The 57,671-nt window shown below is 62.3% G+C and carries 50 protein-coding genes (2 of these 50 running past the window's edge); 49 read left to right on the top strand and 1 reads right to left on the bottom strand.

Features of this window, described 5'->3' with window-relative positions; translation table 11 throughout:
• From sctV to QQJ96_RS06945, 45 genes are all read left to right on the top strand, one after another.
• Positions 1–1,032: the 3' end of a type III secretion system export apparatus subunit SctV gene (gene sctV / locus QQJ96_RS07165; protein ID WP_284331288.1), read on the top strand. 1,035 nt of this gene lie to the left of the window's left edge; only the last 1,032 of its 2,067 coding nucleotides appear in the window; the start codon falls outside the window, past its left edge; its stop codon occupies positions 1,030–1,032.
• A 32-nt stretch (positions 1,033–1,064) separates the two neighbouring features.
• Complete coding sequence (gene sctC, locus QQJ96_RS07160; RefSeq protein ID WP_284331287.1) at positions 1,065–3,062, top strand: type III secretion system outer membrane ring subunit SctC; 1,998 nt, start codon at positions 1,065–1,067, stop codon at positions 3,060–3,062.
• A 27-nt stretch (positions 3,063–3,089) separates the two neighbouring features.
• Positions 3,090–4,403, top strand: a complete 1,314-nt coding sequence (locus QQJ96_RS07155; RefSeq protein WP_284331286.1) for an FHA domain-containing protein — start codon at positions 3,090–3,092, stop codon at positions 4,401–4,403.
• A gap of 90 nt (positions 4,404–4,493) precedes the next feature.
• A complete protein-coding gene (locus tag QQJ96_RS07150) occupies positions 4,494–4,871 on the top strand; it encodes a hypothetical protein (protein WP_284331285.1) in 378 nt (125 codons plus the stop codon).
• Positions 4,872–4,896: 25 nt separating this feature from the next.
• On the top strand, positions 4,897–5,307 hold the full coding sequence (locus QQJ96_RS07145) for a hypothetical protein (RefSeq protein ID WP_284331284.1): 411 nt from the start codon (positions 4,897–4,899) through the stop codon (positions 5,305–5,307).
• 12 nt (positions 5,308–5,319) lie between these two features.
• Positions 5,320–6,105, top strand: a complete 786-nt coding sequence (gene sctJ / locus QQJ96_RS07140) for a type III secretion system inner membrane ring lipoprotein SctJ (protein WP_284331349.1) — start codon at positions 5,320–5,322, stop codon at positions 6,103–6,105.
• On the top strand, positions 6,095–6,784 hold the full coding sequence (locus QQJ96_RS07135; RefSeq protein ID WP_284331283.1) for a hypothetical protein: 690 nt from the start codon (positions 6,095–6,097) through the stop codon (positions 6,782–6,784). The genes sctJ and QQJ96_RS07135 overlap by 11 nt, the downstream gene beginning before the upstream one ends.
• The gene (locus QQJ96_RS07130) at positions 6,781–7,416 is read left to right on the top strand and encodes a FliH/SctL family protein (RefSeq protein ID WP_284331282.1); all 636 of its coding nucleotides are present in this window, start codon (positions 6,781–6,783) and stop codon (positions 7,414–7,416) included. Before QQJ96_RS07135 ends, QQJ96_RS07130 begins: the two co-directional genes overlap by 4 nt.
• A complete protein-coding gene (locus QQJ96_RS07125; protein ID WP_284331281.1) occupies positions 7,400–8,740 on the top strand; it encodes a FliI/YscN family ATPase in 1,341 nt (446 codons plus the stop codon). The genes QQJ96_RS07130 and QQJ96_RS07125 overlap by 17 nt, the downstream gene beginning before the upstream one ends.
• Entirely contained in the window at positions 8,737–9,231 is a 495-nt protein-coding gene (locus tag QQJ96_RS07120) for a hypothetical protein (RefSeq protein WP_284331280.1), read from the top strand. The genes QQJ96_RS07125 and QQJ96_RS07120 overlap by 4 nt, the downstream gene beginning before the upstream one ends.
• Positions 9,232–9,244: 13 nt before the next feature.
• Positions 9,245–10,009, top strand: coding sequence for a type III secretion HpaP family protein (locus tag QQJ96_RS07115; RefSeq protein WP_284331279.1), 765 nt, complete (start codon positions 9,245–9,247; stop codon positions 10,007–10,009).
• A gap of 10 nt (positions 10,010–10,019) precedes the next feature.
• Positions 10,020–11,537 carry a hypothetical protein gene (locus QQJ96_RS07110; RefSeq protein ID WP_284331278.1) on the top strand — a complete coding sequence of 506 codons (1,518 nt, stop codon included), beginning with the start codon at positions 10,020–10,022 and terminating at the stop codon, positions 11,535–11,537.
• Positions 11,538–11,638: 101 nt separating this feature from the next.
• Positions 11,639–12,322: a glycoside hydrolase family protein gene (locus tag QQJ96_RS07105; protein ID WP_284331277.1), complete on the top strand. Its 684-nt coding sequence runs from the start codon at positions 11,639–11,641 to the stop codon at positions 12,320–12,322.
• A gap of 139 nt (positions 12,323–12,461) precedes the next feature.
• Positions 12,462–13,265 (top strand): AraC family transcriptional regulator, encoded by an 804-nt coding sequence (locus QQJ96_RS07100; RefSeq protein WP_284331276.1) that lies wholly within the window; start codon positions 12,462–12,464, stop codon positions 13,263–13,265.
• Positions 13,266–13,449: 184 nt separating this feature from the next.
• Complete coding sequence (locus QQJ96_RS07095) at positions 13,450–14,067, top strand: LysE family translocator (protein ID WP_284331275.1); 618 nt, start codon at positions 13,450–13,452, stop codon at positions 14,065–14,067.
• A gap of 197 nt (positions 14,068–14,264) precedes the next feature.
• On the top strand, positions 14,265–14,963 hold the full coding sequence (locus QQJ96_RS07090; protein ID WP_284331274.1) for a response regulator: 699 nt from the start codon (positions 14,265–14,267) through the stop codon (positions 14,961–14,963).
• 364 nt (positions 14,964–15,327) lie between these two features.
• The gene (locus QQJ96_RS07085) at positions 15,328–16,302 is read left to right on the top strand and encodes an ATP-binding protein (protein ID WP_284331273.1); all 975 of its coding nucleotides are present in this window, start codon (positions 15,328–15,330) and stop codon (positions 16,300–16,302) included.
• 167 nt (positions 16,303–16,469) lie between these two features.
• Positions 16,470–17,003, top strand: coding sequence for a response regulator (locus tag QQJ96_RS07080; RefSeq protein ID WP_284331272.1), 534 nt, complete (start codon positions 16,470–16,472; stop codon positions 17,001–17,003).
• A 629-nt stretch (positions 17,004–17,632) separates the two neighbouring features.
• Positions 17,633–18,085, top strand: coding sequence for a response regulator (locus tag QQJ96_RS07075; protein ID WP_284331271.1), 453 nt, complete (start codon positions 17,633–17,635; stop codon positions 18,083–18,085).
• Positions 18,086–18,442: 357 nt separating this feature from the next.
• Entirely contained in the window at positions 18,443–21,751 is a 3,309-nt protein-coding gene (locus QQJ96_RS07070; RefSeq protein WP_284331270.1) for an ATP-binding protein, read from the top strand.
• Between the two features lie 421 nt (positions 21,752–22,172).
• Entirely contained in the window at positions 22,173–22,865 is a 693-nt protein-coding gene (locus tag QQJ96_RS07065) for a DUF4410 domain-containing protein (protein WP_284331269.1), read from the top strand.
• A gap of 257 nt (positions 22,866–23,122) precedes the next feature.
• A complete protein-coding gene (locus QQJ96_RS07060; protein ID WP_284331268.1) occupies positions 23,123–23,956 on the top strand; it encodes a DUF4410 domain-containing protein in 834 nt (277 codons plus the stop codon).
• 674 nt (positions 23,957–24,630) lie between these two features.
• Positions 24,631–25,386, top strand: coding sequence for a sensor histidine kinase (locus QQJ96_RS07055; protein WP_284331267.1), 756 nt, complete (start codon positions 24,631–24,633; stop codon positions 25,384–25,386).
• The gene (locus QQJ96_RS07050) at positions 25,383–26,033 is read left to right on the top strand and encodes a response regulator transcription factor (RefSeq protein WP_284331266.1); all 651 of its coding nucleotides are present in this window, start codon (positions 25,383–25,385) and stop codon (positions 26,031–26,033) included. The genes QQJ96_RS07055 and QQJ96_RS07050 overlap by 4 nt, the downstream gene beginning before the upstream one ends.
• A 484-nt stretch (positions 26,034–26,517) precedes the next feature.
• Positions 26,518–27,093, top strand: coding sequence for a Pvc16 family protein (locus tag QQJ96_RS07045; protein ID WP_284331265.1), 576 nt, complete (start codon positions 26,518–26,520; stop codon positions 27,091–27,093).
• 43 nt (positions 27,094–27,136) lie between these two features.
• On the top strand, positions 27,137–27,910 hold the full coding sequence (locus QQJ96_RS07040) for a hypothetical protein (RefSeq protein WP_284331264.1): 774 nt from the start codon (positions 27,137–27,139) through the stop codon (positions 27,908–27,910).
• Between the two features lie 21 nt (positions 27,911–27,931).
• Entirely contained in the window at positions 27,932–29,503 is a 1,572-nt protein-coding gene (locus QQJ96_RS07035) for a phage tail sheath family protein (protein ID WP_284331263.1), read from the top strand.
• Between the two features lie 65 nt (positions 29,504–29,568).
• The gene (locus tag QQJ96_RS07030) at positions 29,569–30,027 is read left to right on the top strand and encodes a phage tail protein (RefSeq protein ID WP_284331262.1); all 459 of its coding nucleotides are present in this window, start codon (positions 29,569–29,571) and stop codon (positions 30,025–30,027) included.
• Between the two features lie 5 nt (positions 30,028–30,032).
• On the top strand, positions 30,033–30,518 hold the full coding sequence (locus QQJ96_RS07025) for a phage tail protein (RefSeq protein ID WP_284331261.1): 486 nt from the start codon (positions 30,033–30,035) through the stop codon (positions 30,516–30,518).
• Between the two features lie 13 nt (positions 30,519–30,531).
• Positions 30,532–30,747 carry a DUF5908 family protein gene (locus QQJ96_RS07020; protein ID WP_284331260.1) on the top strand — a complete coding sequence of 72 codons (216 nt, stop codon included), beginning with the start codon at positions 30,532–30,534 and terminating at the stop codon, positions 30,745–30,747.
• Positions 30,748–31,440, top strand: a complete 693-nt coding sequence (locus QQJ96_RS07015; RefSeq protein ID WP_284331259.1) for a CIS tube protein — start codon at positions 30,748–30,750, stop codon at positions 31,438–31,440. It abuts the gene before it with no gap.
• A gap of 3 nt (positions 31,441–31,443) precedes the next feature.
• Positions 31,444–33,231, top strand: a complete 1,788-nt coding sequence (vgrG, locus tag QQJ96_RS07010) for a type VI secretion system tip protein VgrG (protein ID WP_284331258.1) — start codon at positions 31,444–31,446, stop codon at positions 33,229–33,231.
• Between the two features lie 8 nt (positions 33,232–33,239).
• Positions 33,240–33,539 (top strand): PAAR domain-containing protein, encoded by a 300-nt coding sequence (locus QQJ96_RS07005; RefSeq protein ID WP_284331257.1) that lies wholly within the window; start codon positions 33,240–33,242, stop codon positions 33,537–33,539.
• A 2-nt stretch (positions 33,540–33,541) separates the two neighbouring features.
• Positions 33,542–33,952: a GPW/gp25 family protein gene (locus tag QQJ96_RS07000; protein WP_284331256.1), complete on the top strand. Its 411-nt coding sequence runs from the start codon at positions 33,542–33,544 to the stop codon at positions 33,950–33,952.
• 13 nt (positions 33,953–33,965) lie between these two features.
• Entirely contained in the window at positions 33,966–37,997 is a 4,032-nt protein-coding gene (locus QQJ96_RS06995) for a baseplate J/gp47 family protein (RefSeq protein WP_284331255.1), read from the top strand.
• Positions 37,994–38,800 carry a hypothetical protein gene (locus QQJ96_RS06990; protein WP_284331254.1) on the top strand — a complete coding sequence of 269 codons (807 nt, stop codon included), beginning with the start codon at positions 37,994–37,996 and terminating at the stop codon, positions 38,798–38,800. The genes QQJ96_RS06995 and QQJ96_RS06990 overlap by 4 nt, the downstream gene beginning before the upstream one ends.
• A 20-nt stretch (positions 38,801–38,820) precedes the next feature.
• A complete protein-coding gene (locus QQJ96_RS06985; protein WP_284331253.1) occupies positions 38,821–41,349 on the top strand; it encodes a hypothetical protein in 2,529 nt (842 codons plus the stop codon).
• On the top strand, positions 41,346–43,193 hold the full coding sequence (locus QQJ96_RS06980) for a contractile injection system tape measure protein (protein WP_284331252.1): 1,848 nt from the start codon (positions 41,346–41,348) through the stop codon (positions 43,191–43,193). The genes QQJ96_RS06985 and QQJ96_RS06980 overlap by 4 nt, the downstream gene beginning before the upstream one ends.
• Positions 43,177–44,538: an ATP-binding protein gene (locus QQJ96_RS06975; RefSeq protein ID WP_284331251.1), complete on the top strand. Its 1,362-nt coding sequence runs from the start codon at positions 43,177–43,179 to the stop codon at positions 44,536–44,538. Before QQJ96_RS06980 ends, QQJ96_RS06975 begins: the two co-directional genes overlap by 17 nt.
• The gene (locus tag QQJ96_RS06970; RefSeq protein WP_284331250.1) at positions 44,535–46,901 is read left to right on the top strand and encodes an Ig domain-containing protein; all 2,367 of its coding nucleotides are present in this window, start codon (positions 44,535–44,537) and stop codon (positions 46,899–46,901) included. Before QQJ96_RS06975 ends, QQJ96_RS06970 begins: the two co-directional genes overlap by 4 nt.
• Complete coding sequence (locus tag QQJ96_RS06965) at positions 46,898–47,095, top strand: hypothetical protein (RefSeq protein ID WP_284331249.1); 198 nt, start codon at positions 46,898–46,900, stop codon at positions 47,093–47,095. Before QQJ96_RS06970 ends, QQJ96_RS06965 begins: the two co-directional genes overlap by 4 nt.
• Positions 47,096–47,119: 24 nt before the next feature.
• The gene (locus QQJ96_RS06960) at positions 47,120–47,728 is read left to right on the top strand and encodes a class I SAM-dependent methyltransferase (protein WP_284331248.1); all 609 of its coding nucleotides are present in this window, start codon (positions 47,120–47,122) and stop codon (positions 47,726–47,728) included.
• A 10-nt stretch (positions 47,729–47,738) separates the two neighbouring features.
• Complete coding sequence (locus QQJ96_RS06955) at positions 47,739–48,569, top strand: hypothetical protein (protein WP_284331247.1); 831 nt, start codon at positions 47,739–47,741, stop codon at positions 48,567–48,569.
• Positions 48,570–48,589: 20 nt separating this feature from the next.
• On the top strand, positions 48,590–49,654 hold the full coding sequence (locus QQJ96_RS06950) for an eCIS core domain-containing protein (RefSeq protein WP_284331246.1): 1,065 nt from the start codon (positions 48,590–48,592) through the stop codon (positions 49,652–49,654).
• An 82-nt stretch (positions 49,655–49,736) separates the two neighbouring features.
• On the top strand, positions 49,737–50,963 hold the full coding sequence (locus QQJ96_RS06945) for an eCIS core domain-containing protein (RefSeq protein ID WP_284331245.1): 1,227 nt from the start codon (positions 49,737–49,739) through the stop codon (positions 50,961–50,963).
• A gap of 93 nt (positions 50,964–51,056) precedes the next feature.
• Here the strand turns inward: QQJ96_RS06945 and QQJ96_RS06940 are convergent, their stop codons facing one another.
• A complete protein-coding gene (locus QQJ96_RS06940; protein WP_284331244.1) occupies positions 51,057–51,773 on the bottom strand; it encodes a CerR family C-terminal domain-containing protein in 717 nt (238 codons plus the stop codon).
• Between the two features lie 97 nt (positions 51,774–51,870).
• On the opposite strand from QQJ96_RS06940, the gene QQJ96_RS06935 reads away from it, so the two are divergent.
• From QQJ96_RS06935 to QQJ96_RS06920, 4 genes are all read left to right on the top strand, one after another.
• On the top strand, positions 51,871–53,001 hold the full coding sequence (locus QQJ96_RS06935) for an HlyD family secretion protein (RefSeq protein ID WP_284331243.1): 1,131 nt from the start codon (positions 51,871–51,873) through the stop codon (positions 52,999–53,001).
• Positions 52,994–54,574 carry an MDR family MFS transporter gene (locus QQJ96_RS06930; protein ID WP_284331242.1) on the top strand — a complete coding sequence of 527 codons (1,581 nt, stop codon included), beginning with the start codon at positions 52,994–52,996 and terminating at the stop codon, positions 54,572–54,574. Before QQJ96_RS06935 ends, QQJ96_RS06930 begins: the two co-directional genes overlap by 8 nt.
• An 11-nt stretch (positions 54,575–54,585) precedes the next feature.
• Positions 54,586–56,088, top strand: coding sequence for an efflux transporter outer membrane subunit (locus tag QQJ96_RS06925; RefSeq protein ID WP_284331241.1), 1,503 nt, complete (start codon positions 54,586–54,588; stop codon positions 56,086–56,088).
• A gap of 128 nt (positions 56,089–56,216) precedes the next feature.
• Positions 56,217–57,671: the 5' portion of an FAD-dependent monooxygenase gene (locus tag QQJ96_RS06920; RefSeq protein ID WP_284331240.1), read on the top strand. It continues 12 nt past the right edge of the window; the window shows 1,455 of its 1,467 coding nt (coding positions 1–1,455); the start codon lies at positions 56,217–56,219; its stop codon lies off the right edge, out of view.

The raw sequence follows: 57,671 nt of genomic DNA, 5'->3' as shown, positions 1-57,671 counted from the left end.
GAACTGCTGCCGCCGGATGTGGCCGACACCGATGCGCTGATGCCGCCGCCGGCCTTGTTGCTGGAAGTGAACATGGCGGCCTTGCAGGCGCTGGGCAGTGCCCAGGTGCGCAATTTATTCCGCCAGGTGGTCGGCAGTCTGCGCGAGGAATATGGCGTGCCGCTGCCCAAGCCTGCGCTACGTGCTGGCTTGAACTTGCCCGAGCAGGGCTATGCGCTATACGCCTACGGGGTGCGCATCGGCTACGGGGTGCTGAAACCGGAAGCATTGTTCTTGCCTGGGCGAGTGGCACTGCCGGCCCAGCCCCAGGGCGATGCCGCGTTGGTAAAGGAGGGCGTCGTCGGCTTTCCGGGACGCTGGGTGGCGCGCGACGGCAGTCATGGCGCGCGCGCACTCGAACCGCCGCAAATGCTACGTGAACATATCCGTCTCGCTTTGGAGCGGCATTTGTCGCTGTTCGTCGGTATCCAGGAGACGTCCAATCTTTCCAATGGCCTGAGCCGCGACTATCCCGACCTGGTCCGCGAGATGCTGCGCGTGGTGTCGCCACAGCGCGTTGCCGATGTGCTCAAGCGGCTGGTGGAAGAACGTGTACCGATTCGCCAGTTGCGCGATGTGTTCGAGGCGATCACCGATGCCGCCAGCCGCGAGAAGGACATCGTCCTGGTCGCCGAGTATGTGCGCATGTCGTTGCGCCGCCATATCAGCTATCGCTACGCCGACGACGACCACGTCTTGCGTGTGCTGGTCACACGCCCGGAATTGGAAGAGCGCCTGCGCCGCTCGGTGCACAACGGCCCAGCCGGCGCGCAGTTGGCGGTGGAGCCGGATCTGGCTGCGCGGCTGCTGACCCAGATCGGTGACTACGTCAGCGGCGAGCATGGTGCTTCGTTGGTGATGATCAGTTCGACCGACGTGCGCCGCCATCTGCGCAAGCTGACGGAGGCGGAGTACGCCGACATACCCGTGCTTTCTTATCAGGAGCTGGTACCGGACCTGCGTCTGGTACCGGTCGGACAACTTGTGGCTTGAAGCCGCGTATTTCCTTGCAACCGGAAACATTCATGACGAAAAAAATCAGGGGCGGATGGAGCATGAAGCTTGGTGCGCGGATCGGAGGTTCGCTATTGGTTCTGGGGTTGATGCTAGGCGCAACGAGCGCTTCGGCAACACCCATTCCTTTCAAGAAAGGCGTAGTCGAAATTCATGCGGACAAGAGCTTGCACGAATTTTTGCCGGACTTCTTCCATGACCAGGGGCTGGAGGTAGTGATGAGCCCGCAGGTCGCGTCAAGGTCCGGCACGCTCAACGGCGACTTCAAGGGCAGCTATGCGCAGGTGTGGCGCAAGCTTGCCGACAGCAATGGGCTGTTTGCGTATTGGGACGGTTCGGCCGTCTATGTCTATCTCAATACCGAACGCCAGACGGACTACACCAGCGTGCCCTTGCCGGTGGAGCAGCAGTTCCTGGCCGCCATGGCCAGCGTGAACTGGTCCGATGCCGCCAGTGGCGACATCTGGCGGCTGGAACCGAGCACCGGGCTGGTGATGATCACCGGCAGCAAGCGGTTTATCGATCAGGTGAAGCAGATGGCGCAGACCATCGCCGGCCTGGGCCAGAATCCCAGCCTGCGCTTCAAGTTCTATCCGCTGAAGTACGCCTGGGCTTCGGATACGACGATCACCGTCGGCAATCGTCAGGTCACCGTGCCCGGTGTTGCCACGGTGCTGCGGCAATTGGTGGGCGCCGCCGGCAACGATCAGTTCGGTGGCGCACACGAACGCCTGATTTCGGCGCGCCAGCCGGGGCTGCGTGGCCAGGGCCTGGCGGGCATGGGTCAGCAGCCGCCACCGCCATTGGGCAACTACACCGTGCCCGCGCAAAATAGTGACGACAGCGATGCGGCATCGTCGAATACGACGTCTTCGCAACCCTCGCAGCAGAACACATTGCAGTCCATCAATGGCCAAGGCGATAGCCGTATCGTCGCCGACAGTTTTCGCAACGCGATCATCGTGCGCGACACAGCCGATCGCATGTCCATGTATGACGAGCTGATCCGCCAGTTGGACGTCGCGCCGCAAATGGTGGAGATCGAAGCGACCATCATCGACGTGAACAAGCAGAAGGCGCGCTCGCTGGGTGTCAACTGGTTCTATAAGAACCGGGGCATTACGGGTGGCTTCACCAGCAACGGCCCCGCCACTGGGCAGACGGGGGACGCGGCCCAAATTGCGCTGGCCGCCGCCTTGGCGGGAGGAAAAAATAGCGCGGCGCTGTCGGACTTGGCCAGTTTGTTCGGCGGCGGCGGTCGGATCGGCGCCATCCTGGGCGATCCCGCGCATTTCATCGTGAACGTGGATGCACTGGAAGCCGATGGCGTGACGCATATCGTGACGCATCCGCAGGTGATCACCATGAACGATACCGAGGCGGTCATCCAGAGCAACCAGACCGTCTACGTGCCGGTGTCGGGTGCCTACAACTCCGACTTATACAACGTCGTGGCCGGTACCACGCTGCGTGTGACGCCGCATCTGGTCGAAGAGAACGGCAAGCTGCACATCCGTTTGGCAGTGCAGATCGACGACGGCAACATCACCTTTACGTCGGCCGATTCGCAAGGCGTGTCGTATCCGATCGTCAACAACAATGCGGTGAATACGCAGGCGGTGATCGAGGATGGCCAGGGCCTGCTGCTGGGTGGCCTGATCCAGGACACCGGCAGCAATGCCACGCAAAAGATTCCGGTACTCGGCAATATTCCGGTGCTCGGTTATCTGTTCAAGACGGTGCAGAAACAGCGCGCGCATACCGAACGGCTGTTTCTGATCACGCCGCGCCTGATCGCGCTCAATCAGATCAGCGGGCAGGAAACCCCAAGTTCGTCGAAGGTGACGATCGAATCGCAGCAGCAGATCGACGACCAGGATGCGAAGAAGACCGGCTGGTGGCGGTTCGACAATCCGCAGCCGGCCACGCAGCCGCAGCCGTCCAGCGCGCCGATTCCGCCGCAACCACCCCTGCCCGTGACCCCTACAGTCGCGCCACGCACTCACTAATGGAGCCGGATTTCAGACCGCCAAGCCATGAACAGCCAAGTCGCCCCTCGAACGCCTAGCAAGGAACGGCCGGCACCACGCGTGCAGTTGCGTTTGCGCGTGTTCAGCGGCGTGCATGCCGGCGCGGAATTCCGCCTGCCCGAACGCGGCATCCTGATGGTCGGCCAGGCGGATGACTGCGACCTGATTCTTGGCGATGCCGAGATCGGCGATCATCATTGCGTGCTCACCGTAGTCGGCGATCAGGTGCTGCTGCGCGCCTTGAACGGTGAGGTGGAAATCCAGGAGCGGCGGATCGCGGACGGCGAAAACGTCGCGCTTGAACCCTTCACCATGGTGCGCCTGGGCAAGGTGCAGTTCGCTATCGGACCGCACTGGAGCGAACGCTGGCTGAGCTTCGACAACGCAGTGGACCATACGGCGGCCAGCGCGACGGAAAAGCAGCTGGCGAGCCGGCGGCGCGGGGTGCTGGCGATCGCCGGCTTGCTGCTGGCCTTTGCGCTGGTGGTGCTGCTGGGCAGTTGGAAGGTGAGCCACCCTGCGGATGTCCATCCACACAGCGCTAGCGATCAGCTCGACACAACGCGGAACATCCTGCATCAGATGTCGCTGCAGCATGTCGTCGCCAACATCGACGACGGCGACCGGCTGGTCGTGCACGGCGTGGTGGGCAATGCCGCGCAGCTGCCCGAACTCAAGCGAAAACTTTCCGCGGCCGGCCTGACCACCGTGCTGGCAGTGCGTGACTGGCCGAGTGTCGCCAAGCAGGTGAAGGATATCTTCGGCATGCATGGTTACACGGTGGAAACGCAGTTGCTGGATCAAGGGCTGATCGAGGTCGATGGTCACTTTGGCGATCCGGACACTACCGAGCGCGTGAAGCGGGAGGTGCTCGGTTCGGCCGACATGCAAAGCCTCAATGGCGACGTGGGTCTCAATCTGGCCTTGCGCAATTACGACGAGCGCAAACCTGAGGCGCCCAAGCTGGACCAGGGCAAGCTCATCCAGCACGTGAGCAGTGGCGCGGACAGCTACGTGGTGACGCGTGATCAGTCGCGCTACTACCCAGGCAGCAGTTTGCCGCAGGGTGGCATTTTCGTCGGCGTCACCAGCGACCAGAACATTCTGCTGCGCATGCCCGACAACACTTATATGCAACTGAACAGGGACGACAAATACATGACGCCGCATCCCCTGGGTGACATGAATTCGATCGATATGCAGCGTTTGATGCCGGCCGCGTCAAGCAGCAGTGCAACCCCAGTTGCTTCCGGCGCCGCCGCGCCATCGGCCGCCAAAGCCGCTCCCGCGAAGGAGGCGCAAGCGCCCGACCATCGTTGAGTGGCAAGCCATACGAAGTGGCCAGATGCTGCCGCTTCGATTCCCCGGAGCCCGCCCATCAGTGAGCCCCCCACCAGGCAGGAGACGACAATGAGCAGCAACGCGATCAGTTCAAACAGCAACAGCCAGTTCCTCAATACCACGATTGCCAACGGCGCGGCCTCGGCCGGCCAGGGCGTCAGCAGCGATCAGTCCAACAGCTGGTTCGAAGCCTTGGCCAAGGCTTGGGGCAACGCGCTGGACCAGCAGGCCAACAAGGTCACCGCCTTGTCCGACCAGGTCAGTGCCGGGTCCGACGCCGGCGTGAACGGCCAGGCCGGCAGCCCGAACGGCGGATCGGACAATCCCTCGACGCTCACCCAGCTCACGGCGGAGAGCCTGAAGATGCAGTTCCTGTCGACCAGTGCATCCACCTCGACCAATGCCGTCGGCCAGGCCTTGAGCACCCTGGGTCAAAAGCAGGGTTGAGCGTATTTTGCCAGGAGGTCTTCACATGAATGTGCTACCGACTCAAATGGTCAACGTCGCCGATTTTGCCGCGACGCCCGGCGCCGGCGCGGCCACCGCGCCGGCGCATATCGACGATATCGCGAAGTTCCGCCAGTCCTTCGCCGACGCCGCGCCAGCGAATGTCAATCAGGCGCAACCCGTGGCGCCGGTGCCGCAGGAGCTTTCAGCCAGCGTCAAGGCCGTGCTGGGCCAGTTCGATTCGCTCAACAGCCAGGCCAGCCAGCTGGGCCAGCTGGCCAACGGCATGCGCAGCAGCGGCCGCGACCTGGCACCTAGCCAGATCATCGACATGACGATGCGCTGCCAGGAAATGGTGTTCCAGGCGGAGATGACTTCGAACGTCGCCAATCGGAGTTCCGACGGCGTGCAGCAGCTGTTCCGCCAACAGTCCTGAGGTGCTGGCGTGATGCCCAAGCGGATGTTCTACAAAGCCTGCCGGTTGGCAGCCCTGGTGCTTGCATTGGGGCTGCTGGTCGGCTGTTCGCGCGAGGTCTTGTACAACAAGCTCGATGAACAGCAGGCCAACGAAGTGATTGCCGCGCTGCTGAACAATGGCATCGATGCGGACAAGCGTCCGGCCGAGCGTGGCGATGGCTGGCAGGTGGTGTTGGATCGCCACGATATGCCGGCCGCGGTGGCGGTGCTGCGGGACCAGGGGCTGCCGCACCAAAGCATCGACAACATCGGCCAGGTGTTCAAAAAGGACGGCTTCGTTTCCTCGCCGCTGGAAGACAAGCAGCGCTTCATCTACGCGCGCGAGCAACAGCTTGGCCATACGCTGCGGCAGTTCGATGGCGTGGTCGATGCCTATGTGTATTTGTCGATCCCGGACAAGAGCCCGATCGATGACAAACCGCCCGGCGGCTCCGCCTCGGTAGTCATCATCACGCGTCCGAATGCCGGTATCGAAGGCCGCGCGCCGGATATCAAGGCGGCCGTCATGAACGGTACCGAAGGACTCACCGATGCCAGCCGTGTCACCGTGCAATTCTTCCAGCGCACGCCGACCGAATTGCCGCAAGCTGCCAGTAACACGGGCCTGCTGCGTAGCGAGCTGACGTCCTTGGCGATGATCGGGCTGGCGGTATTGGTGCTGTTGCTAGCAGGTGTGGTGCTGTGGCGCAATCGCGGCGCATTGCTGGGCGGGCGGCCACGCTCGCTGGCGCGCTCGGGCGTGTCGCATGAACGTTGAATGCAGCGAGCGCCAGCGGCACGCGCGGGCGCTGCTCGACGCCGTGCATCCGGCGCACTGCGCGAATGTTCCTGAGCCACTGTTGCAGCGGGCGCTGCAGTCGCCGGTCGGCCGACGGCATCTGGCGCGGACTGTCTTGCGCCAGGCGCCCGATGTGTTCGCCCCCGATCACGAACGATGGCAGGCCTGGCAGGACGACGAGCCTTGGCTGCAATGGCCGCAAGCGCGTTTGTATGCCTTTACCCGGGAATTGGGCGCGATCTCCCTCGGGCCGGCGTTGCGCATGCTGGTCGAGCGCAATGCCGTGCTGTTCGTGCGCGATGCACTGGGTTTGGCAACCTGGCGGCGGGCGCAGAGTGCCCAGCCGTGGCCGGGTTCGGCGCCGGAGGCAGTGCGGCAGATGGGCAGTGCCGTTTTGCAACGCTGTGGCCGCGACGGGCAAGCATTGAGCGATGCGGTCCATGGGCGCGGCATGATCGAATTCCTGGGCCATGCCGAACGACGGGATGAGCGTCTCGCGGCGCGACTGGCGTTGGCCTATGCACAAGCGCCGCTACGTCCATGCCGCGGGGATTGCTGGCTGCCAAACGCGGCGATTCCCGCACTGCTGGTCGAGCAACAGGCTTTGGACGAGGAGGCTTCGGTCGCACTGGTGGCCGCGGAAGGACGAACCGAATGAACGCATTGCTTACCGATCACGAACGCTTTCAGCTGTATGTCACGGCCGGCGTGATTCCTGCGGCGGCGTGGACGCCGCTTGGTGAAGCGCAACGTATCGTCGAGCAGGCCAATGAGTTGTTGCGCCAGGCTCAGGCCGAGCGCGAGCAGATCTTTGCCCAGGCCAGGCGTGAAGGTCTGATCGAGGGACGTGAAGCCGGCTTGCGCGAATGCGCTCAAGCCCTGCAGGCGCTGGTCGATGCGCGCTCCGCCGCCACCGCGGAACTGCGCAAGCGTGCTGCGGATGTCGCGATCGGCGTAGTGAAGCATATCGCGCCGGCGATCGGTGCCGAGCGGCTGGTCGCTGCGCTGGTGGCCGAAGCCATGCAAAAGCTGGTGTTCGAACCGCATCTGCTGGTGCGCATTCATCCGGACATCGTCGCGCAGGCGCGCAGCGAAGTGGCCGCGTTGGGTGCGGCCGCCGCACCGGACATCGAAATCATCGGCGATCCGAACCTGGATCGCTTCGATTGCATCATCGAATCGGCAGGCGGGATCGTGCGCGCGGGCTTCAACGAACAGCTCGAACAGGCAAGGGTGATCCTTGCCGCCGCGGAGAAGACGGGCGGAGGGCGGCGTGAACGCGCGGACTGACGAACGGCTGCCGTCGCAAGACAGCGACGATCCGTTGCTGCGCGCCCTCAGCCGGCGCGACACCTTGCAACATGTGGGGCGCGTTGCGGAAGCCTATGGCACTTTGGTGCGCGCTACCGGCGTGCGTGCGGCGATCGGCGAACTTTGCCTGCTGGAGCAGAGCGATACCGGCTTCAGCCTGCCCGCCGAAGTGGTAGGTGTATCGCAGCAGCAGACTTTGCTGACGCCGCTCGGTCCGCTGGAGGGCATTTCCACCGCCACCACCGTGACCGCCACCGGCAAACAGGCCACCGCGCCGGCGGGCCAGAGCCTGCTGGGTCGTGTGATCGATGCACATGGCGAGCCCCTGGATGGCTTAGGCCCGTTGTTGGATGTTGAGAGGGTGCCGCTGTATGCCGATTCACCCAATCCCTTCACCCGGCAAGCGATCGACGAGCCGCTGCCGACCGGCGTGCGCGCGATCGACGCGACGTTGACCATCGGCCGTGGCCAACGCACCGGCATCTTCGCGGTGGCCGGCGGTGGCAAGAGCACCTTGCTTGGCATGCTGGCGCGTAACGCGCAATCGGATGTGAATGTGATCGTGCTGGTGGGCGAACGCGGTCGCGAGGTTGGCGAATTCCTGCATGACAGCCTGGGCGAAGAAGGCTTGAAACGCAGCGTGCTGGTGGTCGCCACCTCGGATCGTCCGGCCTTGGAGCGCAGCCGCGTAGCCTGGCTGGGTACCGCTATCGCCGAATACTTTCGCGACTGCGGCAAGAATGTGCTGCTGATGATGGATTCAGTGACGCGTTTTGCGCGTGCGCTGCGCGACGTCGGCCTGGCGATGGGCGAGCCGCCGGCGCGGCGCGGTTTTACGCCATCGGTGTTTTCCGCCTTGCCGCGCCTGTTCGAGCGCGCAGGCACCAACGACAAGGGTTCGATTACCGCTTTCTATACCGTGCTGATGGAGGACGAGGACGGCAGCGATCCGATTGCCGAGGAAGTCCGCTCGATCCTGGATGGACACATCTATCTGTCACGCCGCCTGGCGCAGGCCAATCACTATCCGGCTATCGACGTGCTCGCCAGTGCCAGCCGCCTGATGCCGCGCGTAACGCCGCAAACCCAGCAACGTGCAGCCGGCGCGCTGCGGCGCTACCTGGCCAAGTACCGCGAGATCGAGATGTTGCTGCAACTGGGTGAATACAAGCCCGGCGGCGATGCCGATGCGGATACGGCCATCGCGCGGATCGACGCCATCCATCAATTGCTGCGCCAGGATACGCACGAGCATGCGGAGTTCACCGGCACACGCAACAAGCTGATCGGAGTTTGCGCATGAGCCACGGCGCCGACAAGTTCCCGCTCGAACCCCTGTGCAAGGTGAGAGGGATGCGCTTGCGCAAGCTGGAGACGGAAATGAAGGCCTGCCGCGAACACTGGAGCGCCGCCGAGCGCCAGCGCGTCGAGGCTACCGAGCAATGGGAATTATCGGTGCGGCAGCGGCTGGATTTTGCCGAGGCTTCGTGGCACGAGCTGTTCGATCACGGGCCGGCTACGGGAGAGGCGATGAGCCGGCATGAACATCATCTTGCGTGGCTGGATCAGATCATCGCGCAAAGGCGTGGCGAGCTGGAGCAGCGTTCGCAAGTGTGTACAGAGGCTGCTGCCGCCTTGGACCTGGCCGCCATCGCCTGGCGGCGGGCGCACGGCAAGCTCGATGCTTTGGGCGAAATGAAGCAGGAATGGCTGCGGGAGTCGCGCAGCCAGCAGGCGCTGCGCGAGGAGCACAGCTTGGAAGAGCTGTTGCTGCGCCGGACCACGTCACGCTGAGGTCGATATGCATATGCCATCTTCAACGCCACCTTCATCCACTTCGACGGGCCAGGCCAGTCGGCGTGGCGCGCGCGAAACCCACAGCAAGGCCACGCTCCATGGCGAGCACGAAAACGTGCAGCGCTTCCGCACACTGATGCATGGCAAGCCGCCCTCGGCGGACAGCTCCGGGCAAAACGGAGCGGACGAGAACGACGCTGTAGATGTCGATATGGGCGCCGATGAAAGTGCCGATGCCAACGAGCTGCCGCCCGACCAGGAACAAGCCTTGCGCAATCTGCTGCAGCGGCAGCTGGATGAGGGCAGGGCGCAGTCACCCGTGCTCGCTGGGCGTGATCAGCACGACGAAGGCAACAGCGATCAGCAGGATGAGCATCGCGGAGGTGATCAAGCCGCGGCGAATATCGGCATGCAAACTCTGCATCTGGCGCAGCAAGCGGTCAACGCGAACGCGGAGCAGGCGCCAGCGAGGCATGCGGCCATGGCTCCGGCCTTGGCCGAATTGATCGAGCGTCATGTGAAGCAGCTGCTGGTGCCTGACGCAAGCAGCCGCAGCACGGCGCAATCGCGCGAGATCATGATCACCTTGAAGGATGGCCTGCTGCCCGGCACCGAGCTGTGGCTGAGCCGCACCAGCAGTGGCTGGAAGCTGCGTGCCGATACCCGCTCCAGCACGGCTTATCGCAGCCTGCTCGAAGGGGCGCCGCAATTGATCGAACGCTTCGCACAGAGCAAGCTGGGCGAGTTGGAAGTCTGTCCAAGCCTGCTTACCTGAGTTCGCAGCCATGTCCGACTCCCTGCTGCAGGCCATCATAGGCGGCAACCCACTGGATCTGCCGGGTCTGGGATCGAGCGATGGTGGCCTGACCATCCTGTTTCCGCTGTCCCTGGGCGGCACGGTGAATGACCTGGCCAATGCCTTGCATCTTCCGGTCGATTCGATACTTGCCGTGAATCCCGGTCTTGAGGCCAATAGTTCGCTCAACCTCAGCCAGGTCGTGGCCCTGCCCGAGGGCCACATCGACCAGATCTTGCAGAGCGTGAACCTGGCCGGCAATCAGGCTTATGTAGCGCAACCGCCAGCATCGCCAACGGATGCGGCGTCTGCATCGAGCATTCCACCCGGAGCGGAGTTCGACTACATGCCGAACGATGGCGTGACTGTGGTCGTGCCGATACCTCGCTCGATCGCGGTTGCCCTGGACGTGCTCGACTTGTCGCAGCGGAATGCACCGTTCGCGCTGCCGTTGGAGGAAAACCAAGGTCGCTGGGTAATGAGCGTCAATCCGGTCATGCCCGCGCCAGGTAGCGGCAATACTGTCGACACGTCCATCACCGTCGTGTTGGCCGCTCCCGTATCGAACATGTCGGTAGATGCCAGCAGGTCATTCGATACGCCGGCCGCGGTCATGCCAGTATCCGAACCGCTGCCGAGCACGACATCGAACCAGGCGTCGGCATCCACTTCAGTACCTACGACCACCTCTGCCACGACCACAGTGCCTCCGACATGGAGTGTGGAGCCAAGCAAAGTCATCGCCGTTACCTCGAGCCAGCATGAGAGCGAAAGCGAGGGCGCTTTCAGCTTTACGCGGAGCGCCAATGGGGTGATGCCGGTCGGGCAGGATCGGTTGCGCAACCCAGGTTCGGGGATGGCGCCGCCTCCACCGATGGACGACAGCCGGTTTGCCGCACCGGTCGCAAGAATGCTTCAAGGGAGCAGCGGCACCGCCATCGTTCTGCCCGCCAGCGCGATGAATGCGGCAGGTCTGCCTATCGACGGCCATCCGATGAGCTTGCAGCTCATGGCCGTGCTGCTGGCGCAAGCGGGTGGTTCGGGTACCGGGACGGCTACGTCATCGCCCTTTGTCGATCCACAGGCGCTCGCTGCACTTGCGGCCAGTCAACGTGCCACCAAGGTGGTCGATCTCGGCGCGGGGCGCAGCATGCAATTTTCGCTGGTGCGCGATCGCTTGCAGCGTATCGACCCGATCGGCCATGAGCAGCGTGCCGCTTCGCGCCGCACCGGCGAAGGATTGCAGGAGTTGTGCGTCGGCCGGCCAGGTGGCGAGGAGATGGAACAGACCGAAGAACAGCGCGAGCAGGGTCGTCGCCGCCGTGCCGCCATCGCCGCGATGCGCCGCCGTCGCCGGCCACGCAGCCGCCGCTGCCGTTATTGGCAAGGCAGTCGACGCGATTTGCGTCCGGCCGCTGCGGTGTCTTACCCCAAGCGCGTGGACTTTGCCGAGTTCCGCCGGCGCCAGTTGCCGCGGTATCTGTGGAAGGTGGGTGGCGGCGATTAAAGATCAGAGTATCTTTACCTGGGGCAACTCCCCATGGGAGACCCAGGGGCAGCATGTTGCAATCAGCGTCGCACCCAACCATCGACAGGGATGAGGCAGCCATGACTGAAATCAGCGGCACAGGGTCCAGTCTTCCGTCTTTCTCCGGCCAGACATTGGGCCACCCATACACCGTCCAGTACGGCGACAGCCTGTTGGCGATCGCCCAGCGCTTCGGTGTTTCGCTGGCGGCACTGGAGGCGGCCAATCCACAAATCGCCAATTCCGACCTGATCTATCCGGGGCAGTTGTTGACCATTCCCGACAATGCCGTCGCGCCCAGCTCCGCGCCTGGCCAGGGTGAACCCGCCGCGCAACTGGGCATCAGCGAGGATGGGGTGAAGATGATCGAAGGCTTCGAGGGGTTCAGCGCAACCGCCTATCCGGACCCGGGCACCGGCGGTGCCCCGTGGACGATAGGCTATGGACATACCGGCGCAGTGGTGCCCGGCCAGACAATCAGCCAGGCACAGGCCGAAGCGTATCTGAAGCAGGATCTGGCTTCGGCAGAAAATGCAGTCCGCCGGAACGTGCGCGTGCCGCTGACGCAGCATCAATTCGACGCGCTGGTGAGCCTTACCTACAACGTCGGCCCGAATGGTTATTCCAGCCTGCTGGCAACGCTCAATAGCGGTGACTACGCCGCTGCCCAAGGCATGTTCGGCAACTATGTCTACGCGGCTGGTCATGTGCTGCCTGGGCTGGTGAATCGCCGCGCGAAGGAAGCGGCCTTGTTCGGCAGCTAGGGACGCGCATGGTATACAGCATCTCGCTGCGCCTCAGCATGTAGGCTGGGATGATAATCCCAGCTTCCACATGCCAGGCCGATGCTGGGATTGTCATCCCAGCCTACATGCAGTGAGACGCGCTGGCAGGGCATCCCAAATGACCAGGAAAACTCATCGAGTCGTCCCGCACCGATCCTGCTTGCCGGGCGTGGAGGCCTTGTCCTTGCTCAGCGAGCACGCGTTTCCCCGGCATGCGCACGATCACTATGGCATCGGTGTGATGACCGCTGGCGCCCAGAAATCCTGGAGCGGGGCAGGGACGGTGGAATCGACCATGGGTGACGTGATCATGGTGAATCCGGGTGAGATGCATGACGGTTCGCCCATCGGCGGTGCGCGCGAGTGGCACATTCTCTATCTCGACCCTGGTCTGGTGACGCGCGAACTGGCCGTTGAGCTTGGCGCTGGCGACGTGATGTTTCGGCCCGTCGCGCACGACCGCGCCCTGGCGGCCGAGGTGATGAAATGGCTGGGCGCGCTTGATCCGCGCAGGGCAGGTTGCGATGACGCCGAAGAGCTGCTGCTTGCCTGCCTGGTGCGCGTCATGCAGCGGCATCGTATGAGCGGTCCGCCATTGCCGCGGACATCGCCGGCCATCGCGCGGGCGGTCGAATGGATCGAAGCCGAGCCGGACGCCGCCACGCCCTTGTCCGGGCTGGCAGCTGCCTGCAGCGTGAGTCGCTTTCAACTGATTCGTGGCTTCATGCGCGACCTGGGTACGACACCGCACGCCTACCGTATCCAGCTGCGGGTTCGCTTGGCGCGCAGGTACCTGGCGCAAGGGCATTGCGCCGCGGAAGCTGCCCTGCTTTGTGGCTTTGCCGACCAGAGCCATTTGACGCGCGCTTTCGTCCGGCAGTTCGGCATCACGCCCGCGCGGTATCAGGCCGCAGTAGGTTAGCCATCTATTCGCATCCGTTGAGTTGCGCCACTCCGGCGTGTTCCGGAGCCCTGCAATATTCTTCAAGACCGGATGCGCCCGGCTTTGCGATGGTCACGTCTTTCCAGCCTTCACCAGGAGAGGCAGCCATGTCGATGGGTCGGTTTCTTTCGCGCGCACACCTGAAATCCACGGATGCCGGCCCATGAGCGCCGAATTCCTGCTTACCTCCCTGCTGGTCGTGGTATCCCCGGGGACCGGAGTGCTCTATACCGTTTCGACCGGACTGTCGCGCGGAGCACGCGCCAGCCTGTTGGCAGCCGTTGGCTGCACGCTTGGAACGCTGCCCCATTTGGCCGTTGCCGTGCTGGGTCTGGCCGCGCTCTTTCGCACCAGCGCGTTCGCCTTCGAGCTGTTGAAATTTCTGGGCGCCGCCTACCTGTTGTACATGGCCTGGAGCACCTGGCGCGACCGCAGTGCGCTCGATCCTGGCCAGGACAGCGCGGCACGCTCACCCGTGAAGATCATCAGCTCGGCCATCCTGCTCAATCTGCTCAATCCCAAATTGCCGATCTTCTTCCTGGCCTTCCTGCCACAGTTCATTGCCAGGAATGATCCCTCGCCGATGCTGCGCTTGTTGGCGCTCGGCACGATCTTCATGCTGATGACGCTGGTGGTGTTCGCGATCTATGGCGTGTTTGCATCGTTCATGCGGGCGCATGTGCTTGCGCGCCCGCAGGTCACGGCATGGTTGCGGCGCATCTTTGCCGCCGGTTTCTGCGCGTTGGGACTGAAGCTGATTCTTTCCGGTAGCCGGGCCTAAGCGAGGCGCGGGGGAGCAGCATTGATGAGACTTATCGCGTGTTCGACGCGAGGGGAGTTTGTTACAAACAATTACAGGTGTGTAAAAGCTGCCAGTTGATAGGCCAAAATGGCGCTTCGTTTAGCCTGCCATGATGGCAAGCGTCCCTGAGATCGGTCAGCAAGGAGTTAGCTCTGAACGACGGGCCCCATCGAGTTTTGGTATTGGACGACGATGCCGAACTTCGCAGCATGCTTCGCCGCTACCTGGGCGACCACGGCTTCGAGGTGCGCGCGGTGGAAAACCCCGAGCAGCTGGATCGCTACCTGCAAAGAGAACCTTACGACGCCCTGGTATTGGATCTGATGATGCCGGGTGAAGACGGCTTGTCCGTTTGCCGGCGCTTGCGCGCGCTGGGGCAAACCATTCCCGTCCTGATGTTGACCGCGCGGGGCGATCCGGTCGATCGCATCCTCGGTCTGGAAATGGGCGCGGACGACTATCTGCCCAAGCCTTTCGATCCGCGTGAACTGGTAGCACGCTTGCGCGCCATGTTTCGGCGCCAACGCATGCTGCATGCCGAATCCACCTGGGATGACGATGAGATAAAAGGCTTCGGGCCATTCACCTTGAATGTGTCGAAAATGAAGCTTATGCGCGGCGAAGAGCCGATCATGCTGTCTAGCACGGAGTTTCAACTGCTCAGGGTCTTTGCTGCCAATCCGCATCGACCGTTGAGCCGGGACCATCTGATGGAAAAGATCCACGGGCGCGATCACGAATCGATGGATAGAAGCCTGGACGTGCAGGTGCTGCGCCTGCGCCGGAAGATCGAGGAGGAACCTCGCAAACCACGCTATATCCGCACGGTCTGGGGCATCGGGTATGTTTTTGTACCGGATTGCGACCATGCCTAGATTCTGGCCTCGCACCCTGCTGGGGAGAAACCTGATCTTGCTCGTGTCTCTGGCGATTACGGTGCACGTGTCCAGCATGCTCGTCTTCGACTTCATGCAGCGACCCCGAGTCATCGAGTTGGGGGTGTTGGTCGCTTCGCAGCTGAATCTGCTGGATGAAATCACTTCGAAAGTAGATCCCGCGCAAAGGGAAATATGTATCGATCGCATCAACCGGAGCGGACAGATGAAGATCTTGAGGGGCGATCCACCCGCGGAGGAACCTCGCCCCAGGAGTCTGCTTGCTGCCTTGTTCTTCGATAGCATCCGGAAAAACGTCAAGCCGGATATCGCCATTCGCTGGCGCAATCAACCGCATCCGCAGTTGCTGGCCAACATCCATGTTGGAGGGGAGCACTATTGGCTCGCTTCGCGAGTGGGTCCTCCGCTGCAATGGCGTGTTGCCGCATCTCGGGTAATGATTTCCGTACTCATCACCTTGCTCGCCATGCTGGGGGCTTTCCTGATTCAGCAGCGGCTGAGCAGACCCCTGCGGGACATTGCCGCCGCGGCTAGAAAAGTGCGGGACGGTGCCCGTCCGGAACGGTTGGGCAACTACAGTACCTGCGAGTTGGCGGACGTCGCCGAGCAGTTCAACATGATGATGGCCAGTTTGGAGGAAATGGAGTCGACGCGTGCGGTGATGCTGGCGGGTATCTCACATGATCTGCGCACGCCGTTGACGAAGTTGCGGCTTGCGTTGGCCATGGACGGGCACGTGGGAGAGGAAACCTACGTTCGCTATATCGACCAGATTGACGCGATTATCAGTCAGTTCATTGACTACATGAGGGACAATCATTCCGAAGCGCCGGTCGAAGGCGATTTGAATGCCTTGATCCTTCAATTGGCGGACTTGTTCAGTGAAAGCGGGCATGCCTTTCAATTGAACCTGGGTGATTTGCCCCTGTTCCGTTTCCGCCCCGTGGCGATGTCGCGAGTCGTCACCAACCTGATGGACAATGCCTGCAAATACGGTGGCGCCGGGCTGGAAGTAAAAACCTGGTGTACGCATGGACTTGCCTATCTGGCCGTCTTGGACCGCGGGCCGGGGTTGCCGCTCCATCAGGATCCGAGGTATCTGATACGCCCCTTCGTCCGCGCCGATGTCGGCCGTTCGAGTGCTGCCGGCACTGGCCTGGGCCTGGCGATCGTGGACCGATTGGTACGCATCCATGGGGGAAGTTTTCAGTTGAAGAACCGGCATGGGGGCGGAACGCAGGCCTTGCTTGTCTTGAAGTCAGGTTGCGCAGCCGTCGGGCGCGCAGGGCCCTTGCAGCCGATTGAAACAAATTTATAGGGTATGGAAACGCTTTAAAAATATATTCACCCTATACTCACATACGTTGCGGATCGACCTTCGTCGATCCTGTGTTTGAAGGCAGCAGGTTCGTGGCAAAGCTATTGTCATGTCGTCGCATGTGGATGGATCTGTGCTGCCTGCCTGTGTAAAAAAGGATGGCAACAATGCTTTACCATGATGATGTACCAAGAGTTGTACTTGCGGATAATCAGCCGATTGCTCGTTATGGCATTCGTAAGTTGCTTGAATCGCATAATGACGCAAGGGTTGTTGCCGAAGCCAGCTCGTTGGCTGATCTTCTGGAAATATTGGAAAGCATGAGTCACGATGTCATCCTTGCCAATTTCGCGATACTCGATGCCCATGGCGGACGCGGCCTGGATCGCGTAAAGCGTTTGCGAAAAGCTTATCCATCCTCATCCATGGTGCTAATGGTTGGCATTAGGAATGCGGGGCTTTTGGGCGCTATCATGCAAACCGGCGTATCGGGACTGATCGAAAGAAACACCAATGTGCCGGAATTGAGAGTGGCCGTACGAACGGCTGGCAAAGGCAAGAAGTACGTAAGCCGGCGCTTTCAGCGCGCGCTCCATTCAAAGTGGGGTGAGGCGAATGACCCTAATTTCGAGGCGCATTGCTTGAAATTGTGGTCGTGCCAAGGTCACGTTTCCATGTGGCAAGAACATGAGTCATGGTAATCGATCATATGGTGTTATATGGATTTCATAATAAATTCTAAGTGGTTTGATTGCTTTTTATGGTTTGTAATTGTCTCGTTGTTCATATTTATTTGTGAAGGTTCATTCTTTAGTATTTCCGGTTAGGTCCGCTAAGTCGTGGATGAGCATTGGAGAAATTAAGGATAATTTTCGTTGATATTATTTGTGTGACGGAATATATCGTTTAGCCTGTGCAATTCTATTTTGACGATGATCGTTGTCTTAAATATGTGGAGCGGCATCGCTTGGGCTTGGATCGATGGCGACGTGCCGGATGTTCGTGCTAAGCGTCTGGGATCTTGGGCTATGGGCTCGAAGCGATTGAGTAGTGTAACAGCTTGAAATAATTGCGATCTATCTCACGGTGTTGGTCGCATTTATGATTTAGAGCGAGCGTTTGTTTTGTGCTGGCGACCCGGTATCGCGCATGGATCATTCATTCTCTCGTTGAGGCGGCGGCGCCAAAGCATGATGGTGTTGCGATCCTTGCCCCCTTATTCACCCATCCACGGACTGGATGGTCGGGTGGCGAACGGCAAGCTCGATGGTAAGGTGCGGCGGGTTTTCATCATTGAAGAGCCAAGCCGTGCCGGCATAAAGGAAGGCCCATGACTAGCGATCGAAGCAAAACTTGCCCGCGTGTGGTTCTGGCCGACGACCATCCCATCAGCCGCTACGGCATGCGCATTGTTCTCACTCACCTGGGTGCCGCGGAAGTTGTGGCGGAGGCGGGAAATGCTGCGGAGTTGTTCACCGTACTGAGTGAGGTGCCATGCGACGTTGTGCTGTCCGACTATGTCATGCCGGACGAAAGGCATGCAGACGGAATCGGCATGATTCGGTGCCTTGCGCGTGTTTACCCGAGCATTCCGCTAGTGGTTGTCACAGCCTTGCATGATGTCACGTTGTTTGAATCGGCTCTGCGCGAGGGCGTGCGTGGCTGGGTGGAAAAGAGCGACGATGCGTCGGAATTGATCGCGGCGGTTTACAAGGTGATCGCTGGCCATATCTATATTAGTCCATCCATGCGCTCGGCCATGATCGATCGAGATCGGTCATGATCTTGGACGGGCGGAGGGTGAATCGGTGCGAATTACGCCTTTTGGGTTGGCGCAGGTCCTGGAAGCAAGTCATGGAATCGTTTTCGGCATTGGGTGGTGCAAATGTCGGCCGGCTTTGAGTCAGATGCTTGGCCCTTTTGCCAAGACTAAGGCTATGAACAGTGGAAAAAAGATGCTCCCCAAGCCAAGTCTGGCAAATGGACACCCCATGAGGCGCCGCGGCGCCCGCCGGGCTTTGGAAATCAATGGCATTATCGCCTTGGTGGATGGCTACTCATCAGGAACGGCTGGAACAGGATCGTTGCGTCGATCCGGGCTCCAGTCCCGGCGAAAGGTAGAGCTATGAAGTTCCAAGACATGATGAGACGTTTGCGCCGGGCAGGGATTTTGGCGCTATGCGCTTGCGCGCTAGCAGGTCCTACGCTTGCTCGCGCACAGTTTGTTGAGGACCCCCAGCATGCGGCCAATTATGACCTGCATATTCCGTTGACGGCCCAGGAGCGTGCCTATCTGGCCAGTTTACCGACGCTGCGGGTGGGGATGGATCCCAATTGGTCGCCCTATGCTTTCGTGAACCGCAAGGGGCAGCTGGATGGCATTTCGGCGAACTACCTCAATTACGTCACCAAGAGCCTGCATATCAAGGTTGAGCGCGTAGATACCAAATCCTGGTCCGAGACGGTACGCGCGGCCAATGATGGCCAGATCGACGTGCTGATGGCGGTTTCGAGCAGCAGCCAGCTCACGGCTCCGTTTGTCCAGACGCAAGCCTATATCAACTATCCCGAAGTCATCGTGGCCAGAAACGGGCGCAGGCTGGAGGATATCCATGATCTTGATGGCCTGAAGATTGCCCAGGTCGACAATGGTGGGACCGGGCCGTCTCCGGGCTTGGATACGTCGGTTGGTTTCCATCGCATGCTGGTCCAGTCGGTGCAGGAGGGCCTCCGGCTTGTAGCAAGCGGCCAGGTGGATGCGTTCGTCGGCAATCTAGGCGTGGCGCAGCGCCTTATCCATCAGAACTACGCGGGTGTTCTGTATGTATCCGGTGCCACCGGTTACAGCCGGTCGTTGAGCATTGGCCTGGCGCCTCAATACGAACCCTTGCGCCTACTGATGGATCGGGCGCTCAAGGCGATTCCCGAAGAAGACCGTGAGCGTATTCAAAATACCTGGCTGCCCGCTTCACTGGAATATGGCGTACCACGCAGAACGCTATGGGAAGTATTGACGCCGATCGGCGTGGTGATCCTGGTTTCCATCATCGTCCTGGGCTTGATCATCGCCTATTTGCGCCGGGAGATTTACCAGCGCCGTCGGGCGCAGCAGGAGCTGCAATACCAGAATCGTTTTCTTGAGTCGTTGATGGCTACCTTGCCCGTGCCGGTGTACGTAAAGGACTTGCAGGGCCGCTACATCATGGTCAATCCCGCGTTCCAGAAGATCGTGGGCCGCCAGGCAGGAGAACTCATCGGCAGGACCGCCACCGAAGTCCATCCCATGCATACGGCCAGTAACGACCGGCTGGAAACGCTTACCAGCGAGGTGCTTTCCACCGGAAGGCTGGCTCACGGCGAGCTGCAGTACCGGTCCAATTCGGGGGATCTGCACGATGTGATCTACTGGTTGCAGATGGTGCACGAGGAAAAGCAGCGGCCTCGCGCCATGCTCGGCATTCTGGTGGACGTTTCCGCCTTGCGTGCGATGGAACGTCAGCAGCGTGCCTTGAAGCGGCAGCTGATCGAGCTGACGCAGATGGTGCCGGCCGTCCTGTTTCAGATGCGTTATGTACCAGGAGTGGGCTTTACGCCGGTCTTTATCAACCATTACGCCGAAACGCTAACCGGGTTCCTTCAACAGGAACTGATGTCCGATTCGGCGCGCTGGCTGCCCTTGGTGACGCCAGCAGCACGTTGGCGTCTTTGGCGTGCGCTGCTGCGCGCCCGTCGAAATCATGCTGATGTGGAGCAGGAGCTGGTGCTGACTCGTGAAGATGGCTCGCAGGTGTGGGTTCGCCTGGAGGCGGTATGCCATCAGAGCACGGAAGAGGGATGCATCTATACCGGTTATCTTGGCGACGTAACCCAGTTCAAGCTGCAAGCGGAATCCCTGGCCCAAGCCAAGCAGCAAGCCGAACAGGCTGCGCGCGTCAAGGATGTATTCCTGGCCACCATGAGCCACGAGATCCGCACGCCCATGAGTGGTGTGATTGGCGTGCTGGAATTGATGGGGCGTTCGCGCATGCACCCGGATGACCAGCATTTGCTGGACATGGCTCGCGGTGCCGCGGTTACGCTGTTGCGCATCCTCAACGACGTGCTGGATTTTGCAAGGAGTCAGTCCAATCAATTGACCATCGACCCACGCCCGTTTTCGGTGCACAGGGTCATTGATGGCGTCGTTGGCTTGTTTGCGCCGGAAATACGAAAAAAAGGCTTGCGCTTCGACATCCTGGTCAGCTCGCTGGTGGCGGCCAGCCATATCGGAGACGAGCAACGCCTCACCCAGGTGCTGATGAACCTCGTCGGCAACGCTCTGAAGTTCACGGATGTAGGCAGCATAGAAGTAACAGTGCAAGCCCAGCCCATCGATCCGCTCGTTCAGACCCAAGAACTGGTCATTACGGTGCGCGATACTGGTGTTGGCATCGATGAAGCGGAACAGCTGCGTTTGTTCGAACCCTTCGTGCAGGCGGAAGGCAGTCATCGCGGTGGGACCGGGTTAGGACTGGTCATCTGCAAGCGGCTGATCCAAGCGATGGGGGGAGACATTCGATTGCGTAGCGCGCGCGGCAAGGGCACGAGCGTGGAAGTAACGCTTGCGCTGCCGGCAAATGGCAGCGCGCTGGACGACACCAAGGAAGTGGCGTACACGATGACCGTCGATACCGGACAGTCGAGCGCCAATGCCGCACAGCCGCCACCGAACGCCCGCCCGGCCTGGAATATTCCGGCAAGCTCGATCCTCCTGGTGGAAGACCAGGCCCTCAACCGGGAGTTGCTGGAGCGCCAGCTTCAGGCGCTTGGCGTTGATGCTTTCGATGTAGCCAGCGATGGATTGCAGGCCTGGAAGGCCTGCGAAAAACAGGCTTACTCATTGGTTATCACCGATTGCGCCATGCCTGAAATGGATGGTGAAACCTTGATCCGCCAGATCCGGGCGCGCGAGTTAGGCACGGCGAAACGATCCTATGTCGTTGCACTCACCGCCAACGCCATGGAGCCACAACATAAGGCCTGCCTGGAGGCCGGCGCGGATGCGGTCGTGTTGAAGCCGATGGATGTCGAGCAGCTTCGTACGCTTTTGAAGCAGGTATTCGGCCCGGCGGCGCTTATGTCGCCGCTGGCACTCCCACCGGCAAGCATCCCCGCGGAAGAATGGCCCTGGTTGCGCGAGCGCATCCTGACCGATCTTCAAAAGGAACTGCAGGTCGCATCAGGGGCGATAAGCGGCCAGGACTGGAAGCGTGCCTGGAACGCCGTGCACCGCATTCTCGGTGTTGCCAGATTGTTCAAGCTGACGGGCATTGTCGCGTTGGCATCGGCCATCCAGGAAGAACTGGACAAGCAAGATACGTCAGGCGTCGTCATTAAGCCGCTGGAGGATGCGATCTTGGCGTTGACGGCGGCCGCGCGCGCTAACCGTTGCAGCCTCCCATCAAGCTGATACCAGCGCGTACTGGTTTGAATGATGTATGCATCTCTGGCTGCGCGTAGGCTAGGATGCCAATCCCAGCTTTCCACACGGCATCCCGATGCTGGGATTAGCATCCCAGCCTACACGCTAGACACTCCACCGGGAGCTTGCGGAGAGGGTGAATGAGATACCGTTGGGAGGCAGTACCCGTACGGCAATTTAGAACTGCTCCCTATATACCTTGAGTCGCCGATTGCCGATGGTTTTGTCTCATTCCTCGTTCTGGCTGCGACTTTGGCTATCGGGTCACGTGAAAGCCTCTGCGACGCGGAGTATGCTGTTACAGCAAGTTTCGGATTGAGCAAAGTACGAGCACAAGCCATTGATCCTGGCAAGCCAGGACCGATGGCTTCTGTCCATGTGCTCGTCCCGTCATTGCATGGAGGAAACCATGAAGATCCGCTTCCGGTATCTGTCAATCGTGGCTGTGTGGTCGGCATTCGTTGTCTCTACTTGCTTTGCGGCAACGGAGACTGCGCCGCCGCCTAAGCCGAATGCACCAGTCGTGTACGTTTCGAACTTCGAACTCGATGCAGCGCCGGCACAGGCTGGCCAAGCTACACGCGGCGTGCTTGGGAGGGGCGGCTTGCTTCATCGGAACCAGGATCCCCAGGCGCAAGCGCAGGAAATGGTTTCGTTGATGTCGGACACGCTGACCCAGGACCTAAAAAAGGCCGGTATCGATGCGCGTCGCACCTTGCCTGGAGCCGAATTGCCCAAAACCGGCTGGAATGTCCATGGTGTGTTTCTCTCCGTTGACCAGGGCAATGTCGCACGGCGCGCCATGATCGGCTTTGGCGCGGGCCATAGCAGCCTACAGGTTGCGGCGGCCGTCGACGATCTCGCGAAACCAGGACAAGCGCCGTTGCAAACCATTGCCGAGGGCAATGGAGGGCACATGCCTGGGGCCATCATCATGCTCAATCCCTACGCCATCGCGGCGAAGGTGGTGCTTGCCGGACGTGATCAGGACAAGGCCATTAAAAACGCAGCCAAGCAGATCGCCCAGGCCGTCGTGCAGCGCGTGCAGACCAACGTTGCGGCGCCTGTCGGCACGCCGGTGACCTCACCTTCGATACATTAGAACCAAGCTTTGGCGTGGTAGCCATGATGACGGCTTGACCATTGCAGCGCGTAGGCCGGGATGTTAATCCCGGCCTACGCGCTAGATGCTGGTGCGCAGCAAGACGCGCAGGGAGATATGTCGGCCTTGCTCTGTTCATGACGCGGTTTGCTTGAGGCTATCCTTCAACGTTCAATCCAGCCATAGAACAATGGCAGCAAACTGATTTATCCATGGGATTTGTCTCACTCTCGTGGAGTGTCTGATCGTTGGTTCACATGCAAGTCTTCCCGTCACGATATGATCTAGCCTCTTCGCGCAGTGTATTCTGCGCTGGCGAGCATAGGAGCTTAAGCAAGCCATCAGCTCGCCGGAAACTTAAGTCCATAGGCTTGCCTCGCCGTCGCATGGAGCAGACGATGAACATCCGATATCTATGTCCGCTTGTTTTGGCCGGTTGCTTGGCAGCCGTTTCTTCGATGTGCTTCGCCCAAACAGGGAAGGCGCCTGAACCCGTGGCTAAGGTGCCCGTCATATACGTTTCAAATTTCGAGTTCAACGTAGCGACAGCGCAGAATGACCAGGCAGCCTCGCGTGGCTTGCTGGGAGGCGCGCTCCGCGGCGGGCTATTGCGGCGGCACGAAGATCCTCAGGCACAAGCGCAGCAATTGAGCTTGCTCATGGCCGATACCCTGACCAAGGATCTCAAGCAAGCTGGTATCGATGCGCGTCGTGTATTGCCCGGATCCGAACCGCCCCGCAGCGGCTGGAATGTCCGTGGCATGTTTCTCTCCGTCGACCAGGGCAATGCTGCCCGGCGCGCCATGATCGGCTTTGGCGCCGGCCATAGCAGCCTGCAGGTTGCGGTGGCCATTGATGATTTGGCGAAGCCGAGCCAGCCGCTACTGCAGGAGGTGGCGAAGGGGAGCGGCAGCTACATGCCCGGAGCGATCATTGCGCTCAATCCCTATATGATCGCTGCGAAGTTCGTACTTGCTGGACGTGATCAGCAAAAGGCCGTCAAGGATGCGGCCAAGCAGATCGCCGCTTCCATTGAGCAACGCATGCGGGCCGAGGGTTCCGATACAGTGGCCGTGCATCAAACGCTTTAGCGAGTTGTCTCGAGCGCATCTGATGCGGGAAAACGCTGGAGCAAATTCATCCGCACGCGAAATAGTTCGCTACCGGCATTTTGAAATGCTCCGTAAGCTCCTTTCAAATGCGTAAAAAGCTTTGGCTTGCATGAAAGCCCATGTGTTTCGATCAGCGAGCGTGCGAGGGATAGGGGCCACTCGTCGCGGCCATGCCAAACGAGTGGTCCGCATCATAGTACCCGCCCTCGATCCTCATGCTTGGGGCCATCGCGGGCCGTGTGATGATTCCGTGAAAATGACTTTCTTCCTAGATGGACTTGCCCAGAGCCAAGTCTGCGCTTCGCTTGGGTGACAGAAGTTCGGTTGCTGCGCGACAAGCATCAATGCGAACATGCGTATCGGTATCTCCGGGGGGAATTGCCGAGCGCTCGATGCGCGAAACCAGGATGCTGGATGCAGGTCAACATTTCTTTGTTATCGACGGCTCGCACGCCCGAATGGAAGGCGGCGTGCGCATGCGGTTTGCCGTCGTTCGGTTGAGGTAAGCCCTTGTCGGTTGGCGCGATCCTGGCTCCGGGCCGGTTTCGTATGCCATGGCGTGCCAGTGCGGCGTTTCGTCGCGCGCGGGCGTAGCGCGCCAGGTTCGATGTCGATCCGAATAGGGCAATGAGTGACACAGGGGGGATTTGAGAATGTCACTGACACATAAGCTAGCGGACGGCGAAGGGGCGGTTCCCCTGCGTCGGGGCCTATCGCCCGGCCTGACGGGGCAAGTCGCTGCACGACTGATGCAGCGGCTGCATGACGGTCCGGCGCAGTTGATGACCCTGGCGCTGCTTGAGCTGGATCAGGCCAGGCATGCCCAAGGTGGCGCCGATGCACAACAGATGCTCGACGGTATTCGCGCGTTGGCAAGCGAGGCTTTGCGTGGCACGCGGCAGCTGTTGGAGGAGTGGGGCAGTGCGGTTGCGGCAGAAAGAGCGATGTCGTTCGGCACTTCGCTGATTCAGCTGGGGCGCCGGCTTTCTTCTTTTACCGGCCTGGCACTGGGCATCGATTGCGATGACCCGGTCATCGACCCACCGCCGCCGGTAAGCGTAGTCGTGCTGCAAGCGGTGCAGGAATTGTTGCTCAACGCCTGCAAGCATGCACCGGGTGCGAACGTGGAGCTGGCCTTGACGGCGCTGACCAACGGCTTCGAGCTGACGGTGAGCGATGATGGTCCTGGCTTTGATCCGGTCGCTGTCTATCAGCGCCATAGCGTCAGCGGCGGGCTTGGCCTCGGCGCGATGCCCGAGCGCCTGGCCCGGGTCGATGCGACCTTCACCTTGAACACTAGCCCGGGTGCCGGCGTGCACGTGTGCATGCGTTGGCCGGGCGACTTTGCGGAGCAGGGCTGGCCGGGCAGGCGCATCGTGCGGCTGCCTGGTCAGGGGCGCGTGCGATGAAGGTGCGCGTGGTACTTGGCGACGATCACGCCATGCTGCGCGAGGGACTGGCCGCGTTGCTGCAGCGCGAGCCTGATATCGAGTTGCTCGGGCATGCCGGTCATGGCGTGGACCTGCTGCGCCTTGCCAGGACCTTGGCCCCCGACGTGGTGATTGCTGATGTCTCCATGCCGGTGATGAATGGCATCGAGATGACCCGGCGCGTCCGCAGTGAATTGCTGCCTTGCAAGGTGCTGTGCCTTTCGGCCAGCGCCCAGCCGCAGCAGGTGCTGATGGCGATGGAAGCGGGTGCGTCGGGCTATGTGCTGAAGGAAAACTGCTACGACGAACTGGCGCGTGCGATTCGCCATGCGCACAACGGGCAGACTTTTTTGAGCGCCGAATTGGTGGCGCCGATCATGAGTGCGTACCGGGAGGCTGGCGGCAGCCATGCGGCATGGGTGCCGCCGCCGCTGACCTGGCGTGAGCGTGAAATCACGCGGCTGCTGGCCGAAGGCTGCTCCACCCAACAGGTGGCGCTGAGGCTGCACATCAGCGCCAAGACGGTTGCCACACATCGGTCGCATGTGTTCCGCAAGCTCAATATACGGAGCGTTGCGGAGTTGACGCGGTACGCGGTCAAAGAGGGGATGGCATCGTTGGATTGAGGGGGCGTGTCTTGTATCAGCACCCTCGGCAAGGCTCAGACCATCCGCAAGCGCGTAGGCTGGGATGACAATCCCAGCATCGGGATGCCGTGGGGAAAGCTGGGATTAGCATCCCAGCCTACGCGCTTGCTGCATTTCGTATCTGGCTGCATTGCCTGCGGGGTTTTCGGCGGCAAATCCGTTTAGGCCATTTCACTGGTTGCTTCTCTTGGCAAAGAGAAGTGACTCGGTCGCTTGCGGCCGAAAGCCCGGCCGGCCATGCACCAGCTTGCGACACCCAGCGACCACCCGACGGAGAAAAACGCGGCTCAGCAAACCGGAAGTCAATATCAGCAATTTGCTGATAGGGGGCGGCGGCCGTCGCGGCGTAACCTAGCCGAACCTCTTCGGTATGCGCCGGATCTGCTGTCAGCCAGCAAGGCTTTCCAGGGCGCTATCGGGACCATGACGCAGGGGGTGTCATGGAGACGGACAGGGGCGGGTAGTGATCGATCGGGCACTTGAGCATCTAGCGGCACACCTCAACGACCACTTTCGGAGAAACTTCCATGTGGCGGAGGATCTTGTGGTCGTGTCCAACCTGCTGGAACTCGGCGGCGCGCCGGTTGTGCTGGCAGCGGGCAAGCTGGTGCTGTTTCTCAGCGGGGTCGAGCGCGACACCCTGGCGCATCGCGCCTCGACGGCCTCGAACACCGCTTCCAACAGCCGCATCCAGAACGCCGCGCCGGTTTACCTGAACCTGCTGGTGATGTGTGCGGCCAACTTCAGCGGCAGCCACTATCCGGAGGCGTTGAAATTTCTTGCCGGAGCGATCGCGTTCTTCCAGGGTAATGGGGTGTTCGATCACCAGAACACGCCGGGAATGGATCCGCGCCTGGAACGCCTGGCGCTGAACATGGAAAACCTCAGCAGCCAGGAGATGCACAGCCTGTGGAGCATCCACGGCGGACGCTATCTGCCGTCGGCGCTGTTCCGTGTGCGCCTGATTACGCTGGACAGCAACATCATCCACAGCCGCGATCCGGTGATTCGCCAGATCGAGACCGAGGCCACACCGTGATGATCGTTACGGATCACGCACTGATGCGGCAGGCGGGCTGACCATGCAACGGTATCGTACTTTTGCCAGCGTCGATGTCCGCCACGACTATTTTGCCGATGGCGACGCACGCCAGCTGTTGTTCCAGCCGCACGCTGAAACTCTGGCCTTCCTGCGCCGTTTCGAGATGTTGCTGTATGCAGATGGACGCAGCCTCACGATCAGCGTGGCAGAATCGCAGCTGCAGGGCATCTGGAGCGAACGCATGGACGGCGACGAGCCGCGCATGCTGTGCTTCGACGTGCGTTCGGCCGATGCAGCGTGTGCCTACTACACCGGAACGGTCAGCTCGCCGTCCGGCGTGGAAGATGATGGCGCGCTGCCCGCGCCGTTGCTGCCCGCGCCGAATACCGCGGCGGCGCCTTGGGCGATCATCGCGCTACCCATCGTTACTAACGGCGATTTTGCCGCCTGGACGTCGTCGCTGGGCAGCGCTTATCGCCTGCGCATGCACAGCCGCAGCACGATCTGGAAATACCTGCTGACCGGCGACTGGCGTGGCCGTGCGCTGTCTATCGTCGACCAGCGCGGCGAGATCGCCTTCAGCGCGCCGGCCCAGGAACGCCTGCCGAACGGGCAGTCCGCGCTGGCCGTACATTCCACCACGCCGATCGCATTGCGCGAACGGCCGCCGCAGCGCTTTCAGCTGCGCGATGTGACCGAGGCACCCGAACGGGTGCTGATTTCGAGATTGCCGGGCGCAACGCCGCAGCGCCTGTGGCGCGAGACGGTGCGCGGCGAACCGACCACCGTGTCGGAAATCTTTGTCCATAGTTAACCCACTGACAGGAGCCCCGCGATGGGTGCAATGAAGACACCGGGTGTCTATATTGTCGAAAAGAATGCGTTTCCCAACTCGGTGGTGGAAGTGGCTACCGCCGTGCCCGCATTCATTGGCCATACCCAGATGGCCGACAACCGCAGCAAGCCACTTTCCTTCAAGCCCTGGCGCATCAGCTCGATGGCCGAGTACCACCAGTACTTCGGCTTCGGGCCCAATCCGCGCTTCAACATCGTGGAAAAGACCGATCCGTCGGCGCTGGCGGATTTCAAGGCGGCGGGCAAGGACAACAAGTCCACCGAATATGTGCTGGAACAGCCGGCGGGCAAGGATGGCGGCCGCTACACGCTGTATAACGCCATGCGCCATTTCTTCCAGAACGGCGGCGGTCCTTGCTACATTGTTTCGGTCGGCGACTACGAGTCGGACCTGGACCCGGACAAGTTCAACCGCGGCATCGACGAGCTGCTCAAGGAGCAGGAGCCGACGATGGTGCTGATTCCCGAGGCCGTGCTGCTCAAGCAGCCCGAGTGCATCGCCTTGCAGCAGAGCATGCTGCAGCACTGTGGCGACAAGATGAAAAACCGCGTGGCGATCCTGGACGTCTGGGGTGGCGACAAGCCGCGCAACGATCCGGGCGGCGATCCGATCGATCTGTTCCGCAACAGCCTGGGCATCAATTTCCTCAATTTCGCGGCGGCCTACTATCCATGGCTCAACACCACGGTGGTGGGCGACAAGGAGCTGAGCTACGAAAACATCGCATCCGCCGATGTGCTGCAGCTGCTGCTGCGTAACGAGCTGAGCCTGCCGGAGACCGCGCCGGATGGAGCTGCGCTCAGGGACAAGGAGCAGATCCAGGCGATTGCCGACATCAGCAAGGACTGGACCAAGGTGGAGCCGGCGCCCAGCGATGATGCGATCCTGGCCAACAAAGCCCTGCTCAACAAGACCTTGAGCACGATCAGCCCGCTGTTCAACACGGTGATGGACCTGGTCAAGGGCAAGCTCAACCTGATGGCGCCCAGCCCCGCGATGGCCGGCATCTACACCATGGTCGACAACAGCCGCGGTGTTTGGAAGGCCCCGGCCAATGTCAGCCTGTCCGGCGTGGTGTCGCCGGCCGTGACCATCTCGGCGGTGGACCAGGAAGACCTCAACGTCACCACGCAGGGTAAATCGATCAACGCGATCCGCACCTTCATCGGCGAAGGCGTGCTCGTGTGGGGCGCGCGCACGCTCGATGGCAACAGCCTGGATTGGCGCTACATCAACGTACGCCGCACCATGATCATGCTGGAGGAGTCCTGCAAGCTGGCGGCCAAGGCGCTGGTGTTCGAGCCGAACGTAGCCAACACCTGGGTCACCATCAAGGGCATGATCCAGAACTTCCTCACCAGCATCTGGAAGCGCGGCGGCCTCGCCGGCGCGGTGCCGGAAGACGCCTTCAGCGTGCACTGTGGCCTGGGCGAGACGATGACCCCGGACGACATCCTCGAAGGCATCCTGCGCGTCACTGTGCTGGTGGCGATGGTGCGCCCGGCGGAGTTCATCGAGATCACCTTCCAGCAGCAGATGCAGAAATCGTGATCAGGCGCGGGCGTTGCCTGACGCCCGCCGCGTATCGCCTAACCTTGCATTGACGGAGTATTTGTATGGCAGACGATGGTTCGCAGCAGTCATCTAGCGTATGGCCGATGCCGAAGTTCTACTTCCAGGTGAAGTGGGATTCGACAGTGATGTCGTTCGAGGAAGTGTCCGGGCTCGATATCGAAGCCCAGCCGATCGAGTATCGCCACGGCGACAGCCCCGTCTACTCGACGATCAAGATGCCGGGGCTGAAGAAATTCAGCAACATCACCATGAAAAAAGGCGTGTTCAAGGCCGACAACAAGTTCTGGGACTGGTTCAACCAGATCAAGATGAACACGATCAAGCGCGTACCGGTCATCATCAGCCTGCTGGACGAATCGGGCAAGCCGACCATGGTGTGGACGCTGGCCAACGCCTGGCCGACCAAGATCACCGGCACCGACCTGAAGGCGCAGGGCAACGAAGTGGCGGTCGAGACCATCGAGATCGCGCATGAAGGCTTGACTATCGCCAATAGCTAATCCGAGTGGCGCCCGGCAACAAAAAGTTTGTAGATCCCTATGCGCCCGAGCTGCCGGCGGCGTTCTGCTTCAGCGTGCAGCTGGGTGATAGTTCGTCGGGCTCGGACAGTTCGTTCCAGGAAGTATCTGGCATCGAGCTGAGCATGGAGGTGGACGAAGTGCGCGAAGGCGGCGAAAACCGCTTCGTGCATCAGCTGCCCACGGGGGTGAAGCAAAAGCGCCTCACGCTCAAGCGAGGGATCGCTTCGAGCAAGTCCGGCCTGGTGGGTTGGTGCCGGCGTACGCTGGAGGGCGACCTGTCGGAGTCGATCAAGTTGGTGTCGCTGACGGTGAAGTTGCTCGATGAAGAGGCCATTCCCTTGCGCTCCTGGTCGTTCACGAATGCCTACCCGGTGCGCTGGGAGATCGACACGTTCAACTCCACCAAGAACGAGGTGGCGCTGGAGACGATCGAGCTGGCTTATCAGACAGTGACCAGGCAAGACACATGACGAGAACCGATCCGTGACTATCGAAATTCGCCAGATGGTGATCAAGTCGAGCATCGGCAACGGTGCCGGCCCGTCTGTGCTCCAAAAAAAGGACGCCCCCAAAAATTCCGCGCAGGACGAAGACTGCGAGGATTGCGGCGGCTGTGAGGGCGGGCTGGGTGGTAGCGAGGAGCGCCAGCGCATGCGCGCGCTGATCGCGGCGGAGTTCGAGCGAATGCGGGAGCGATGAATGCCAAATTCTCTTTCCGCCGCCAAATCGCAGCTGAAAATGACCGCGTGCAGCAACGATGGCGATACGCCAACGGCGGATGGCGCGTCGATTTCGCTGCTGATCAATCCTTCCGAGCTGAGCCTGACGCGCAAGACCGACTACGGCGGCTGCGTGCCGATGGGCGATACCGGCAGCGGTGGGAATTTCGCACGCATGCAGCCGGGCGACCTGAATTTTTCCACGGTGTTCGATGGCACCGGTGTGGTGCCGATTCCAAAAAACGTGAGCCTGCCGGAGGAAGTCGAAGACCAGCTCGATCTGTTGAACAGCGTCGTTTACAAATATAACGGCCAGCAGCACGAACCCAATGTGGTGCAGATCTTGTGGGGGACGCTGTTGTTCTATGGGCGGCTCACTACCTTCGGTATCGAATACGGTTTGTTCCGCCCCAACGGCATGCCGCTGCGCGCCAAGGCGACGATGGCGTTCCAGGGCTTTAAATCCACGCAGGAAGCGGCGTTGGAGGCCAACCAGTCATCGCCGGACTTAAGTCATGCGGTGGTGGTGAGGGACGGCGATACGCTGCCCTTGCTGTGCCATCGCATCTATGGCGACAGCAGCTATTACGTGGATGTGGCCCGCTTCAACGGCCTGCATGCGTTCCGCGCGCTCAAGCCTGGGCTGCTGCTGCACTTTCCGCCACTGAGTTGAACGATGGCCGATTCTCCCAACGCCAAGACCGATGGTCCCGTCCGCGTCAGCGTCAGTGCCGGCGGTTCGGTGCTTACCACGTTGCCAGTGGTGGCCGTTACCGTGCGCCGCGCGGTCAACCGAATTCCCTGGGCCGAGATCGTGCTGGCCGACGGCGACATGCCTACCGGGAAGTTCAAGCTGAGCGATGCGGCCACCTTTGCGCCCGGCGTGCAGGTGAGCATCAGCGCCGGCTACGGTAGCAGCGAGGCGCCGGTGTTTACCGGCATCGTGGTGCGGCATAGCGTGAAGATCGACGGCAAAAGCAGTTCGCGCCTGGTGATCGAGTGCCGCGACGCGGCCACCAAGATGACCATCGGGCGCAACAACGCCAACTATCTGCAGCTCAAGGACAGCGACATCATCAGCAGCCTGATCGGCAACCATGGCCTGTCGGCGGAGGTGACGAGCACCAGCACCCAGTATGACGAACTGGTGCAGTTCTATTGCAGCGATTGGGATTTCATGCTGGCGCGCGCCGACGCCAACGGCCTGCTGGTCAACGTCGACACCGGCAAGGTGAGCGTAAGCGCGCCCAAGACCTCCGGCTCGGCGGTGCTGTCCACCACCTGGGGCATCGACTTGATGTCGTTCGAAGCGGACATCGATGCTCGCACCCAGTACACCGCGGTGCAGGCGGTCTCCTGGGATCCGAAGCAACAGGCGGTGGTGCAGGGCAGTTCGGCCAGTCCCGTGAGCCTTAATGCGCAAGGCGACCTGGACGGTGCGACGCTGGCACAAGTGGCAAGCCCCGCCACCTATATCCTGCAAACCGGCGCCACCCAGCCGATGGCGACCCTGACCGACTGGGCCAAGGCCGCGCAGCAGAAGGCCGCCTTGGCACGCATTCGTGGGCGCATGCGCTTTCGCGGCAACGCCAGCGCGGTGCCCGACAGTTTGATCGACGTGAAAGGTGTCGGCGCGCGTTTTAGCGGTACGGTCTACGTGACGACGGTGGAACACAACCTAAGCAAGGGCAGTTGGACCACCGAAGTCGAATTCGGCTTGCGGCCGTCCTGGCACGTGGAACGCGAAGACGTCACTGCACCGCTCAACGGCGGTTTGCTGCCCGGCGTGAGCGGCTTGCAGATCGGCGTGGTGCTCAAGCTCGATGGCGATCCGGAAGGCGAGCAGCGCATCCAGGTCAACGTGCCGGTGCTGCAGGCGCAGACCCAGGGTGTATGGGCGCGGCTACTGCAGTTCTATGCCTCCAATGCGTTTGGCGCATTCTTCCTGCCGGAGGTCGGCGACGAAGTGTTGCTGGCTTACTTGAACGGCGATCCCAGCCATCCGGTGGTGCTCGGCTCGCTTTACAGCAGTTCGCGCAAGCCGCCGTACACGCTCGAAGCACAGAACAACACCAAGGCGATCGTCACGCGCTGCCTGCACAAGATCGAGTTCAACGAACAAGACAAGATCATCACCGTGATCACGCCGGGCAAAAACCAGGTAGTGCTCGACGACAAGAACCAGTCCATCACCGTGCAGGACCAGCACAACAACAGCATCAAGCTGTCCAGTGCAGGGATTGCCTTGAACAGCCAGTCCGACATCAAGCTCACCGCGCAGGGCGGGGTGACCATCACCGCCAACGCGGCGATCAACATCAATGCCCAGGCCGAGCTGAAGGCGACCGGGCTCAACGTCACTTGCGAAGCCCAGGTGGGGTTCACCGGCAAGGGCTCGGCCACCGCCGAGCTTTCCGCCGCCGGACAGACCACGGTCAAGGGCGCGATGGTCATGATCAACTGAGGTAACCGATGCCGCCCGCCGCCCGCCTGACCGACATGCACACTTGCCCGATGGTGACACCGGGCCTGCCGCCGGTGCCGCACGTCGGCGGCCCGATCACCGGGCCGTGCGTGCCGAACGTGATGATCGGCAAGCTGCCGGCGGCGGTGGTGGGCGACCTGGCCACCTGCGTCGGTCCGCCGGACTCGATCGTCAAAGGTTCGGCCACGGTGATGATCAGCGGGCGGCCGGCGGCGCGCATCGGCGACACCACCGCGCACGGCGGCAGCATCGTGCTCGGCTGTCCCACGGTCATGATCGGAGGCTGAGCATGGCCGGTTTCCTGGGGCGTGGTTGGAGTTTCCCGCCGCGGTTCGATCCGCGGACCAAAGAAGTGGTGATGGTGGCCGATGCCGAGGACATCGCCGAAAGCCTGCGCATCCTGCTGGCCACGCATCCGGGCGAAAGGGTGATGTTGCCCAGGTACGGCAGCGACTTGCGGCGCATGGTGTTCGAGGAAGCCAGCGAGCAGACCGTCACTCAGATCAAGGAAGCGATCCGCAAGGCGATCCTGTTCTACGAGCCGCGCATCAGCTTGAATCGGATCGACGCCTCCTTGGTGGACGCGATGAACGGCAGGCTGGAGATCCAGGTCGACTACACCATTCGCAGCACCAATACGCGGCACAACCTGGTCTATCCGTTCTACCTGCACCAGGCCACCAATCCGGTGCGTGCCTGAGCCCGGTCATGTCATGAGCGCAGGAACGCAACAGGATCAACGCCTCGCCGCCGCACTGCGGCCCGGCTACATCGTGCCGGACGAGTTCACCCTGGCCGAGCGCATCCGACTGACACTCGGTTATGCGGCGCAGTTGCGTTTTGCCACGCGCGACGGCAGCGATGCCGGCTGTTGGGACGACGCGCTGCGGCGTGATGAGAGCGCCTTGCTGGCCGACATTGCTTCGTTCCCGTTGGCCGGGGCGCAGGAAGGCTTTGCGCAGGCATGGCCGTGGGCCGGCGAGCGTCATCTGTGGTGGCGCGTGCGCCAGCTGCTGTTCCGTTTCGACGACTGGTGCCAATGGCTTGCCCGCCACGAGACGCCGACAGCCACACAGCTATTGCAGGCGATGATGGCCGCCGTAGGCAGCGGTTTGCGCGATGGCTTGCAGGAAGCGGTGCGCTGCTTCGGCCTTGAGCAGGTCGAAGCCAGGCGGCTGCATTCGGTCTGGCGCATGGATGCAAACAGTGAAGTTGTGGTCGACCTCGACGGGGACGCCCGGCAGCGCATGCAACTGCTGCGCCGGCTGTGGGGCGCCTTGTGCCTGGCGATCGCCCGCTTGCGTCCGTTGGCGCAAGCGCAATTGCCGGCAAGCATGCTTAGCGGCAAGCATGAACCGGCGATCGGGCTGCTGCTGGCTGCATTGCAGCTGTATCAGGATACGCGCGCGGTGGTGAACCGCTTCCCCGAGCGCGTCACCGATTTTTATTACCTGGACCTGTTGCGCATGCAGCCGCGACCACCGGCGCATGAGCGAGTGTATTTGCGCTTCGAGCGCGATCCGCGATTTGCCACGGCGGTGCAGGTGGCGCGCGGCGCGTGTTTTGTCGGTGGCAAGGACAGCGACGGCAAGATGATCGAATTTGCCGCCGAGCAGGCGCTGGAGGTTACCGACAGCGTAGTGGCTGCTCTTTACAGCGTACGGCTGGAACGCGATGCGCTGATCTCGCCCGAAAAAGATTTCGCCTACGCAACACGGGTGATGGCGCAGGCGATTCCGCTGCTTCCGCCAGATGCGGCCTATGTGGAAAACCCGCCCTGGTGGCCGCTGCTGGGCGGCCATGCGAAAGCTTCGGCGGCAACTGCGCAGAATGCGACGCTGGGTTTTGCGCTGGCCTCGACGATGCTCGCGCTGAAAGAAGGCGATCGTCGCGTGAACGTCCTGTTGCGCCTGTCGCATCCGGCCAATGATGACGAAGCCTTGGCGAGCTTGCTTCGCTGCAATGAGCAGCAACGCGATGCGGCGTGGCTGGGGCGGGTATTTGCGCTGCTTGATCGCAGCGAGGCGCGCCATCATCCCATTCGTCGCGCAGCCACCGACGCGGCCAGCGTGGAGCAAAGGGCGAATGCCGCCTGGTCGCGCGCGCCACGTCCGACCGGCGATGTGCGCCTGTGTTATCTGTTGGCCAATTGCCTGGCAACGGATGACGTAAAGCGGTTCCGCGAAAACCTGGGCCGGCTGTTCGCGGTATGGCTGATTGCCGGCAGCGAGGAATTGCATCCGCTGGATGTAGATGCCTTGCGCAAGCATGCGGCCGGCTTGCCGGGTAACGATGGTCCGGCGGCGGTTGAGATCGATGACCCGTTGATCCTGATCCATCCGCATGAGCACGATGATGGCGACGGGGCAGGCCACGGCTTGCCCGATCGCGGGCTGATCTTCGAGCGGGTCTTTCGCGGTGTCTGGCGCGCCGAGTTCAGCGTGGCCGGTGGCTGGCTGGTGCCTGGCGATGTGTTGGTGCGGCGGCGTAGCGATGCAGGATTCGGCTTCGGTGGTTGCATCGAGTTGCTGATGCACGTCGGTCAGGAGCAACCGCCGATCGTGCCGTGCAAGACTGCCGTTCACGGCGACATGTGGCCGGCGCAACCGGCACTGCGGCTGACCCTGCAGAACCGCACGCGGCTGTATGCCTACAGTCTGCTGCAGCAGCTGATCCTGCATGACATCGTGTTGTCCACCCAGGTCACCGGTGTGCGCGACATCGTGCTGTACAACCAGCTGGGCCGGCTCGATGCGGGCAAGCCGTTCCTGCCGTTCGGACCGATTCCGGCGCTGGGCGCGTATTGCCTGTTCGGCAATGAAGAACTTGCCGCCAAGCCGTTGCGAGCATTGCGCGTAAATCTGCGCTGGGGGCAATTGCCGAGCGAAGAAGGCGGTTTTGCCACGCGCTATCACGGCTATCCGGGCGAGTGGTCGGCGGCGGGCTTCCAGGTTCGGCCTGAGCTGTTGCGCGACGGGCAATGGCGTGGTGGCAGCAGCGCCTCACTGGGCTTGTTCCGCGGCGAGCGCCATCTGCAAGACACCATCACGCTGTCGTTGCCGGAAACCGACCTGGCGCTCTATCACCGCCCGCAGATGCGCGTTCCCGAGCCGTTCGTATACGGCACCACCGCGCGCAATGGGTTCTTCAGGCTTGAGCTGTGCGCGCCGGGCGTGGCTTTTGGCCATGCCTTGTATCCGCGCCTGCTGTCGGAGGCACTCACGATCAACGCACGCTTGAAGCGCGCCAAGCTGAAAGTGCCGCTGCCACAAGAACCCTACACTCCGGCAGTGGAGCAGATTTCGCTCGACTATCTGGCCAGCCAGCGGATCTCGCTCAAGCAGATGGCGCAGGCGTCCTCACCCGGACGGTTGTTCCACCTGCACCCATTCGGCCACGACAACCCGCGTGCGCGGCCAGGCATGGACGGGGTGCCGTTGCTGCCGCGCTATTTCAATGACGGCAACTTGTACATCGGGCTGTCTGGCTCCGACCCGAGCGGTGCCCTGAGCATGTATTTCCATCTGCGTCCGGAAAGCGCCGAGGAATGCTGGCAGGCTGCGTTGCCGCAACTATCATGGGCGGTATGGTGCGAACAGGGTTGGCGCACGCTGGAAACCGATCGCACGCTGTCGGACGGCACGCTGGGTTTCCTGCGCAGCGGCATCGTGCTGCTGGACCTGCCGGACGGCATGAAGTGCGATTGCTCGCAACTGCCGGGCCGGCTGTATTGGCTGCGCCTGAGCGGCGACGGCGTGCTGGAGCGCCTGGCTGGTCTGTATGGCGTGTATACCCAGGCAGTGACGGCGCGGCGGGTGCATTCGCGTCGCGCCGACGAACCGTGCACGTCGCTGCCGCCCGGCACCATTCGCACCCCGCTGCATCCGATCGGCGGGTTGCGCACGGTCCAGCAGGTAGGGCCGTCATTCGGACTGGGTCAGCCGGAAGCGGCCGACATGCTGCGTGTACGCAGCGCCGAGCGTTTACGCCATAAGAACCGCGCCAGCACACCATGGGATTACGAGCGCCTGCTGCTGGATGCATTTCCCACTGTGTACAAGGTGAAATGCTTTGCCAATGGCGAGGCACCGACAGCGGCCTTGTCCGGCGAGCCAGGCGGGGTGTTGGTCGTGGTGGTGCCCGCGCCACGTCAGGGCGTGTTGTTCCACAGCACCGAGGCACCGCGTTTCGACGCCGCCGTGTTGGAGGAAATGGCCGCCCGGTTGCGCGAACGCAGCACACCCGGTATTCGCATCGTGGTGCGCAATGCGGTCTATGAGCGCATCCAGGTGCGCTGCAGCTTGCGTCTGGCCCGCGGCGTGCATCCGGGCGCGGCGTTGATCCGCATCAACCAGGCGATCGTCGAATTCCTCTCGCCATGGCATACCGACGGTTGCCGCGCCAACTTCGATTGGGACGTGCGCGCCGAGGCGATCGAGGCGCGCTTGCGCCAACTTGATGAAGTCGATGTGGTGGGCGCCATGTCGCTGCTGCATATCGTGCGTAGCGACGGCAATACCTACCAGCTACTGGATACAGCGCGCTCCCGCGATGGTGCAGCGGTGCGACAGGTTCGCCCGGTGCAACCGTGGAGCCTGGTGTTGCCGACCGCGCGACACCTGATCGAGTTGATCGGCGTGCCATCCACACGTGGCGTACAGGCCACCGGCGTGGGCAAGCTTGAAATCGGCGGAACCTTCATTCTGGGCAGCGCGCCGCCCGCCACGGGGCGGGGGGCGCCATGACCATTCGCAACCGTGAATCGCTGCGCGGCTACTTCAGCGACGGCGCGCTGCCGACGCAGGAGCATTTCGCCGACTTGATCGACTCGATGCTCAACATGAGCGACGAGGGTTTTCGCAAATCGGTCGAGCGCGGTTTCGAGGTTTCGGCCGCAGCGGGTTACGAAGCCCTGCTGAGCTTTTTTCGCGACCAGGATCCGGACCAGCCCTTGTGGTCGGTAGGTTTCGGCGGCGCGCAGGGCCAGCTGCTGATCCGCAGCAACACTGAGCCATCGCAAGAGGCCCAAGCGGATGCCGCCACGCCGTTGTGGTGCCTCGATCCGGCCGGGCGCATCGGTGTCCGCACCGCCACTCCCGAAGCCACGCTCGATGTCGATGGCGTACTACGCAGCAAGGGGCGGCACGGCAGTTATGCGCGCGCTACGCCCAAGCCCCTGCCTGCGGATGGGCGTTGGTACGACCTCACCGACGACCTGGAAGGCTGCCAGGCGTTCGAGGTGACAGCCGGCGCCGGGCACCAGGGCAAAGGACGATTCGCCCTGATGCACGCGGTCGCACTCAATACCTACAACCCCACCCTGGGCATACTCGATTTTCTCAACCGCAAGCGCGGCATCCGCAGCACCGATGCGTTCTACGCACGCCGCTGCGACCGCCTGCAATTGCGTTGGCGCGGCAGCAGCGGCCGCAATGCGGCGTATCGGCTGCAGATACGCACGGGTTGTGATTACGGCCGTGGCATCGTGATCAAGGCGCACGTCACCCAGCTGTGGTTCGACCCACACATGGACGAGGGGCAGCGGTGAACGCGCGGATCGATGCTAGCATGGGTACTGCGGTGCCCACACCGGATCCCGCCAAGCCGTCGGCACGGCCGTCGCCCGCGCAGATCGCGCGGCACCGCGGCGACGATCCGTTTGCTTATGGAGCATTGCGCGATCGTGCGCTGAGTTCGCTGCAGGCGCTCAGCGGCGAATGGTGGACCGACTTCAATTACCACGATCCTGGCGTCACCCTGCTGGACGCGCTGTGTTATGCGCTGACCGAAAACCTGTTCGGCGCGCAGCAGCCGCTGGTGGATTTGCTGGCGGCCCCGGACGGCCGCATCCATTACCGCCGGCTGGGTCTGCGCGCGGCGGAAGAAATCCTGCCGTGCCGTCCATGCACGAGCATGGATTACATGCGCTGGCTGCTCGATCGCGTGCCGGGTGCGCTGCAGGTGCATGCATCCTCGCCCAACGGCGATGGCCTGTGGCGCATGGACCTGGAGGCGCTTACCGCGCTGGCGGAAACTGCCTCGGCTGCGGCGGCGCGCGCCTATTGGGCGCAGCGCAATCTCGGCGAAGACCTGGCGGCTTTGCCGAGCGTGCTGCAGCCACGCTGGTGCACGCTGCAATTGAACCTGAGCATCGAGGGCGCGCGCACGCCGGAGGATATTCTGGCCGAGTTGGTCGCGCGCTGCGCCGAGCACGTCGACGCGGCCCCGCGACGCCTGTCGCTGATGGCTCGCCTGCTTGCACAAGATGCTGCGGTAGCGCTGGCCGATGCGCTGGACGGGCCACGCATGCGCCAGGGCTGGATCGACACCGACAGCCTCGAACGCGACCTGGAAAGCCGGGTCTATTTCGGTGACCTGGCGCGCATTGCGTTGAGCGTCGAGGGCGTGCTCGAAGTCGGCGACATCAGCTTGAGCGCGGAGGGGCTGGATGGTTCCGCTGGCGCCCTGCCGCGGCATGGCGACGCCTGGGTATTGCGTCTGCGCTGGCCGGACCAGCCCGAAGCCGTGGCGGCCTGGCAGATCAAGCGGCGCGGCGTGCCGATCGGGATCGCGCAAGATGCCTTGTTGCAGCGCCTGGACGATCTGCGCCGCAATGTCGATGGCCGCGCTGCGGCCGATAGCGCCCCTAGCGCGACGGGCTCGCCCTTGACGCGACCACAGGGCGACTATCTGCCGCCGGCGGCGTACGTATCGCTGCTTAACCAGTTGCCGCAAATCTACCGCGAGCGTGCCGACCTGACCGGCATGCCCATCCATGCGGCGGAAGTCGCGCAATGGCATGCCTATCTGGCGCTGCTGGAGCAATGGCTGGCGCATGGCGATGCGCAAACCCAGCACCTGCGCAAACTCTACACGGTGGTCGGCAAACCGGCGGCGAGCTACGCCTGGCAAGTGCTCGGCGATGAGCACATCGCCGGACTCGATGCGCTTTACAACGGGAATCGCGAGCAGGTGCGCGACAACGTGTTCGCCTCTGCCGACGATGCGCTGGAGCGGCGTGGCCGCGTGCTCGACCACTTGCTCGCGCTGTATGGCGAAGGTTGCTGGCAGGGCAGCATTCGTCCGTTCGGCTGGTATTTCGGTGCCGAGGCGTGGCGCCTGCACCTGTTCGAACAGAAACGCCAGATGCTGCTGCGTATCGCCACGCTGACGCGCGACCGGCACGGCGCGATCGACTACAGCCGCCGTTCGCTCGGGCGACGTGGCAATACCTCCGCCTTGCAGCAGCGAGCCAGCCTGTTGCTGGCCTGCAAGCATCACCACAGCCGCCTGTTGATGCCCGCAATGAGCGAGGCGCAGATCGGACTTGCAACGGAAACGGATGGCCCCGCCGCCACCGAGGCGCTGCCGTCGAAAACGCAGCCGCCCGTGTTGTGGAGCCCGCGTCGCCATCGCATGGTGGACAGCATGGGCAAGGATCTGGCCAGCGCAGCACGGGTGCTGGCCATGCACTTTCCAGAGCTGGATCTGCGCGCACTGCCTCCGGCCCTGTTGCGTAGTGCGGTGCATGCCGAGCGCTACAAGCATATGGATGCGGGTGCCGTGTGGCTCGCCAGTGACGACAAGGGGGGCTGCTGGCGCCTGCGGCTTCGCTCCACGCGTGTCTCACCGGAAGCCGCCGCGATCTGCCTGCACGAATTCGCCTGCCGGCTGCAGCTTGAATGCGAAGGCATGCACCTCATCGAGCATGTCTTGCTGCGTCCGCTCAGCGGTAGCGACCCGGACATCCCGGATGATTTCTACCGCTACCGCGTCACCGCCGTGTTCCCGGCATGGACCGCGCGCGGACACAGTGCATCGTTCCGCCGCGTCGCGATGGAGACGCTGACCTTGAACGCGCCGGCCCATTTGCGAGTACAGACCTTGTGGCTGGACGCCGCGGCGATGACGCGTTTCGAGCGCAGCTATGCGGCATGGCTGGAAGCCAAGCAAACCCATTGCGCGGCGGTGCTTTCGCCTAGCGGCGAGCACGCAGTGGCAGCGCGCCGCCTGGAAGACTGGACGCGCCTGCTGCGCTGGCTGCTGTGGCGACACCTGGATGCGGTCCGGACGGATGACGTGAGGGGCAGCGCATGAGCCGCCACGTGATCGAGACCTTGCAGTGGTCGTGCGGCAGCCCTGATCGCCACTCCGGTCTCGCGCAACAGCAGCGCTTGAGCGAGTTTCTGCGCGGTCCGGGAGGGCGGGTGCTGGATGCGCTGTTCGAGCGTTTGTCCGCACGCGGCGAAGTATGGCGCATCGATCAGCTGGAGATCGACCTGGGCGATGTGCCCGCGGATGCCGATGCGTGGGGACGACGATTGGAGGAGGCCGTCGACCTTGCCTTGCGGCGCCTGCAACTGCATGGCGTGGCCGATCCGCTGGCCGCTCGCGCCAAACCATCGGCAAGCCAGGCCGAAGATCGCGAGCTGGAACATTTTCTGTACTACCTCGAACACGGCCGGCTGCACTGGTCGATGGCGCCGCGCGCCAACGGCGCGCTGGCCGATTGGCTGGCCAGCCTGGCACGGCGCCAGGCGCTGCGTCTATGGCCGGCGCTGCTACGCTTGCCGCACGCCGACCGCACGCTGCACCGGCTCGGGCACATTACGCCATGCCACGGCTTGCAGGCCTTGCTGGCCTTGCGTCATGCCGAACTGGCGCATGCGTTGGAAGATCTGGATCACCACGTGCTCGAACCATTACGTGCGCAAGGTCGCTTGAGCACGTATCAGCTTGGGCAAGTACGGCAGGCCTGGCGCGTGGCCGGCTTGCATGCCTTGTGGGGGCAGGGCGGCAGTACTTTGGGCATTGCACGCGTACAGCGGTTGATGGCCGCCTTGGGCGGCGCGCTGCTCGCGCAATTGGGTGAAAGCCAGGCATCACGGCTCGGCATCTTGATCGACACGGCTACGCCCGAATGGGGAACGTCGGGTTTGCGGCGCAGCTTGCTGCTTGGCGTGCAATCGCGCTTGCTGGGTCCGCAACCCGAATTGCGCCGACAAGCGCTACTCGATGACGCCAAAAGCGCTCATCGCGAAAGCGCAGCCGGCAACGCCGTGGAGGAGGTAATCCTCAGCGCGATCTGGCATGAATCCCTGCGCCAGTTCGCCCTGGCGCATCAGGCGGATCCCCGCGTGCGCGAAGCCGGCTTGGGTCTTTCGCCCTTACAGGCCTACCTGCTCGACTACAGCCTGGCCTACTTGAGCGAAGTCGAGCGGGTGCCGCAGGACCATGTCGCCTGGCAGGCCGTCTGGCGAAGAGCCTTGCAGGCCTTGGCAGAAAAGCAGGCGCAAGACGATCCGCTGCTTGCCAGTGGCCGGCCTGCATCGTCGTCCCCACGCGTGTCGGCCGAACGGGCCGAACGACCGAGCATCCGCAATAGCCGCAACAGCGATGGCAGCATCTCGCCCGCCGACGACCATCCGGACAATGAGGCGATCTACATCGCCAACGCTGGCCTGGTGCTGCTGGCCAACTACGCACCACGCCTGTTCGGCATGCTTGGCCTGCTCCATGACGATGCGTTCGTGGATCAAGCGGCACAACACCGCGCTGTGCATTGCCTTGCCTATCTTAGCGATGGCCACGCCGAGAGCGAAGAGCACGAGTGGGTGCTCAACAAATTGTTATGCGGCATATCGATCGACGAAGCGGTGCCACCGGCGCTGCCGCTGGATGACGCCATTGCCACGCTCGACAGCCTGCTGCCCGCCGTGGTGTCGCATTGGAATGCCTTGGGCAGCACCACCGCGCGAGGTCTGCGCCAGACCTTCCTGCAACGCATCGGCCGGCTGATCGAGCACGAAGCGCACGCAGGACACTGGCGCATGAAAGTGCAGCCCGGCCCGTTCGACGTGCTGCTGGACCGTCTGCCGTGGCGCTATGCAACGATCAAGTTGCCGTGGATGAAAGGAGCGATCCATGTCGACTGGCGTTGACGATCGCTACGCGCTGCACGCCATGGCGCTGAGCCAGGAACTCGACTGGCTGGAGGCGGTGCTCAACCTGCGCCTGGAACAACATTTCCAGCAGCAGCCGCAAGGTTTCGATGCCGCACCACCGCCTCCGTCACTGCCTGCCGGCAGCGCACTGGCCCAATTGGTCGACGAGCAGGGCCTGCTCGCGGCCGAGCGCGCGGTGCTGGCGCTGGCCTTGGCGCCGCATGTGCGGCCAAGCGTGCTCGATCTATTGTTCGTGCGTAATCAGAACCTCGACCGTGGCTTCACCGAATTCGGCGGTTGGAAGGCGCAGCGGCATGGCGGTTTCCTGCCCACCGGCGAGACGGCGGCGTTCCTGGTCGCGGGCGACGATCTCGCACGGCGCATCGCGCTGTTCGACCTGTTCGATCCGCAACATCCTTTCATGGCGCGCGACATCCTGCGCCTGGACTGCGAAGGCGCCAGCAACGAGCCGCAACTCAGCGGCGCGCTGAGCGTCAGCGCCGAAACCTTGCAACGCCTGCAGACCGGCGTATGGCACAAGCCCGACTACAACATCCAGTTTCCGGCCAAGCGCATCACTACCGACCTCGGCTGGCCGGACCTGGTGCTGACCCCGGACGTGCTGGACGAAATCATGGTGATCCAGACCTGGATGCAACGAGGGCCCGACCTGATGCAAGACTGGGGCTTGGGCCGCGCGGTCAAGCCTGGCTATCGCAGCCTGTTCTACGGACCGCCCGGCACCGGCAAGACGCTGACCGCGACGCTGCTGGGCCAAAGCACTGGCGTGGACGTCTATCGCATCGACCTGTCGATGGTGGTGTCCAAGTACATCGGCGAAACCGAGAAAAACCTGGCGCGCGTGTTCGACCAGGCGCAGAGCCGGCGCTGGGTGTTGTTCTTCGACGAAGCCGATGCCTTGTTCGGCAAGCGCGGCGCCGTGCAGAACAGCAACGACCGGCATGCCAACCAGGAAATCGCCTACCTGTTGCAACGAGTGGAGGACTTTCCCGGCGTGGTGATTCTGGCCAGCAATTTGCGCGGCAACATCGACGACGCGTTTTCGCGCCGCTTCCAGTCGATGGTGTACTTCCCGATGCCCGACGCCGATCAGCGCCTTCGGCTATGGCGCGGCCTGCTGCCACAGAGCGATCGCCTTGCGCCGGACGTCGATCTGGAAGCGATCGCCGAACAGCACGTGCTGTCGGGCGGCGCGATCGTGAACGTGTTGCGCTTTGCCGTGCTGCAAGCCGCGCGCAGCGGCGCGGCGCAAGTCGGTGCCTCCCATCTGCGCATGGCGCTGGCCAAGGAATTGAGCAAGGAAGGGAGGACGGTAGGATGAGGCCGTTCCTGTATTCGTGCAGCATTCTGCGCAAGCTTGCGCTGTGTTGCTGCGGCGTAGTGTTGATGATGCTTGCGTTTGTGCCTGGCTTGGCAAAGGCCGTTTCCTGCACCAACGTAGATCCGTTGCAACTGGGCAGCAGCGTGACGACGTTGCCGGATGGCACGATCGGCCAGCCGTATCACTACAACTTGCGCGCTACTGGTGGCATGCCGCCGTATACCTACCACTCCGGCAGCCTTCCGCCCGGCATTACGCTGAGCACGGACGGCACCCTGGCCGGAGCACCCAGTTCGTTGCCGTATATCGCGGTATTCATGGCCAGCGTGCGCGACCATCACGGCTGCACGGCACAGCAAACCTATCGGTTGACGATCATTGCGCCCTGGCAGCCAACGCCACCGGTGCGTCCCGTCGCTCCGCCGGCCCCACCCAAGCCGGCACCACCCAAAAAGCCGCCGCCGCCCAAGCCGCTGACTACCTTGCCATTGGCCGACACCTTGGCGGCACCTTCCTCGCCCCAATCCGAGATGGACACGTACAGCCTCACCGACGCGATCTTCAAGGACAAAGACGTTCTCGATGAGCTAAAGCAAATGTCCGCGGATGCCGCAACGGCAGGTGGTGAGGCACCTGCCGACGACGCGAACGACAACGAGCAGGGAGATCAGGCTGACGATGCGGCCCAGTCAGGCGATGCCGCGATCGAAGACGATGCCAAGGCGCAGTTCCAACGCATGCTGCAGCCCCTGATCGGCGTGGAGTATCCAGGGCGCGAGTTGTTCGCCGCAGCGCTCGATACGCGTTTGTGCCGTTTCTCCGCGGCACTGATCGTTGCCGCGGCCAGCAAGCAGGGGCGGCCGCCACCGGCGTTCAACGCAAGCGACTGCCCGCCGGACTGGGCCAAGCTGGCCAAGCAGGACGACTACATGCCGCGCGATCCGCTGCCATGGAAACAGCTGCCGCAATGGTTGATGAGTCCGGCCCTGCGCAGTCTGCTGATCGACAAGGCCATGCAATCGCATTCGTTGTTGAATCCGCAGGCGCCATCATGGAGCGGCAAGGGCTGCGGCTGCGTGCGCGAACTAACTGGCGAGGTCTACGGTTTCTATCCGTTCTGGCACAACCAGGACAAGCCGTTGCCGCTGGATTTCAGCCTGCTCTCGCGCATCAGCGTGTTTGCGCTTTGGTACAAGGACAATGGCGACCTGGTGGAACCGAGTTGGAATGCCTCCCCGCAAACCGATTTCATCGTCGAGGCACAACAGCATCGCACCGCCCTGGACTTCACGCTTTACCACAATGACTGGCAATTCCTGAAAACCGCCACCGATGACGAGATCGCGCGCAGCACCACACGGCTGGCCACCGAGGCGGCCGATTTCATCGACACGCGGCTCACCGACCTGGCTTCGCGCAGCCACGCCTGGGTGCCGGGCTTTGCACGCGTCGAGCGCTACGGCAACGGGCTGACGCTCTACCTGGACCGCATTCCGGACGCAAAGGACCCGCTGCGTCCGGCGTTCATCCGCTACCGCGACCGGCAGATCCAGGCGCTGATCAGCGAACTGCGCCAGCGCGGTCGCGACTACGTGCTCAACATCGTGCTGCGCGACGCGGATCTGACCGCCGATGACGCCAGCTGGCAAGTCGGCAGCATGAGTCAGTATTTGCGGCAGGCCGAAGCACCGTCTTCGCGTAGCCAGCATGCAGCTGGCGACAGTGCCCGCTACCTAAGCAACACCAATCTCACTTTGCGCTACCTGGTGCTGCTGACGCAGCCCACGGAGCGCAGCATGCGCGACCTGATTGCCATCATCGACAAGGATGACCACCTCGATGAGGTGGATACCCGCATGTTGCTGCACCGGGTGATCCCGGTTGTTTCCAGCGGTGCTCACGACGAACAAGAGCTGACCGAAAACCTGGCTTATGCGTCCGACAACTTCGGCGGCGCCGGTTTCTGGGCTGCGCCGCGCACGGACCAGAAGCCGGGCCCGATGATCTCCGGACGCATACGCGCCATGTATCTGGCACGCCACCAGCGCACGGAACAATTGAGTGCGTGGATCTGCGATTACCGCTGGCCGCTGCGCATGGCCGCCGAAGCGCTGTTGTTGCTGTGGATGATCGCGTTCGCGTTCTACCGCTCCAGCTGCCGCATCAGGCAGATCGGCCTTCCTTACCAATTAGGCCTACTGCTCGGCGCCATCGCCTTCCTGGGGCTGGGTGCGCTACTGCTTGCCGGTGACCCGGCCCTAGTGCAGATACGCCGGGGCAACGCGCTGCTGGGCGTGCTGCTGGTGGCGCTGATCGCCACGATTGCCTATCACATGCTCAAACCAAGGGTGGAGAGTCCATGAAGACGAACAAGCCGACGCAAACCAAGATGGCCGCCGAACCGGCAGCAGGGCAGAGCGAAGGTGCTGGCGCCGCCCAGCGCAAAGTGGCCGCCACGCCCAGGCAGGCGAGCGAAGCGGCGCATATCGCGCAGCTCAAGGGCGACGCCAAGCCGAAGGGGAAGGTGCCGCCGCCAAAGAAGGGCAAGGGCAAGTAGCAGCGCGTACAAAGGACTGCAGACATGATGGACTTATTTGAAAAGGCTGCCGTTCTGCAATACCACCGCCGCCGTATCGGTGACCCCGAGCGCTGCGCGTTGGGTTGGCGCTCACCCGACAGCCAGCGCTTGCGGTTCGAGGTAATGTGCCGCGTCGGTGACATGAGCGGCTGCAAGGTGCTGGATCTCGGCTGCGGCTATGGCGATCTGAAAGCGTTCCTGGATACTCAATTCACAGAACTCGCCTACCTCGGGGTCGATCATATGCCCGAGTTCATCGAAGAAGCTTGCCGGCGCTACGGACACTTGCCCCGCACTGGATTCGTGCAGGCGGACATACTCAACGCGGTGCTCCCGGAAGTGGACTACGTACTCGCATCGGGTGCCTTGAGCTATCGCAGCAGCAACGCGCTTTATCCGTACAACCTGATTCGCCAGATGTGGGAGGCGGCAACACGCGGCCTTGCCTTCAATCTGCTTGACGCCAATGTGTTCGAAGCTACCCCTGTGCTGTGCGGCCAGGACCCTGGGGAGATCCTGGCCTTTTGCCGAACGCTCGATCCGGCGGCGGAACTCGTGACCGGATACGTGGCGGATGATTTCACCATCCTGATGCGCCGTCGAACAGCCTGAGGAGAATCCTATGGCGATGACCAGGCAAGCCATGCCGGTTGGCCCGGAGACGTTCAATGCGGTGCCGGCGTCACGTGCCGGCGTGCGTGCCGTATCGCCGCTGCAGCGACGGGTGGATGGCAGCTCCCGGCAAGCGGCGCAGCAGCTACAGGTGAAGCAGCTGCAAAAATCCGCGGCACCGATTCAATGCCTGACCTATGAGAAGACGGTGCAAAAGCCGGCCGATTTCGATGTGCATGCCTGGCCGGGCAGTCTGAGTGCCGGGGGCAAAGACGCCAATAGCGAGATTGCAAGCAAGGTCAATGAGACTTTGGAAGCCTTGGGCTGGAGGTGGCGTTGCATGAGCGCCCACATGATCCCCAAAAGGCTCGGAGGTTTGGGCAACAACAGCAATGTCAGGCCGTGGAGCCAGAGGTTCGAAAGTGGCGAGTGGGAAGAAAAGATGGAGCAGGGCTTCAACCAGGAAATGCAAGATGCCGAGGTGGGCGACGAGGTTACTTATAAAGTCCAGACCCAGGATATGAGCGATGGAACCGCGAACAAATACGTTGCGTCGCTGAGCGGCGACAAGGCCGCCCACAAGGAACGCATCAAAAAGATACCGGTGTCCGTCAAGGGGGAAGTCAACGGCGAAGAGAAAATCAACTCGGCCGGATGCTTTCCTGGACCCAGCAAACTGGGGTTGGTCGGTGGTGCGGGTGCCATCCTCGGAGCTGCTGCGGGCATTGGCCTTGGCAGTTTGACACTAGGCCCCATTGCGGCGGGTGCGGCTGTAGGAGCGGCGGGTGCGCTGGTGGGAAGTGCCGCGTGGAAAGGGCTCGGCTGGTTAGCCGGCTACTAAGCCATCGAGAAGGTGTCGCCATGAAGCAAAGCATTCCCGCCGACCAGCATGCGGCAAATGTCGAGCCGGCATCAGCCAGCGCCGGTGGCGGCGCCTCGCATCCGATGCAGCGAAAGATTGATGAGAGTCCAAGGCAGGCCGCCCAGCGCGATCGCATTACGCAGTTGCGTGATGTGTCCAAGCCGGAAAGATCGAACGGCCTGCCCTCGCAGCTGCGCACGGGCATCGAGGCTTTGTCGGGGATGGATATGGGCAACGTCGTCGTGCATCGCAATTCCTCCAAGCCGGCGCAACTGAATGCCTTGGCGTACGCGCAGGGGAACGAAATTCACCTTGGCGCGGGACAGGACAAGCACCTCCCACACGAGGCCTGGCACGTCGTGCAGCAGCGGCAGGGTCGGGTGAAAGCCACCACGCAGATGCAGTCGGTTCCCGTCAATGACGATCGGTCGCTGGAGCGAGAGGCGGACGTGATGGGAGCTTCAGCCTCTGCGTGGGCAGGGTCTCCGGCACAAATGCGGGCATCGGCTTCTCAGCCGGATGAGCCGGCGCAGTCGATGCCCGGAGTGCTGATGATGAAAAAGGATGCAGCGCTGGCCGAATTGACAGCTAAGGAAGACGGATGGACCGCCACCAAGGTGATCAAGCCCAAGAATGGCAAGAAGGGCATATTCCGCTTTCCGATGGACGGGGACAACATCGATACCTTCATAGGTAAGAACAATGTTCCCAGTACCGTTGATGTACCTTCCGAGCATTCGGATGCGGAAAATCCTGGGAAGCTGCACGTCAGCGTAGCTGACCATGACCTGAGCAAGACCTATGGCGACAAAGTCGATGGACTGAGCGACAACCAGATTGTCAACGGAGCCAGGGGTTCTCACTTCAGTCATGGCGACAAGGCACATGGCAATCCGACACGCACAAACAGCCTGACCTGGCATCACAAGGGGACAAAAGGCCATATGGAGCTTATCGACATGAACGTGCATGGCGCGTTCTGGCACTATGGCGGCATCGCGAACTGGGAGCCCAGCAAGCATGGCACGTCGGCCGACGATGATGATGCGGGAGGAACGTCGTGAGCGCCGACCATGCTTTGCCGTCTTCCAGGGAAGCCGGCGTGGTGCATCAAGCGGGTTTGACTCGGATGACAAGGGGTAGCCAATGACCAAGCTAGCGACACCGGTGCGGCAGAAGATGGCGATTTCAGCACCCGTATCATGCGCGGGTGCGCGTGCAGTTTCACCGTTGCAACGGCAGGTGGATGCAAGCTCACGCCAAGCTGCGCAACAGCAGCGGCTGGCGCAGTTGCGCGCGGCGCCCTCATTGGAACACAAGCGAAATGGCTTGCCGCCACAACTGCGGGGAGGGATTGAGACTTTGTCGGGCATGGATATGGGCGATGTCGTTGTGCATCGAAATTCCACCAAGCCGGCGCAGTTGAATGCGTTGGCCTATGCCCAGGGCAATGATATTCACTTGGGCTCCGGGCAGGAGCAACACCTGCCGCATGAAGCGTGGCATGTGGTTCAACAGCGCAAGGGGCTAGTGAAAGCAACGGCCCAACTCGCTGGCGTTGCGGTCAACGACAACCCCGGCTTGGAGCGTGAGGCCGACGTGATGGGGGCGCGGGCCTTGAGTCTGCCTGCGCAGCTGCGGGAGGCAGGCAGATCGCCCTCGGAAGCAAATGGGAATGATGTGACGGTAAGTGCCAATGCCGACAAGCCCATGCAGATGATGCTTCCGTACGATGGTCTGGCTGAAACCAAGGGCTATTACAAGGCGCAGAATCGCGCTAAGGCCCATGACTATGGAGGCGGGCGGCCCGTTGATTTCAGCACCAATTTCAAAATGAGCATGGTCAAGAATGAATGGGGTGGTTCATACAATAAAGCCATGGATCTTTGGCACGTGACGACATCGGGTAAATCGCAGGTTGTGCTTCCGACAAATGCAATCCAAATCGATCACAAAACGCCATGGGCTGAAATTGAGCAAAGGCTGCTCGTGGATCCAAGCGAACAGGGCGGGATTAGCACGTCGAAATTGAAAGACCTGGAAGATGCCGGCTATATCAATGAAGATCAGGATGCATACACGGTCTACGCGGCGCGCATGTACTATCACGACGTACCCAATTTGCAGCCCATGGCCGGATCCGAGAACGCGTCCAAGGGTGCAGGAGTGGAAGAAGGGGTCAGTGCACTGGCAGTTGCATGGAAGAACCGCGCCTCACGGAGCACGGGTACACATAACGAGATGGTGCAATCGGCATTTCAGGCATTGCGGGATTGGAGCACTGACAATGAAGCCATTACGGAAATGCTCCAGGAATTCGACAAAGTGGATGAAGCCACGGCCGAAGCTGAAGATTTCTTCAAGGGTTATTGAGATGACCCGAGCGGGAAGGCGATCCCGGCTTTGCAACGGCTGCCCTGCGCTGGGATTTTCATCCCAGCCTACGTGGTCCGGCCATGGGTTCCCTTAAGCCACCCCTTTACGCTTCCCGGCGTTCTGCCAGCTCATCAGCAGCGTACGTGTCTGCTCTTGCACGGCATCCTTGATCAAGGCGCTTTTGCCGGCATCGATTTCCTTCCAGCCGAGCAGCTCCAGGCTGGCGCCGGGCGGGTAGTAGAACGCCAGCACCAAACCCTTCAAGGTGAGTAGCCGGATACGGGTGATGGCATCGTTGGGTCCTGTGCCCATGATGCGCGCCAGCAACTCCGACAGCAGCTTGTTGATCGGCCGCTTCATCGTCTTCTGCAGCATGTCCGAGACCAGGTGCGGGGTTTCGCCCGCCAGCTCGCGGCCCAGCAGACGCCCTTTGACCAGATGTGTCGGGGTCAGCACGCTATCGAGTGTCACCAACTGCATGCCGAGGTACGCCTCGATCAGGGTGTCGGCATCGGCGTGGTTCTTCAGCGCGTCGCTGACCTGGCGCATGGAGGGCGCGAAGCGTCCCCGGAGGTCCTCGGTGATGTATTCCGCGCAAGCCTTGTACAGGCCTTCCTTGTTCTCGAAGTAGTACTGCAGCGCCGGCGCGTTTACTCCCGCAGCCGCCGCGATGTCGCGGGTGGACGCATCCTTGAAGCCGTGCTCGCCGAACAGCTGGATGGCGGCGTCGATGATGCGCTGGCGGGTTTCGTCGCCCCGGGCATAGCCACCGGCAGTGGTGCGGCGAAGGCGCTTGGCTTGGGTCATGCGGATACTCCGTCTTTTGGACGCCAGGATAACATTTGACAAAATTATAGCGATCGGAATAAATTTTCCACTTGGAATAATTTCAAGGTCATAGGGCATGCCTGCTTCCCCCACCAGCGCATTGGGCGATGCGCCGAACACTGCTGCGCCAAAGCGCCGGAAGTTGCCGCGGTTTCTGCTGCCGGTCGGTATCGTGCTGGCGATCGCGGCTGTCGCGGTGCTGGGCTATTGGTGGCTGGTCGGTCGCTTCATCCAGAGTACGGACGACGCGTACCTGCAGGCCGATAGCGTCACCGTGGCGCCCAAGGTCAGCGGCTATGTCACCGACGTCTACGTCGGCGACAACGCCACGGTAAAGGTGGGCGATCCGCTAGTGCGGCTGGACGGACGCCAGTATCAGGCTGCGCTCGACCAAGCCAAGGCCACGGTCGACGCGCGCCGGGCGGATATCGAGCGTGCCCGGGCCGCGATCCAGCAACAACAGGCGGCGATCGAGCAGGCGAAGGCGCAGCTGCAGGTCGCGCAAGTCGGCGCGAAGCATGCGCAAGATGAGGTGCGTCGTTACGCTCCCCTGGCAAAATCCGGCGCGGAAAGCGGCGACCAGCTGTCGGTGCTGGTCAGCAATCGGGACCAGGCGCAGGCCACGTTGGCCGCCGACCAAGCTGCGCTCGACCAGGCGAGGGCGCACGTCGCTGATCTGCAGGCGCAGATTACGCAAGCGCAAGCGCAGTTGGAGGCCGCGCAGGCATCCGCAAGCCAGGCTCAGCTGGATCTGCAAGATACCTTGATACGCAGTTCGCTGGCCGGTCGCGTCGGCGACCGCACGGTGCGCGTGGGGCAGTATGCGCAGCCGGGCACGCGCCTGATGACGGTGGTGCCGGTGCAGAGCATCTACCTCACCGCCAATTTCAAGGAAACCCAGATCGGCCGCATGCGCGCCGGCCAACCGGTTCAGCTGCATGTGGACGCGCTGCCCGATGCGGATCTGCATGGTGTGGTCGACAGCTTCGCGCCGGGTACCGGCTCGCAGTTCGCCCTGCTGCCACCGGAAAACGCCACCGGCAACTTCACCAAGATCGTGCAGCGCGTGCCGGTGCGTATTCGTATCGACGCGGATGAGTCCACGCGCAAGCGGCTGATGCCCGGCCTCTCGGTAACGGTGGACGTGGACACGCGTGCGGAAGCTGGCAATTCACGGCCAGCCCTGGTGAGCAGCCAGCATGGCTGAAACGTCCGCCCGCCCGGTGCCGCATCCGGAGCATGCCAGCGTCGCGGACTGGATCGCCGTGGCGGCGGGCTCGCTCGGCGCCTTGATGGCGACGCTGGATATCTCGATCACCAACTCCGCCTTGCCGCAAATCCAGGGTGAGATCGGCGCGACCGGCACCGAAGGCACCTGGATCTCGACCGGCTACCTGATGTCGGAAATCGTGATCATTCCGCTCGCGGCCTGGCTCACGCGCGTGTTCGGCCTGCGCAACTTCCTGCTTGGCTGCGCGGTGTTGTTCATCCTGTTTTCGATGATGTGCGGGCTTTCGCACACCTTGATCGTGATGATCGCCGGCCGCATCGGGCAAGGACTTACCGGCGGCGCGATGATTCCAACCGCGCAGACCATCATTCGCACCCGCCTGCCGCTATCGCAGTTGCCGATCGGCATGACGGTGTTCGGCCTGATCGTGCTGCTGGGCCCACTGATGGGTCCGGTGCTCGGTGGCTGGTTGACCGAAAACATCAGCTGGAGCTGGTGCTTCTTCATCAACCTGCCGGTTTGCATCGGCCTGATCAGCTTGTTGCTGGCCGGTCTGCCATCGGCGCCACTGCACCTGGAGGCGCTAAGACAGGCTGACTGGCTTGGCATTGCCGGACTGTCGATAGGCCTGAGTTCGCTGACGGTGGTGCTGGAGGAAGGGCAGCGCGAGCGCTGGTTCGAATCGGACGTGATCGTCTGGCTAAGCATCGTCTCGGCAATCGGCATGATCATGATCGCGATCTCGCAATTCACCGCTAAACGGCCGGTGATGCGCCTGAGCCTGCTCGGCAATTCGCATTATGCGAGCGTCATCTTCATCGTGGTGGTGGTCGGCGCGGCCTTGTACGGCGTCATCTACCTGATACCGCAGTTCCTCGGCCTGATCTCAGGCTACAACGCCGAGCAATCCGGCTGGGTGATGCTGGTGTCCGGCGTACCGGCTTTCCTGATGATGCCGATCCTGCCGCGCCTGCTTGGCAAGGTGGACTTTCGCATCCTGGTGATCAGCGGCCTGGTGTGCTTCTGCGGCAGCTGCATGCTGGACATCCATCTGACCGCGCAGAGCGTCGGCCACGATTTCTTCTGGTCGCAGCTGGTGCGCGGAGCGGGGCAGATGCTGGCGATGATGCCGCTGAACCAGGCGGCGATGGCGGCGGTGTCGCGCGAGGATTCGGGCGATGCGGCCGGCATTTACAACATGGCGCGCAATCTCGGCGGCTCGATCGGCCTGGCCATCATCGGTACCGTCATCGACCGGCGCAATACCTTTCACGTCGCCGCGATCCGCCAATCGCTGACCGCCAATTCGGTGCTGGGACAGGAGCGCATTGCCGCCAACGCAGCTGGCTGGTTCGCGCGCACCGGCGACATGGCTTATGCGCGGATGCGCGCACTGGGCCAGCTCGCACGGCAAATCCAACAGCAGGCCATGGTCATGACCTATTCGGAAGTGTTCTACCTGTTGGGCATCGCCTTGCTTTGCTGCGTGCCGCTGGCGTTGTTGCTCAGGACGCCGCGCCATCCCGCGCCGGTCAGCGAAGCCCATTGAGGATGCCTGTGATGTCGATGTCTCGTTTGCGCGGTGTGCGCATCTCCAACGTGGCGCTGTTTACGGCAGTGGCCGGGCTTTGCGGCTGTACGGTAGGGCCCGATTATCGCGGCGCGCCGGATGTGGCCCATGCCACCGTGCAGGCAAATGCGTTCGTGCGCGCGCCAGCAGTTGGCATGACGCCAGCTGAGCATGCGCCTAGCCGCTGGTGGGAGGCGCTGGGCGATCGGCAATTGAATGCGCTGATCGATACCGCACTGGAAAACAATCCGGACCTGCATGCGGCGCAAGCTCGCCTGCGCCAGTCGCGTGCCCAGTTGCAGCAGCAACGCGCGGCGGACATGCCCACCGTATCGGCTGACGCCGTTGCGTTGCGCACGCGTGAGCCCAATTTATCCGGCTTGCAAAGCTCGCAACAAGGCTCCGGCAACTCGCAAAACAATGGGCAGGGCGCAAGCACTTCGCACGGGCGTGGACCGTTGCAGCTATATAGCGCCGGCTTCGATGCCTCTTGGGAGATCGACCTGTTCGGTGGCACGCGTCGCGCCATCGAAGCGGCTTCGGCGCAAGCGGAGGCCGTCGATGCGGACCTGGCCGATACCCAGGTTTCGCTGGCTGCCGAGGTGGCCCAGGCCTATATCGATTTGCGCAGCCAGCAACAGCGCTTGTTGCGGGCCAATCAGTCGGCGCAGCTGGAGCAACACACCTTGGACCTGGTCAGACAGCAGCGCGAGCGTGGCGTGGTGCCGGATGCGGATGTCGAACGGCAGACCACGCAAGTGGAAAATACCAAGGCGACGCTGATTCCGCTGGATGAGCAGGTGACCGAATCGCTCGACCAGTTGGCTGTGCTGACCGGCCAGGCGCCCGGCGCGCTGGATCGCGAGCTTGCCGCACCGGCGCAGCTACCGGTGATGCCTGCGTCCGTGCCTGTCGACGATCCGGCTGCCGTCTTGAAGCGTCGCCCGGACATCCGCGCCGCCGAGCGCCGCCTTGCGGCCAGCAACGCGCAAATCGGCCAGCACGAAGCGGATCTGTTTCCCAAGCTGAAGCTGCTGGGGTTTATCGGTAGCAACGCCGGCGACCCCGGCCATTTGCTGCAAAAGAGCGCATTTACCTGGCTCGGCGCGCCTTACCTGCAATGGGATGTGCTGGATTTCGGGCGTACGCGCAGCGCCATTCGCCAGGCGGAAGCCGGTCGTGACGAGGCTGCTGCTCGCTACACACAAGCCGTACTTGCCGCCTTGCAGGATGCCAACAACGCACTTTCCCGTTATGGCCACCAGCGCGAGAACGTGACGCGCCTGCAACAGATCGAAGCATCGGCCGACCGTTCCGCCACTTTGATGCGCCAACGGTATGACGCAGGTGCTTCGTCGCTAATCGATTTGCTCGATACTCAGCGTGTGCAATTGAGCGCGCAGCAGAACCTGGTGCAGGGCCGGGCGGAACTGTTGAAGGATTTTGTGTCGCTGCAGAAGAGTCTTGGACTCGGCTGGGTGGCGTCGCCGTGAGCGCTTGCAGCGAAGGGGGACAAAAACACCCGCTTGCTGCCACTTCCAGATTATAGCGGGCTGGGGGGCTTGCCGTAAGGCCAGGGGGCTGGCGCAGCATCGCCGGCCGACAACCTGGGAGTATGGCGATGATCGAGCATGCCGTGGTGATTGCTGGAGGCGGCCCGACGGGGCTGATGTTGGCAGGTGAGCTGGCGCTGGCGCAGGCCGATGTCGCCATCGTCGAGCGGCGAGCCAACCAGGATCTAGCCGGTTCGCGTGCCAGTGGATTGCATGCGCGCACCATCGAGATCCTCGATCAACGCGGGATCGCCGATCGCTTCCTGTCACAGGGGCAACTGCATCGGGCTGTGCATTTCCACGTCCCGTTGGACATCAGCGATTTCCCCACCCGGCACAACTACTGCCTCGGGCTGTGGCAGAACCAGTTCGAGCGCATCCTGGCCGGCTGGGTCGACGAGCTGAAGGTGCCGATCTATCGAGAGCGCGAAGTAAGGGGCTTCACCCAGGGCGACAGTGGCGTCGACGTGGAACTGTCAGACGGCAGTGTGCTGCGTGCGAACTATCTCGTTGGTTGCGACGGTGGCCGCAGCCTGGTTCGAAAAGCCGCCGGTATCGAGTTCGCAGGATGGGATGCCACGGTGAGCTGGTTGATCGCCGAAGCCGAGCTGACCGAGGAGCCCGCCTGGGGTTTTCGCCATGATGCCATCGGGACCCATGCGATCGGCAAGATGGAAGAGCCTGGCAGGGCGCGGATCGTACTCGCCGAACGTGAGCTGGGGCGCGGCGGCGAACCGAACCTGCACGATGTCAGAGCGGCGCTGATCGCGGTCTATGGCAGCGACTACGGGATACACGGTGCGAGCTGGATCTCACGATTCACCGACATGACGCGTCAGGCGGTGGCCTACCGCGATAGACGAATCCTGTTGGCCGGCGACGCCGCGCACGTGCATTCGCCGATGGGCGGACAAGGCCTCAACCTCGGCGTGCAGGATGCAGTGAATCTGGGCTGGAAGCTGGCCAAGGTGATCAAGCGGACGGCACCGGAAAGCCTGCTGGATAGTTATCACGCGGAGCGCCATGCGGTTGCCGCCCGCGTTCTGCGCAGCACGATGGCGCAGGTCGCGCTACGTCGCCCGGACGATCGCAGCAAGGCACTGGGTGAATTTGTCGCCAAGTTGCTGGGCATGGACGAGCCGCGCCGGCGCCTGGCCGCGGAGATGTCCGGTCTGGACATTCGCTACGACCTTGGTGAGGGACATCCGCTGCTGGGGCGCCGCATGCCTGATCTGGACTTGATGACCACCGTTGGCCGGCAGCGCGTTTTCGAACTCCTGCACGATGCCAGGCCGGTGTTACTCAACTTCGCCGAACCCGGCGACTTCGAACATGCTCCATGGGCCGACCGGGTCCGCTTGATCGACGCCCAATATGCGGGGGCATGGGAGCTGCCGGTACTCGGCCAAGTGAGCGCGCCCGTCGCGGTGTTGATCCGGCCCGACGGCTATGTGGGCTGGGTGGGAGACTCGACGCAAAGAGGGCTCGCCGAGGCACTAGGCACTTGGTGTGGACCTGCCGCG

The organism is Dyella flagellata, assembly GCF_030160275.1.
Taxonomy (GTDB): domain Bacteria; phylum Pseudomonadota; class Gammaproteobacteria; order Xanthomonadales; family Rhodanobacteraceae; genus Dyella_B; species Dyella_B flagellata.
The sequence above is the reverse complement of the archived record's forward strand: the minus strand, read 5'-3'. Positions and strand labels throughout refer to the sequence as shown.

What these genes read in the sequence shown, in the direction of transcription:
- QQJ96_RS06940 (WP_284331244.1), bottom strand. Translation starts at nt 51,773, where the DNA reads ATGACCCAAGCCAAGCGCCTTCGCCGCACCACTGCCGGTGGCTATGCC.
- QQJ96_RS07095 (WP_284331275.1), top strand. Translation starts at nt 13,450, where the DNA reads ATGAGCGCCGAATTCCTGCTTACCTCCCTGCTGGTCGTGGTATCCCCG.
- QQJ96_RS07155 (WP_284331286.1), top strand. Translation starts at nt 3,090, where the DNA reads ATGAACAGCCAAGTCGCCCCTCGAACGCCTAGCAAGGAACGGCCGGCA.
- QQJ96_RS07120 (WP_284331280.1), top strand. Translation starts at nt 8,737, where the DNA reads ATGAGCCACGGCGCCGACAAGTTCCCGCTCGAACCCCTGTGCAAGGTG.
- QQJ96_RS06975 (WP_284331251.1), top strand. Translation starts at nt 43,177, where the DNA reads ATGTCGACTGGCGTTGACGATCGCTACGCGCTGCACGCCATGGCGCTG.
- QQJ96_RS06985 (WP_284331253.1), top strand. Translation starts at nt 38,821, where the DNA reads ATGGGTACTGCGGTGCCCACACCGGATCCCGCCAAGCCGTCGGCACGG.
- QQJ96_RS07000 (WP_284331256.1), top strand. Translation starts at nt 33,542, where the DNA reads ATGGCCGGTTTCCTGGGGCGTGGTTGGAGTTTCCCGCCGCGGTTCGAT.
- QQJ96_RS07080 (WP_284331272.1), top strand. Translation starts at nt 16,470, where the DNA reads ATGCTTTACCATGATGATGTACCAAGAGTTGTACTTGCGGATAATCAG.
- QQJ96_RS06950 (WP_284331246.1), top strand. Translation starts at nt 48,590, where the DNA reads ATGAAGCAAAGCATTCCCGCCGACCAGCATGCGGCAAATGTCGAGCCG.
- QQJ96_RS06965 (WP_284331249.1), top strand. Translation starts at nt 46,898, where the DNA reads ATGAAGACGAACAAGCCGACGCAAACCAAGATGGCCGCCGAACCGGCA.
- QQJ96_RS06995 (WP_284331255.1), top strand. Translation starts at nt 33,966, where the DNA reads ATGAGCGCAGGAACGCAACAGGATCAACGCCTCGCCGCCGCACTGCGG.
- QQJ96_RS07110 (WP_284331278.1), top strand. Translation starts at nt 10,020, where the DNA reads ATGTCCGACTCCCTGCTGCAGGCCATCATAGGCGGCAACCCACTGGAT.
- QQJ96_RS07075 (WP_284331271.1), top strand. Translation starts at nt 17,633, where the DNA reads ATGACTAGCGATCGAAGCAAAACTTGCCCGCGTGTGGTTCTGGCCGAC.
- QQJ96_RS07135 (WP_284331283.1), top strand. Translation starts at nt 6,095, where the DNA reads ATGAACGTTGAATGCAGCGAGCGCCAGCGGCACGCGCGGGCGCTGCTC.
- QQJ96_RS06930 (WP_284331242.1), top strand. Translation starts at nt 52,994, where the DNA reads ATGGCTGAAACGTCCGCCCGCCCGGTGCCGCATCCGGAGCATGCCAGC.
- QQJ96_RS07115 (WP_284331279.1), top strand. Translation starts at nt 9,245, where the DNA reads ATGCCATCTTCAACGCCACCTTCATCCACTTCGACGGGCCAGGCCAGT.
- QQJ96_RS07100 (WP_284331276.1), top strand. Translation starts at nt 12,462, where the DNA reads ATGACCAGGAAAACTCATCGAGTCGTCCCGCACCGATCCTGCTTGCCG.
- QQJ96_RS07015 (WP_284331259.1), top strand. Translation starts at nt 30,748, where the DNA reads ATGCCAAATTCTCTTTCCGCCGCCAAATCGCAGCTGAAAATGACCGCG.
- QQJ96_RS07145 (WP_284331284.1), top strand. Translation starts at nt 4,897, where the DNA reads ATGAATGTGCTACCGACTCAAATGGTCAACGTCGCCGATTTTGCCGCG.
- QQJ96_RS07030 (WP_284331262.1), top strand. Translation starts at nt 29,569, where the DNA reads ATGGCAGACGATGGTTCGCAGCAGTCATCTAGCGTATGGCCGATGCCG.
- QQJ96_RS06980 (WP_284331252.1), top strand. Translation starts at nt 41,346, where the DNA reads ATGAGCCGCCACGTGATCGAGACCTTGCAGTGGTCGTGCGGCAGCCCT.
- QQJ96_RS07130 (WP_284331282.1), top strand. Translation starts at nt 6,781, where the DNA reads ATGAACGCATTGCTTACCGATCACGAACGCTTTCAGCTGTATGTCACG.
- QQJ96_RS07105 (WP_284331277.1), top strand. Translation starts at nt 11,639, where the DNA reads ATGACTGAAATCAGCGGCACAGGGTCCAGTCTTCCGTCTTTCTCCGGC.
- QQJ96_RS07035 (WP_284331263.1), top strand. Translation starts at nt 27,932, where the DNA reads ATGGGTGCAATGAAGACACCGGGTGTCTATATTGTCGAAAAGAATGCG.
- QQJ96_RS06970 (WP_284331250.1), top strand. Translation starts at nt 44,535, where the DNA reads ATGAGGCCGTTCCTGTATTCGTGCAGCATTCTGCGCAAGCTTGCGCTG.
- QQJ96_RS06935 (WP_284331243.1), top strand. Translation starts at nt 51,871, where the DNA reads ATGCCTGCTTCCCCCACCAGCGCATTGGGCGATGCGCCGAACACTGCT.
- vgrG (WP_284331258.1), top strand. Translation starts at nt 31,444, where the DNA reads ATGGCCGATTCTCCCAACGCCAAGACCGATGGTCCCGTCCGCGTCAGC.
- QQJ96_RS07070 (WP_284331270.1), top strand. Translation starts at nt 18,443, where the DNA reads ATGATGAGACGTTTGCGCCGGGCAGGGATTTTGGCGCTATGCGCTTGC.
- QQJ96_RS07050 (WP_284331266.1), top strand. Translation starts at nt 25,383, where the DNA reads ATGAAGGTGCGCGTGGTACTTGGCGACGATCACGCCATGCTGCGCGAG.
- QQJ96_RS07055 (WP_284331267.1), top strand. Translation starts at nt 24,631, where the DNA reads ATGTCACTGACACATAAGCTAGCGGACGGCGAAGGGGCGGTTCCCCTG.
- QQJ96_RS07060 (WP_284331268.1), top strand. Translation starts at nt 23,123, where the DNA reads ATGCAAGTCTTCCCGTCACGATATGATCTAGCCTCTTCGCGCAGTGTA.
- QQJ96_RS07065 (WP_284331269.1), top strand. Translation starts at nt 22,173, where the DNA reads ATGAAGATCCGCTTCCGGTATCTGTCAATCGTGGCTGTGTGGTCGGCA.
- QQJ96_RS07150 (WP_284331285.1), top strand. Translation starts at nt 4,494, where the DNA reads ATGAGCAGCAACGCGATCAGTTCAAACAGCAACAGCCAGTTCCTCAAT.
- sctJ (WP_284331349.1), top strand. Translation starts at nt 5,320, where the DNA reads ATGCCCAAGCGGATGTTCTACAAAGCCTGCCGGTTGGCAGCCCTGGTG.
- sctC (WP_284331287.1), top strand. Translation starts at nt 1,065, where the DNA reads ATGACGAAAAAAATCAGGGGCGGATGGAGCATGAAGCTTGGTGCGCGG.
- QQJ96_RS07005 (WP_284331257.1), top strand. Translation starts at nt 33,240, where the DNA reads ATGCCGCCCGCCGCCCGCCTGACCGACATGCACACTTGCCCGATGGTG.
- QQJ96_RS06945 (WP_284331245.1), top strand. Translation starts at nt 49,737, where the DNA reads ATGACCAAGCTAGCGACACCGGTGCGGCAGAAGATGGCGATTTCAGCA.
- QQJ96_RS06925 (WP_284331241.1), top strand. Translation starts at nt 54,586, where the DNA reads ATGTCGATGTCTCGTTTGCGCGGTGTGCGCATCTCCAACGTGGCGCTG.
- QQJ96_RS06990 (WP_284331254.1), top strand. Translation starts at nt 37,994, where the DNA reads ATGACCATTCGCAACCGTGAATCGCTGCGCGGCTACTTCAGCGACGGC.
- QQJ96_RS06955 (WP_284331247.1), top strand. Translation starts at nt 47,739, where the DNA reads ATGGCGATGACCAGGCAAGCCATGCCGGTTGGCCCGGAGACGTTCAAT.
- QQJ96_RS06960 (WP_284331248.1), top strand. Translation starts at nt 47,120, where the DNA reads ATGATGGACTTATTTGAAAAGGCTGCCGTTCTGCAATACCACCGCCGC.
- QQJ96_RS07040 (WP_284331264.1), top strand. Translation starts at nt 27,137, where the DNA reads ATGCAACGGTATCGTACTTTTGCCAGCGTCGATGTCCGCCACGACTAT.